The sequence below is a fragment of the Stappia sp. genome (genome assembly GCF_048261845.1).
Taxonomy (GTDB): domain Bacteria; phylum Pseudomonadota; class Alphaproteobacteria; order Rhizobiales; family Stappiaceae; genus Stappia.
On sequence record NZ_JBLXFR010000014.1, the window covers coordinates 1 to 55,671 of the forward strand.

The following is a 55,671-nucleotide window of genomic DNA, read 5'->3' on the forward strand; positions in this document are numbered from 1 at the left end:
TCGCCTGACGGTTCTCTGGCTTCAGCTTGCCGACAAGCCGCTTGCCCCTGCCGCCCCGCGGGGCATTCTTCCCGACCATGAACGACCCGGCGCCTCCCCCGGCCCCCGCCCCCCCCCCCCCCGCGGACCGGGGGGGCCGGTTGCGCCGCCGGGGGCCCGGGCCGGTGATCTGCTCGGACGGCGACCCCGCCGGTGTGCCGGCCGCCCACCGCGCCGTCGACCGCATCCTGCCGGGACTGAAGAGCGGGTATTCCTTCGGCTTCGTCTTCCTGCCCGACGGCAAGGACCCGGATGATCTGATCACGGAGGGCGGCGTTTCCGCCTTCGCGCGCGAGCTTGCCGGCGCCATGCCGCTGATCGAGGTGGTGTGGTCGCGCGAGGTCGATGCGGCGCGGATCGACACGCCCGAGCGGCGGGCGGCGCTGGAAAAGGGCCTCGACGACCTTGTCCGCACGATCTCCGACGAGCGGGTGCGGCGCGGCTACCAGCTGGACATTCGCCTCAGGCTTTCGAACCTCTTCTACCGTCAGGCGCGCGACCGGCGCATGGCCGGTGGCGGCGGCGGTCGCCCGGGCCAGGGAGCGGACCGGGGCGCGGGCCAGATCCCTTCCGGGCAGGCACGCGGCGGCGATCTTCCCGACAGCTCGCTGTTTGGCAACGAACGGACCCTGTGCGGGCTCTGCCTGCGCTACCCCGATCTTTTGGAGCGGCATGTGGAGCGGGTCAGCCAGGCGCGCTTCGGCGACACGTTGCACGCGCGCTTTCGCGACGAACTCTGCCGTATCGCGACCGAGTTGCAGGATGTGCCGGTGAGCGGCTTTTTCGAAACGCTGGACAACCGGTTCTACCAGATCCTGTCCGAGGCGCTGGACGGGGGGGAGGGGGCCGGCGCTGTCGGCGCGCGCCCCGCTCCGCGCTTCAGCGACCTGCTGCAGCGGCTGCCGATCCTGCGGCACGAGCCGCCGGCGGATTTCGTCGAGGACCTCTTCTGCCATTATCTCGACACGCTCGAGATCCGGACCCTGGAACAGGAGCTGGAAGAGGAGATGAATGCGCTGGGCGATGGCCTCGACGAGGCGGAATGGGAGCGCGTGCGGGCCCAGTCGCAGGATCTTGCCCGGCGGCGGGAGGAATGCGCGCGCGACGAGCAGGACCTGGCGGAACGGGCGCGGAGCCTGCGCGGCAGCCGTGCCGCGGTGAGCGGACCAACGGTGCAGGCCGGATCTTCCGGCGCGGCAGGTGCCGGGATCAGGCTGCCCGGCGGGGCGCTGGCATCGCCGCAGCGCTGAGCGGACCGGCAAAACGGCAGGGGACAGTCAACCTATTCGATTGACGGGTCACGAATCACTCTTGCGAATCCGGACCTTTGCGCTAAATAAGCAGATCAGGCAGCATCCGGCGCCGCGCCAGGCCATTCATGCGAAGCCCAGGGCTCTCGAAGAGCCGCTATCGGGACGTAATGCATGATCAGGGACCGACATGGCGGCACGAAATCAACCCGCTGACCTATACCCCATGCGGAACCGGACGGCCGGAGCGCTATGCGCCGGCCGGTCAAGTCCGGTAACACTCGCGGCTTGTCGAACCGATTTGCAGGGTTAAGTGGCACTTAACGGACATCGACTAACACTGAGGATCGAACCGGGCCAAGCGCACTCCACGGGGTGGCGTGCGGCCACGGGTTTGCGCGCCTCGGTGGCGTCTGCGAGCCGGTCGGGTGCCCGGCGGCGGGCCGCGAGAAGCGGGCCGTGAACTGAATTTTCCGGCTCCTGCCGGCCTGGGCGCGTTGGCGACAGGGAGCGGGGCCGGGCCTGGAGACGCGACGGCCGCCACGTCCGCCCTCATGCGGCGGTGTGACGGAGACGCGGTTTCGGGCGTACCTGAGATGAAACGCGACAGCGCCAGGCCCGTTGGGGCCGGGGGGCCGGAGAAGACAATGGCAGCGAAATCGACGCAGGCTGAAGAGAGCCAGGAACCCGCGACCGAGACCTCTGACGGTCCGCTTCTGGATCTGTCCGATGCCGCGGTCAAGCGGATGATCAAGCTCGCCAAGAAGCGCGGCTATGTGACCTACGAGGAGCTCAACGAAGTCCTTCCCTCCGAGGAAGTGACGTCGGAGCAGATCGAGGACACGATGGCGATGCTTTCCGACATGGGCATCAATGTCATCGAGGAAGAAGAGGCCGAGGAAGCCCAGGCCGACGACAACCGCGAGGGCGGCGAGGTCGTCGAGGCGGGGCCGACGGCGGTCGCCAAGACGCCGGCCAAGGAGCCGACCGACCGTACCGATGACCCGGTGCGCATGTATCTGCGCGAGATGGGCTCGGTCGAGCTGCTGTCTCGCGAGGGCGAGATCGCCATCGCCAAGCGCATCGAGGCCGGCCGCGAGGCGATGATCGCCGGGCTTTGCGAAAGCCCGCTGACCTTCCAGGCAATCATCATCTGGCGGGACGAACTGAACGAGGGCAAGGTCCTCCTGCGCGACATCATCGATCTCGAGGCGACCTATTCGGGTCCCGACTTCAAGCCGGAAGGCGCCGAGGACGAGAGCGAGGACGGCGACGAGGACGGGACCGCCACCGCGCCGGACGGCGACGGCGAGCGCCCGGCCGCCAAGGATGGCGACGGCGCCAGTGCCAAGGGCGAGAACGGTGCCGACGGCGAGAGCCAGGGCGAAGGCGAGGGTGAGAGCGACGACGACGACGAGTTCGAGGCGAACATCTCGCTCTCGGCGATGGAGTCCGAGCTGAAGCCGAAGGTTCTGGAGACCTTCGACCGCATCGCCGACGACTACAAGAAGCTGCGCCGCCTGCAGGACCAGCTGGTCGAGAACAAGCTCGCCAACAAGACCCTGTCGCCCTCCCAGGAGCGCCGCTACAAGAAGCTCAAGGAAGACATCGTCCTCGACGTCAAGAGCCTGTCGCTCAACCAGCAGCGCATCGACGCGCTGGTGGCGCAGCTCTACGACATCAACAAGCGGCTGATGGGCTACGAGGGGCGCCTGCTGCGCCTTGCCGACAGCCACGGCGTCGATCGCGGCGACTTCCTGAAGCAGTATCAGGGCAACGAGCTCGATCCGAACTGGATCCGCAAGGTCGCCAATCTCGCGTCCAAGGGCTGGAAGAACTTCGTCGCTTCCGAGAAGGAGACGATCCGCGAGCTGCGCCACGAGATCCAGAGCCTTGCCTCGGAGACCGGCCTTGAGACGGCCGAGTTCCGCCGCATCGTCTCGATGGTGCAGAAGGGTGAGCGCGAGGCGCGCATCGCCAAGAAGGAGATGGTGGAGGCCAACCTGCGCCTCGTCATTTCCATCGCCAAGAAATACACGAACCGCGGGTTGCAGTTCCTCGATCTCATCCAGGAAGGCAATATCGGCCTGATGAAGGCGGTCGACAAGTTCGAGTACCGGCGCGGCTACAAGTTCTCCACCTATGCCACATGGTGGATCCGGCAGGCGATCACCCGCTCGATCGCCGACCAGGCCCGCACCATCCGCATCCCGGTGCACATGATCGAGACGATCAACAAGATCGTGCGCACCTCGCGCCAGATGCTGCACGAGATCGGCCGCGAGCCGACCCCGGAGGAGCTGGCCGAAAAGCTGCAGATGCCGCTGGAGAAGGTCCGCAAGGTCTTGAAGATCGCCAAGGAGCCGATCTCCCTCGAGACGCCGATCGGCGACGAGGAGGACAGCCACCTGGGCGATTTCATCGAGGACAAGAACGCGGTGCTGCCGATCGACGCGGCGATCCAGTCGAACCTGCGCGAGACGACGACGCGCGTTCTGGCATCGCTCACCCCGCGCGAGGAACGCGTGCTGCGCATGCGCTTCGGCATCGGCATGAACACCGATCACACGCTGGAGGAAGTCGGCCAGCAGTTCTCGGTGACGCGCGAGCGTATCCGCCAGATCGAGGCGAAGGCGCTGAGGAAGCTCAAGCACCCGTCGCGGTCGCGCAAGCTGCGCTCGTTCCTCGACAGCTGAGGCCGGGACGGAGCGACAGGACGCGGCTTCATGTGTTTCGGGGTCCGGCGGCAACGCCGGGCCCTGTTTTTTTGAGGCGAGACCTTCACAGGCTGCCCTTGCGGGGGAGGCGGGCGCGAGTGCGGTCATGCCCACCTGAAGAGGCGACGTGCGAAGGTGCCGCCTCCCTTTTTTCCCGAAGCCGGGTTACCCATGGCCATGCGCCGACAACGGGACTTCGGCGGATGGCAGGAACCAGACGGAGCAACGACCCCTGACCCTCGACACGCCGAGCGACAAGCGCGAACCGGGCTTTGCCGTCCATTCCCCTGACGGGGGAACGGGCGAGGCCGCGCCGTCGCATGCGCCGCTCACGGGTCTTGTGCCGGGACTGGTCGCCCGGCGCGACGAGCCGGGCGGAGCCATGGACGGGGAGGTCGAGGCCCTGCCGCAGGCGGAGGAGCGCGGCACTGGTGACCGGCTTCCGGCTTCCGGGCCGGCCGGTGCCCCGCGGGCAGCCATCGCCCTGTCGCTGCTGCTGCATGTCGCGGTGGCCTGGGCGGTCTTTTTCGGCGGCGACAGCATCAGGGACCTGCCTGCCTTCCTCGACGAGCCGGTGGAAGTGGTGCTCGTCGACTTTCCGGCGGAAGACGAGACAGTGCAGGAAGAGGAGACGGAGGAAGAGCCACCGGTGGAGGAGACGCCGGAGGAGGAAGAGGCGGAAGAGGAAGCCGCCGCCGTGCCGCCACCGCCTTTGTCACCACCGCCTTTGCCCGAGAGCGAACAGGCCGAGGCCGAACCGCCGGCAGCGGAGGAGCCGGAGGACGAGAAACCGGAAACCTCGGAGCCCGAGATTGCGGCCTTGCCCGAACCGGCGGTTCCCCCGCAGGCGACGCCGCGCGTGCTGATCCCGGTGACAGAGTTCGCCGAGGAAGACAGCGGCAGCGAGGAGCAGGCCGGCGAGATCGGGCTGCGTGAAGGGGCGGAAGAGACCTCCGGGGCGACGAGCGAGGAACCGCCTGCGCAAACCCCGGCGGAGGCCGATGAAGAGGCCCCGGGCGCCCCGGGTGCGGGGCCGGGCGACGGGGATGGCGAGGGCCCGAATGACGGGCCGGGCGAGGGCCCGGCTGAAGGCGAAGATTCGGGCGCAGTCGATGGCGAGGACATCGCCGAGGCCGCGCGGGACGGGGCGGCGGAAGAGGTTGCCCCCGGGAGCGAAATCGACAGCGAGAGCGAGAGTGAAGCTGAAGCGGACAGCGAAGCCGGGACCGAGGTTGCGACGCTGGGCGATCTGGTGACGGAAAGCGAGGCGGATACCGCCGGCGAGCTCGACGTGCTGGGCGGGCCGGGGGAGGCGGCCAGCGAGGCGGCGGCCGAAACGCCCGCTTCCGACCTGCCCGCTGCCGATACACGGGTGCTGCCCCGGGAAAAGCCGGCCGGGCTGACCGCGCGTACCGATCTTTCCGCGCTTGCGGATCTGGGCGCACGGGCCGAGGCGGTGTCGCGCGCCCTTGCCACGCGCCGGCTGGGGGGCGGAGGCGGCGGCGGTGGCAGTGATGAAATCGCCGGCGGCACCCCGGCGACGCGGCTGTTCTCGCGCGACATTTCCGACGATCCGCGCATGCGCATGGCGATGAACGGCATGCCGCAGGCAGCACGGGCCGATCTCCTGTGCATGACCGAACTGCGGGCGCAGCTGCGCACGGGGACGCCGCCCTATCATGCCGACCTGCTGCCCTCTTTCCGGCTCGAGGCCGGCAATGTGCTGCAGCCGCGCCGCGCCGCCTTTCGCGCCGGCGGGCAATGGTACGACCTTGCCTTCCGCTGCGAGCTCAATGCAGGCGTGACCCGTGTCGAGAGCTTCTCCCACCGGGTGGGCGAACCGGTTCCGCGCTCAGAGTGGTCGGCGCGCCGGTTCCCGGGGAACTGAGGGAGCCGGGGGCTTCCTCCGGGTGCCGGGATAGTGCCCAAAAGCCTCACGAAAACTGGTTGTTGTTTCTCTCGGCTCCCGCCAGACTGGCAGCGGGGAAGCGCTGCGCCTGCCGGCCGTTGATTCTTCGGCCTTCAAGACGGCACCCTAGGAGAAGCAGAAGGGACAGACCTCCCTCGACCTGTGAGGCCATCACGACATGCGCAGATTTTCCTCGCTGTCCATCGAGGCGATAGAGGCGCTTGCCGGGGAGAATCGCGACAGGCCCGATATTCTCGAGGATCTCGCGCGTGAATGCTCCCTGCGCAAGACACGGCGGGCGAGCGAGGCCCACCGGAGGATTCTGCAATGGCTGTCGGTGATGCCGAAGACGGCCCGGCCCGCTCCCGGCACGCCCTCCGCCTGACGGCGCGCCGAACTCCCTTGGCGCACCGACCGTTGCCCATTCGCCCCCTTATCCCCTCACATTCGCATCTAGCCTCTCCCACTTTCGTCGTATTCCGGCATAGGCTGGCGGTAGCCGCGCCGGGCGCTGTGCCCAGACTTCGGGAGCGCGGCACGAAGGAGGGTTGAATGAATTTCCTGAAAGGCTATTCCGCACCGCTGCTCAGCGTCTTTCGCATCGCGGCCGGGCTTTTGTTCCTCCAGCACGGCACGACCAAATATCTCAGCCTGCCGGCAACGCAGATGTCCGGCGCCTCGCCGCTGACCATGGGCGGGGCGGCTGGTGTCATCGAACTGGTCTGCGGTGCGCTGATCGTGCTCGGCCTGTTCACCCGGCCCGCGGCCTTCCTCGCATCGGGCACGATGGCTGTCGCCTATTTCATGGCGCACGCACCGCAGAATTTCTACCCGATCCTCAATGGCGGCGAACTTGCCGCCCTCTACTGCTTCTCCTTCCTCTATCTCGCGGCGGCCGGCCCCGGCCCCTTGAGCATCGACCGGATGCGCGGCGCGGCCTGAACTGGCGACGCCAACAGGCGGATGGCGCAGAAGCGGGCGCGGCAGGATCGCCGCGCCCGTTGACTTTGGCTTATTAAAACTATAAAACCAGTTTTATGGTTATAAAGACATCGAACGACAATCTTCCCGAAACGCGCACCCTCGATATCGAGGAGGCGGCGCAGGGCTTTGCGGCGATCGGCTCCGAGGCGCGGCTGGTGGTGGTGCTGGCGCTGGTCCGGGCGGGCAATCGCGGCTTGAGCGTCGGCGACATTCAGGACCGGACGGGCATGGCCGCCTCGACGCTTGCCCATCACCTGCGCTTTCTCGCGGCTGCCGGGCTGATCACCCAGGAAAAGGCGGGCCGGGCGGTGATCAGCCGCGCCGCTTTCGGTCATCTCGACCGGCTCGCCGGTTTCCTGATGAAGGAATGCTGCGCCGAGGAGCTGAAACCCCCGGCGGAATGACCCTTGCCGCAAGATGCGGGGGGCATGTCCGCCCCGGCTTGCGAGATCCATCGACAGGAACGGAGCACCAGGATGGCAGATACATTGATGACGCCGGCGGCTGGCCGGCGAACCCTTTCGCGCGCCTTTTTTCACGACCTGGAGGGGGGGGTGGCACGGCTTGCCTCCCCCTGGACCGGCGTTGCCCTCGCGCCTGTCGTGGTGGCCTTTGCCGATCCGGCGCGCACCGGCGAGATCGTTGCCTTCGCCGCCCGCGCCTTCGCCTCGACGCTGCCCTATCTTGCCTTCGCCGTGCTGCTGATCGCCTGGCTGAAGGCTACGGGGGCGCAGGCGATTGTCGGGCGCGCCTTCCAGGGGCGCGAGACGCAGGCGATCGTGCTGGCCGCGCTGCTCGGCGGGCTGGCGCCTTTCTGCTCCTGCCAGGTCCTTCCCTTCATTGCCGGCTTGCTGGCCGTCGGCGCGCCGCTTTCGGCGATCATGGCCTTCTGGCTGTCGTCTCCGCTGATCGATCCGCCGACACTGCTGATCACCGCCGCCGCACTCGGCTGGCCCTTTGCACTGGCCAAGGCGGTGTTCGCCGTGGCGCTCGGCCTTTTCGGCGGCTTCGCGGTGAAGACGATGCTTGCCGCCGGGTTCTTCGCCGAACCGGCCCGCGCCGTGACCGGCGGCTCCTGCTGCCGCAAGAAAGTGTTCGGCGGCGCACCGGTCTGGCGCTTCTGGCAGGAGGAGGAGCGCGGCGAGGCGCTCCGCTCCGAGCTTGCCGTCAACGCGCTCTTTCTGGCGAAATGGCTGGCGTTCGCCTATGTCATCGAGGCGCTGCTGGTCACCTATGTTCCGGCCGACCTGGTTGCCGGCGTGGTGGGGGGCGAGGGCGTGTTTCCGGTGATCGTTGCCGCCCTTGTCGGCATGCCGGCCTATCTCAACTCCTATGTGGCGCCGCCGCTTCTCGCCGGGCTGATGGAGCAGGGCATGACGGCGGGCGCCGCCATGGCCTTCATGATCGCCGGCGCCGTCAGCTCCGTTCCGGCAATGGCGGCGGTATGGTCGCTGGTCCGGTTGCCGGTGTTCGCCGCCTATATCGGCCTCGGGCTGACGGGCGCGGTGCTGTCCGGCCTGCTCTTCCAGTTCGTCGTCTGAGGGGATGTTCACACCTCCAGCAGCGCCTCGACGACGGCGCGGACGGAGGGCAGCACGCCGCGGCGGTGCGGGGTGAGCACCGTCGTGGTGATCGTGCCGGCCCGCCAGCCGGGGAGCAGGCGGACCAGTTCGCCCGAGGCAAGGGCGGCGTCCGCCACCGTCTCCGGCAGGCAGGCGATGCCAAGGCCGGCCCTTGTCGCGGCAAGCAGCATGCCGGCCTCGTCGACGGACAGGCGCGCAGGCGGCGAAACAACCGCCTGCGCGCCGCTCTCGTGCGTGAGGGTCCATGGGGCATCGCTGCCGGTGCCGATCGTCTCGAACCTCTCCAGCTCCGCCGGCGTTCGCGGTGAGCCGGCGCGGGCGAGATAATCCGGCGCGGCGGCAAGGATCACCGCTTCCACGCCCATGCGCCGCTGCACCAGTCCGGAATCGGCCAAGGGGCCGGCGTGGCTTCTGACCGCGATGTCAAAGCCCTCGTGCACGAGATCGACGAACCGGTCGCTCACATTGAGGCGCAGCTCGATTTTCGGATGACGCTGCATGATCCCGGCAAGACGCGGGGCAAGGTGAAACCGGGCGACCGGGACGGAGGCGGTGAGGCGCACAAGCCCGCTCGGCTCGGCGAGACGGCGCTTCACGGCCTGTTCCGCGGCCTCCGCCTCGATCACGGCGGCACGCGCATGTTCGTAGACGTCGCGGCCGAGATCGGTCAGGCGGAAGCTGCGCGAACTGCGCTGAAGCAGGCGGGCACCGAGCTGGCGCTCGAGCTCGGCCACCCGCTTGGCGACGGTCGATTTCGGTGCGCCGGAGAGGCGGCCGGCGGCGGCGAAACCGCCGCAGTCCACCGCCTGGACGAAGAAGCGCAGGTCATTGAGATTGTACATGGATAGATGTCCATATTTGTGGACTTTAAGAGGATGAACTGCCCACTACAGCCTGAAAGTCCATGATCGCATATTTCCGGCATCCGGACGAGGCTCCTCGTCCCAAGCCAAGGGAAGACGACTTCATGACCCCCATCCTGTTTTACGGCGTGCCTGCGGGCTGTTCTTTCGGCTCGATCGTCGCGCTGGAATGGCTGCAGATCCCGTACCGGCTTTGCCGCATCGACATGCTGAGCGAAGAGATCCGCAGCGAGGACTACAGACGCGTCAACCCGGTCGCGGAGACGCCAAGCCTTCTGACCGCCGACGGCCGGCTTCTTTCGGAGAGCATGGCCATCCTCGGACATCTGGCGCCGCACGGGGTCGGAGCGGGCCTTGCCTTCGCGCAAGGGTCCGCCGGGTTCGACCGGCTGAACCAGATGCTCGCCTTCCTCAACACCTCGCTGTTCGGAGGTTTTTCCCCGCTCTGGTACGCCTATGAGCACGAGCTTGGAGATGAGGCGAAGGCGGTTCTGCGCGACTTTGGTTCGATGCAGCTTGAAAAGGCGCATGCGGACCTTGCCGCCATGCTCGGCGAGGGGCCGTATCTGCTTGGCGAAAGGCCGACGCTGGCCGATGCCTATTTCTACGGGATCGCGCGCTGGGCCGAGTATCACGGGATACCCGATCGCTCTGCCTGGCCGGGCCTGCAGGGTCTCGTCGGACGATTGGCGGACGACCCGGCGGTGCGTTTTGCCGAAGCGATCGAAAAGGGCGAGACGGCGGTCTCGACGGGCGGCTTCCAGGGGCATGTGAGCCTTGGGGAGGCGCTCGGCGCGCTCGGCAAGGCGGCCTGATCCGGGGCGGCGTCAGCCCGGTACCAGGCCGTCGACCAGCGCCTCGAAGACGGCCATGAACCCCTCTTCCTCCGCGCCGCCGGCAATATCCAGCGCGGCGCGGTCGAAGGCGGCGGACAGCACCGTCGACAAGGCCTCGATCGGCAGGGCGCGGATCGCGCCCGTGTCGGCGGCATGGAACAGCCCCTCGCGCAGGGTCCGGCCGGCATGCAACCCGTCGATGCGCCGGGCCTCGGCGGGCCCGAGCGCCGCCGGCCCGTCGACCAGCAGGATGCGGCAACGGCCCGGCGTCCGCATCGCGGCGAAATAGGCGCGCGCGCCGGACAGAAGCGCATCGCGAGCGGTGGCGCTGTCCGCCGAACCGGCCTCGATCTCGGTCGCCACGATACGGGTCTCCGCCTCGAAGACAGCAGCGAAGAGCGCGGTCTTGTCGGCGAAGTGATGGTAGAGCGCGCCGCGCGTCACGCCGGCCTCGGCGACGATCTCCGGGGTGGCGGTGGCTGCAAAGCCCTTCTCGGCGAAAAGCCTGCGTCCGGCAGCGATCAGCGCCTCGCGCATTTCGGCCGAGCGTTCCTCGTTGCCGCGTCCCTTGCCGCGTCGCCGGTCAGTGCGCGGCGGCGCCGTGTCGTGCCCGGCCTCGTTCGCGGCGCCATCCGGCCCTGCGGCTCGTTTCCGGCTCCCGTCGCTTCCCGTCATCGTTTTTCGCTCCTCGTTCTGCCGCCTGTCTCCGTGCTGCGCCTGTCGGGACCTGCCGTCGGGCGTCTCCGACCGGGCGCTTCCGCGGCCACGTTCGCACGGGTCGCATTTTGATAATTTACATACAGTCAGAATGTATGTATATAGATGCAGTCAGTATGTATGTGACACGGCTCCCCGAGCCCCGCAAGCAAGGCCTGCCGAAAAGCGATCCGCCCGGTGACACACGGACGACCGTTTTGGAGGGCGGGGGAACGCGGCAGACGGCCCGAAGGATGCGGGCGAGGCAACAGAGGATGAAACGAGATGAAGACGACGAGCTACTATCCGGTTCTGATGACCGATGATGTCGAGGGTACGGCGCGCTTCTACGAGACGCATTTCCGCTTCCACCGGGCCTTTTCGGCCGACTGGTATGTGCATCTCCAGTCGAGCGAGGACCCGTCGGTCAATCTCGCCATTCTCGACGGGCGGCACGAGACGATTCCCGAGGCGGCGCGTGGCCAGTCGGTCGCCGGCCTGCTGCTCAATTTCGAGGTGGAGGATGTCGACGCCGAATATGACCGCGTGACCGCTGCCGGCCTGCCGGTGCTCCTGGCGATCCGGGACGAGGCTTTTGGCCAGCGCCATTTCATCACCCGGGACCCGAACGGCGTGCTGATCGACGTGATCAAGCCGATCCCGCCGAGCGCCGATTTCCTGGCGCAATATGCCGAGGACGCTGTCCCGACCGCCTGAGGGCGGCCGGTGGCCGTGTCCGGATCTTCCGCTCAGGCGTGGAAAAGACGTCCGGCATGGCTTGTCCCGGAGCGCGGGGCTGGACGATGATGGTCGCCCAGCCCATTCGCGCCGGATCTTTCCGCGCCGCAGGTCCTTGCAGGTTCCATCATGCCGAATGCCGCCGCCCGTTCCCTCGTCGAGCGCTACTATGCCGCCTTCAATTCCGGCGACACGGACGCGATGCTGGCGCTTGTCACCGACGACATCGCCCATGACGTCAACCAGGGGGAACGGCGCGAGGGACGCGAACTCTTTGCCACCTTCAACGCGCACATGACCCGCTGCTACCGGGAAGAGCTGTCCGACATCGTGATCTTCGTGAATGCCGAAGGCACGCGCGCGGCGGCCGAGTTCATCGTCTCCGGCACCTATCTCGTCACCGACGAGGGCCTGCCGGAGGCGCAGGGACAGACCTACCGTTTGCCCGCCGGCACCTTCTTCGACCTCCGCGAGGGACGGATCGCGCGCATCACCACTTACTACAACCTGCAGGACTGGATCGCGCAGGTCGGCGCCTGAGGCGGCCGCGCAGGTCAGGGAGATCCGCATGAAGGTCATCGTCGTCGGTGCCGGCATTTCCGGCCTGTCCACCGCCTGGTCGCTGGCGAAGCGCGGCGTCGAGGTCACGCTTGTCGAGCAGGGCCCCATCCCCAACCCGCTTTCGGCGTCCGGAGACCATCACCGCATCATCCGGCGGGCCTACGGGGCGCAGGGCGGTTACCAGCGGCGCATCGGCGAGGCCTACGAGGCATGGGACGAGATGTGGGGCGATCTCGGCGAGAAGCATCTCGTCGACACCGGCTTCCTGCTTGTCTCGCAGACGGGGAGGGATGCCGCCGTCACCTATCGCGACAGTTTGGTGGCAGGCGGCTATCCGGTGGAGGACATGAGTGCCACTGAGGCCGCCCGCCGCCATCCCTTCCTTGACGAGACAACGATCCATTCCGCCGCCTTCAGCCCGGAAGGCGGCGTTTTGCTCTGCCGGCATATCGGTGCCGGACTGCTTTCGTGGCTGGTGCGGGCAGGCGTGAGCGTCAGGGACGAGACACAAGTGGAGGCTGTCGACCCGGCGCGCGGTGCCGTGCGGCTTTCCGGCGGCGAGGAACTTGTCGCCGACCATGTGGTGGTGACCGCCGGCGCGTGGGTGCTGAAACTGTTTCCCGGGCTGTCCGACCCGCTCACCGGTTATCGTACGGCAGTGGCCTATCTCGCACCGCCCGGGGATCTCGTCGGGGCCTGGGAACAGGCACCGGTCATTCTCGATGTCGGCGGGACGGTCGACGGTTACGTGTTGCCCCCGGTGCGCGGTACGGGCCTCAAGGTCGGTGCGGGCGTCCACAAGGTCCGCGCCGCGGCGGACGAGAAACGGGTGGCGGAACCTGGCGAGGGCGAGCGGCTGCGCGACCTCTTCGGCCCGCCGTTTGCGCGCATTTCCGATTACCGCGTCACGGATGTTGTGACCTGCGCCTACACATTCACGCAGGACGAGCATTTCTTCGTCACTGGCGAGGAGAGGGCTACCATCGTCTCGGCCTGCTCGGGCCATGGCTACAAGTTCGGCGCGGCTGTCGGTCGCCGGGTGGCAGACGGGGTGATTTCCGGCAACCGGGCGGGACTTGCCGCATGGCTCGAGGCGCGCGACTGAGGGGCGGACAGCGCCTTAAAAAAAAGCCGCCGCCCGGTGAGGGGCGGCGGCTTCGATTTCGTCCGGCGAAGAGGCTGCCGGGCTTCAGTCTGCCTTGCGGCCTTCCTCGACCGCGTCGCGGATGAAGCGCGGCAGGGCGAAGGCCGCCGCATGAACATCCGGCAGGTAGTAGCGCGTGTCGATCGCGGCCTCCGCGAAGCGCTGTTCGAGAACCTCGAGCGGCACCCGGCGCAGGGTCGGATCGTCGCTGGCCCAGCCGAGCGCCATATGGCCGCCGAAATAGGTCGGGATCGCCGCCACATAGGCGGAGGCGTCCTTGTAGATCTGCGAGAAATGGCGGATCGAGGTGACCAGTTCGCTCTTCTGCAGGAAGGGAACGCCGTTCTGGGTGACCAGAATGCCGCCCGGCTTCAGGCAGTGATGGACGCCGCGATAGAACTCCTGGGTGAAGAGAACCGCGCCCGGACCCATGGGGTCGGTGCTGTCGACCATCACGACGTCGAAACGCCGGTCGGTCTCCGCCACATAGCGGGCGCCGTCGGCGATCACCAGGTCGAAGCGGTCGTCACCGAAGACGGAGGCGTTGAAATCGGCGAAATGCTCCTTCGAGAACTCCACGACGGCGTTGTCGATCTCGACCTGGGTCAGGCGCTCGATGCTTTTGTGCTTGAGCGCCTCCTCGGCCATGCCGCAGTCACCGCCGCCAATGATCAGCACCTCGCGTGCCGCCCCGTGGGCGAGGATCGGCACGTGAGCCATCATCTCGTGATAGATGAACTCGTCGGCAGTCGTCACCTGGGTGATGCCGTCCAGCATCAGGACCTTGCCGAACACCGGATTGGCGAACAGCACGAGGTCCTGATGCTCCGAGCGATCCTGGTAGAGGATGTCGTCGCAGGCGTATTTCACCTCGACGCCCGGATAGAGCGTCTCGTTGAAGAACAACCCGCTCATGCGACTTCCTTTCCGCGCAGCAGTTCGCTGACCTGCGAACGCCCCGGACGGAAGGCACGTTCCAGCACCTCGACGCAGCGTTCCGGCTTTGCATCGCCGCACATGAACACGTCGAACGCCGCGTAGCCGGCCTCGGGCCAGGTGTGGACCGAGATATGGCTCTCGGCGAGCACGGCAACGCCACTGACGCCCGTCGGTTCGAACGGGTGCAGGTGGATATGCAGCAGTGTCGCACCGGCCTCCTCGACGCAGGTTTTCAACGCTTCCTCGATATAAGGCAGGTCGTCGAGATGCGTTGCGTCGTAGAGGTCGATAATCAGATGCGATCCGGCACAGCGAACGCCCGCCCTCTCAATGAAATGATCGAGGCGGTCGTCCTGCAGATGAGCCGCAGGCGCGGTGGATGTGTTGTCTTCCGTATGGGTGGTGCTTCTCGGCTCGACAAAGGCGGTAAAATCCCGTCCTTCACAGTCACGAGCCTCCAAGTCCATCCCCAATTGGAAGAGGCCGTCGTCAGACATGGCGGTCTCCCCAACCAGTAGATGAAACCCGGGTTCAGTCCCGAACGGGCATGCTATAGGGTGCTTCGTGCTGCGATGCAATGCGTGTTTTGCGCATTTCCGACCTGTGATGAATGCAGGAGCCTGTTGTGGAAAAGAAGAACCGCCAAGAAAACGTGGCAGTCGATCTCATTACTTTGACGGGTAAGGAAATAAAACGCGTGATCGAACCGCTCGCGGATCTGCGGGTTCGCGTGTTTCGCGAATGGCCCTATCTGTATGACGGCTCGGCTTCTTATGAGAAAACCTACCTTGCACGCTACGTGAAGGCTCCCGGAGCGGTTGTTGTCGGCGCTTTTGCGGGAGAGCGTCTCGTGGGAGCGGCGACGGGCCAGCCGCTTGCCGGGGAGGTCGAGGACTTTCGCGCGCCGTTCGAGCGGGCGGGGCACGATCCGTCCGGCATCTACTATTTCGCCGAATCCGTGCTCGATGCAGGCTGGCGGGGCCTGGGCATCGGCCATGCCTTCTTCGATCGCCGCGAGGCACATGCCGGCGCGCTGGGCTTCGGCACGGCGGCCTTCTGCGCGGTGATCCGTCCGCGGGATCATCCCTTGCGACCGGCCGGATACGCGCCTCTCGATCCCTTCTGGAGGAAGCGCGGCTACACGCCCATCGAAGGGCTTACTGTCGGTTTCGACTGGCCGGATCTCGGCGAGGCAACCGCCAGCCGCAAGCGGCTTCAGGTCTGGATGCGGGATGGATTGCCGGGCCGGTGACGGGCTCAACCGGCGGCACCCTTCAAAGGTCAGGCAGCGCTGCGTCCGGTGCCGGCCGTGCCGGAAGGACGGCAAGGGCCGGGCACTGTTCGCCGGCCGGCCCTTGCCTTGTTTCGCGATGCGAGCGCAATGGTTACTGGGCGATTTCCCAGCTGATGTTGACACGCACGTCGAGCGCGGTCTCGCCCGCCTCGATCGGTGCGGGGGCTGCGCCGTCCATCTTCATCTCGGCGCGCGCCATCATCATCATCGGGCGGGGCGAGTAGTCCTGCTCGCTGATCGACAGCACCCGGCCGAGCTTGATGCCGGCGGGTTCGGCGTAGATCTTCGCCTTGCGAATGGCGTCGGCCGTTGCTTCCTTGCGGGCCTCGTCCTTGAGCTTGTCCGCATCGCTGACGATGAAGTTGACGCCGCCGACCTGGTTGGCGCCATCGCGCACCATGGTGTCGAGCAGGCCACCGAGCTTGGCGAGGTCGCGCACCCGCACCGAAACGTTGTTGGTGACCCGGTAGCCGACGATCTCGGACCGATACTCGCCGTTGTCCAGGCTGCCGCTCTTGACCTGGCGATAACGGGGCTGCACCGAAAAGCCGGAGGTCTGGATGTCGCGTTCCTCAATGCCGCTGTCCTTGATGCGGCCGATCACCGCACTCATCGCGGCGGTGTTGGCGCTCATCGCGTCGCCGGCGGTGTCCGCATCGCTGACGACGCCGCTGGTGAGGATCGCCATGTCGGGAGCTGCGGTCACCGTGCCGGTGCCGACCATGTCGATTGTGGCGACGCGCGGCGTTTCGGCGCGGGCCGGAAGCGTTGTGGCGGCAAGCGCGACAGCGGCGCTGAAAAGTGCAATGCGACCGGCGGTCTGGAGCGAACGCATGAAATATCTCCTGTTCAGTTTTCCAGGATCAGCGGATATCCGACCGGAATGCGGCCCGACGTCCGGAAGCTGACCGTTCTCAAAGTGCCAGAGCAACTTGCCTGCATCCGGTGGAGGCAGGCGGTTATCGGGCCCGCCAAGTGGCGCGGAGCCCGAATGCTGCATCCTTTGCGAGCAATTGCGGCGGACGGAAGGCGCTTGTCCGGTGTTTCTCGGGTCGTTTCGGGTCAATCCACACAAGGGTGCGCAACCCCGGAGCGGATGCGAAAACGGCCGCCGGAACAGTGTCGCGGCGGCCGTCGTCAGCTCTTCGATTATGTCTTCGCTCAGAACACGAAGGGCACGAAGGCGATCAGCAGATAGACCAGCAGCAGCACCGCGAGATAGGGCAGTACCGCACGGGTGATGCGCTCGATCGGCAGTCCTGCAGTGGTCGAGGCCACGAAGAGGTTGATCGCAACCGGCGGGGTGATCATGCCGATGGCAAGGCCCACCACGATGATGATACCGAAATGCACGGTGTCGAGGCCGAGCTGGGCCGCGAGCGGCAGGAGCATCGGGGTCAGGATGATCAGCGCCGAAGCCGTCTCCAGGAAGACGCCCGCCACCAGGATCACAGTCATGACCAGCAGGAGCAGGACATAGGGGTTCGAGGACAGCGAAAGGGCGGCGCTGGCGATCTGGCCCGGCACCTGCCAGCTCGACAGGGTCCAGCTGAGCACCGACGAGGCGGCGATCACGAACATGATCACGGCGGTGGTGACGCCCGCGCGGATCATGATGTCGTAAAGCTGCTTCACCGTCATGTCGCGATGGACGAAGAAGGAGATCAGGATCGCGTAGTTCACCGCGATAACGGCCGCTTCCGAGGGAGTGAACACGCCGGAGAAGATGCCGCCGAGGATGATCAGCGGCGCCATCAGGCCCCAACTGGCGGCGTAGAAGGTGCGCGCTATGGTCCGCAGGTTGAACGCCGTGCCGCGCGGATAGGCGCGGCGATGGCCCTGGATGAGCGCGATGACGATCAGCCCGACGCCCATGGCAACGCCCGGGATGAAGCCGTTGAGGAAGAGCTTTGCGACCGATTCCTGCGCGATCACCGCGTAGATGATCATCGGCACGGAAGGCGGGATCACCACGCCGATGGTGCCGGAGGCGGCGATCAGCGAGGCGGCGGATGCCGGGTCGTAGCCCTTCCGCCTGAGTTCGGGAACGAGGCTCGCCCCGACCGCGGCCGTGGTGGCGGCGCCCGAGCCGGAGATCGCGGCGAAGAACATGCCGGCGAAAACCGAGACGATGGACAGGCCGCCCTTGATGAAGCCGAACAGGCTGTCGGCAAAGGCGACGAGGCGCTTGGAAATCTCGCCCTGGGCCATGATGTCGCCAGCGAGAATGAACATCGGCACGGCGACGAGAGCAAAGGAGTTGATGCCTGAAAACATCTGTTGCGGCACGGCCATCAGCGGCGTGCCGGACAACTCGAGGGCCGTCATGGTGGCGGCCCCGATCACGACGGCGACCGGCAGTCCCATCATGAGAAACAGGACGAACAGTGCGAAGAGAACGAGACTCATACCGGGCGATCTTTCCCTTGCGCCTGCGTTTCGAACTCCGCGTCGATTTCTGAATGCATCTCCCGCGCCGGCTGGCCGGCCAGAATCCGGATCAGGTCGATGGACGACAGGAGCGCGATCAGCGCGGCGGAGATCGGCATCACGACATAGACGTAGTTCATCGGCATGCGCAGAGAGGGAGACTTCTGGAAGCTCTGCATCAGCGTGTATTGCCAGCCGATCCAGGTCAGCGCGACGAGAAAGGCAATCATGACGAGGAGCCCAGCCCCCGTCACGATCCGCTTCAGTCCGGGGGGCAGGCTGTCACGCACCATCGTGACCGCGATGTGCCGCCCCTGCTGGCAGGCCAGCGTGGCACCCAGAAAGGTGGTCCAGATCAGGAGGAAGCGGGCGACTTCCTCCGTCCAGCTCACGGATGTAAAAAACACCCGCGAGACGATCTGAAGAGTGATGACCGCAATCAGTGCTCCCATCCCGACGAAGATGACGGGTTTGAGCAGGTTGCCCAGAAGGCGGTCGAGCCACGCCAACCTTGCCAGCATCCTAGTTCAGCGCCTCCTGGATGCGCGGCAGGTAGTCGCCGAACTTCTCTCCGTACTTCTCGTAGACCGGCTGCACGGCGGCGGAGAAGGCGGACAGGTCAGCGTTTTCGATCACGGTCATGCCGGCATCCTTGAGCGCCTGCAACTGCTCGCCCTCGAGCCTGGCATTCAGCGCACGCTCATATTCGGCCGCTTCCTGGGCCGCCTGGCGAACGATCTGCTGGGTCTCTTCGGAAAGCTGGCTCCACTTCGGCATGCCCATGACGAAGATGGCCGGAGCATAGGTGTGCCGGGTCATGGTCATGTTGGTCTGGGTCTCGTTCAGCTTGAACGAGTAGACCACGCCGACCGGGTTCTCCTGGCCGTCGATCGTGCCCTGCTGCATGGCGGTGAGGGCCTCGGTCCATGCCATGGGGATGGCGTCGGCGCCCAGCTCGCGGAAGCTGTCGATATAAACCGGGTTCTCCATCACGCGAACACGCAGGCCGCTGAGATCGGCCGGCGTGTTCACCGGACGCTTGGAGTTGGTCAGGTTGCGGAAGCCGCGCTCGGCATAGGCCAGGCCCTTGAGGTTCACCTCGGACAGACGGTCGAGAAGCTCCTGGCCGATCTCGCCGTCAAGCACCTTGTAGGCGGCTTCGGGCGAGGGGAAGAGGAAGGGCAGCTCGAACACGGCCATCTCTTCCAGGAAGTTGGACACCGGACCGTTGGTGATCACGCCCATGTCCACTGTGCCGATCTGCATCCCCTCCAGAAGGGTGCGCTCGTCGCCCAGCGTGGCATTGGGGAAAATCTCGACGGTGATCTTGCCATCGGAACGCTCCGCGACCAGCTCCTTGAACTTCGTCGCGGCGGCGTGAAAGCCGTCCTGCTCGTTGACCACATGCGCCAGACGCAGGTTCACGGTATCGATCTCGGCAAGACCCGGCATTGCGCTCATGCCAAGCGTTATGGCAGCAGCAGCTGTTACTCTGAAGAGTTTCATCATGGTTTCCTCCTAAATTTTTTAATTAGAACGCGGAACATCATATGCTTGCCAGCACGAGGTGCATGATTGTTCTGTGACTGATGAAGTCGACATTTACGAATTAGTCTGCACCTAAATGATGAGGCGACGATATTTCATAAACTGCCCATGCATTTCGCGTCAAGGATGGTGTTTTAGGTATTTATAACGATTGGTTGTTCTGGACGCGGCCGGGGCAGGAGGCCTTGCAGCAGACGTCCGGCATGCGCGGGCGAGGCCGGCAAGCGGTCGCTTCGCGCACCACGTTCCGTTGCCCGCCTTCTGCCCTCTTCCGGGCGGTCGTGCAAGGTCCGGGATGCGGGGGGCGGAGCGTCGGGCTTCTTGACGCAGGGTCATTGGCGGGATGCGGGATCCGGCCCCTTGCCAGGGCCCGGCGAATCAGGATGGCCCACCACCATCGGCTCGCCCACCTCGCCATCGGTGGACAGGAGCACAGCGACGGGCCGGGTGGCGGGGAACTGGGCGCAGATGATCAGCACCATGACGGTCAGCGGCACGCAAAGAAGCATGCCCGTCACGCCCCAGATCGCCCCCCAGAACGACAGCGACAGCATGATGACGAGGCCCGAGAGATTGAGGCTGTTGCCCATCAGGCGCGGCTCCAGCAGGTTGCCGATCAGGAACTGGATGGTGCCGAGGCCGAACACGATGACGAGGAACGGCGTCAGGCTGTCGAAATAGACGAGTGCCAGGAGGCCGGGAAACAGCACGGCCGTCAGCGAGCCGATCGTGGGGATGAAATTGAGGGCGAAGGCGATGAAGCCGAAAAGCGCGGCATAGGGCAAGGCAAGCAGCGACAACAGACCCGCCGTCAGGAGGCCGGTCAGCACGCTCACGGCGGTCTTTATGCCGAGATAGTTGCGCAGCGCCTCGGTGATGCGCGCCCGCATCATGAAGGCGAGTTCAACGCGTTCGGACGAGGAGAAAAGGCGGGCCATCTTGCGGTCGAAGGTCGACTGCTCGAGCAGCAGGAAAAGCACGTAGATGAAAACCAGCGAGGCGGAGCCGGCGATCTGGGTGATGGCGTTGGCACCCGCGGTGATGGCGCGGTTGAGCGCGTTGTCGGGGACAAGGTCGCGCAACTCGATCGGGTCGGCGAGGCCGAGCTTGTGCGAGTAGGTGTTGAACAGGGTCTCGAGCCGAGCCTGGTAGACGGGAGCGTCGCGGGCAAGGTCGGTGAGGTTCGCCGTGACGACGTCGACGACGACGACCGAGACACCGAAGATCGCTCCAAGCGCGGCAACGAGCGCGACAGGGTAGGGCAGGCGGAAGGGGCCGAGCGGGATCAGGCGGATCGCCTCGGCGAGCGCCACGATCAGGTACCAGACCAATAGCGCGATGACGAAGGGCAGGAGCAGCGTGCGCCCCACTGAGAGCAGCCAGCCGAACAGGGACAGCGAGACGAGGGTCAGCGTCACGGCGAGTGGAAATTGTGGCATGACACCCCCGATGCGTGGCTGCGAGGGACCGCCTTGCCGGCCGCTCGCTGTTTTCCGGTTGTCGCGTCCTTTGGCCGTCGTTGCAAGAGCGGCGGGCTTGTCGGGTGAGGGGCCGCGCGAAGCTGCATTCCGCCGGCCGCGACGGAGGGATGGCCAGGGTGCAGGCGCCGGCAGGGAACCGTTTCGGCGGGCGGGGTGCACCTGGCGGGACGCAGGGCGTTCCGCGCCCACCCCCTGACGGGGGTCATGGATCGTCCCGCGCAGCTGCCGGCGCGTACCGTGTTGCAAGCTTTCGGTGAGGTGCTATAGGAAAGATCGTGCAGGGCTGGCGCGCCGGATTCGCTGGACACCCGCCCCGCCATGGGCCTGTAGCTCAATGGTTAGAGCCGTCCGCTCATAACGGATTGGTTGCAGGTTCGAGTCCTGCCGGGCCCACCACATTTCTTCACGCCTCGATACGCCACACGCCGCCGCCCTCGCCGTGAATCTTGACCATGTCGATGCGGGTTCCGTCCCAGTGGCAGGTCAGGTGCCTGGCCTGGAGCGGGATCGACATCACGTCGGGATGGAAGGCCGCGAAGCATTCGCCGCCCTCGTGCCGGACGCTCGGATAGACGATGCCGTCGCTGCCTCCGTCACGCAGGTCGCGGGCGAAGGCCTGGGAGGCGGTGTAGTCGCCCGGATCGAGCAGGGCCGCGTTCCGGGTCTCGCGCCGTCGCCCGCGGAGATCCGCGAGCCTTGCGTCGATCGAGCCGACCAGCTCGCGCATGTCGGCGATCCAGCCGGGTGCCTCGTCCGTTGCCGCATAGAACAGCCCCTGGTGATGCGTGACCTCGAACAGGGCCGTCTCGAAGGTCCTTGCCGCGTAGAAGGCGCCGAAGCTGCCGTCGTGGAACCGCCCCTTGCGCTCCGGTGAGACATGGGTGAAGGGGGCCATCGCATAGGAGGCGCCCGGTCCGCCGACACGCCGGGCGGGCGGCACAAGGTCGAGATTGCCGATCGTCTCGGCAAGGCGCGGATTGCTCTTGCCTTCGGCCGCACCGAGCAGTTCCCAGTCGGCCGGATCGGCGATGTCCTCGAACAGGTCGATGGGCGGATGGGCGGTGCCGATCAGCCGGTGATAATCCGGCCAGACCACCCTGGCGGTCGGCACGCTCACCACTGGCCGCGGCGCGCGTCGAGATAGCGGCGCACCCGCATCAGGTCGGTGATGCGTCCCTGCAACATGACGTCCAGCGCCGAGCGGCCGTCGAAATCCGCATTGGGCCGCGAGATCCAGCCATATCCTCGCTCGGCCTCGCGAAACAGCAACCGCAGGGCCTTGTGAATGCCCATCAGGTTCGACATGCGCTCCGCAAGATCGACGCCGGCACGGCCGAACGAGCCCGACTTCCAGCGCTGGTAGGTGCGCACCGAAATGTCTCCCAGCAGGCGGCTTGCCTGTTCGTCGGACAATCCCCAGCGTGCAAACAGGGCGACTGTCGCGCGCTGCATCGCCCGGATCTCGTCAGCGGTGAAATCGGGTACGGCGGCGGGGGCGACGGGCGATACGAGGTGCAGTTCGGGCATGATGCTATCCTGTGACTTTTGTCATTATATAGGAAAATAACGACAATCGGCAAGGGTTTTGCCGAAGCATCGGCTGTTTCCCGCCAGCTTCGAACAAGCGCCATTGGATGATGTGCGTCACAGTCTGACCGACCACAGGGCGGTATCCTTTCCCCATCATGATCGCTGATTGCGATGGTGTGCGGCGCTTCAGGTGCCGGCTCATGTCGCGCGGCCTGTTCGGGCCGGGCGGAACCGCCTCCGGGCGATCATCACCGGATGACCACAATGTTCTGCCGTGATGACGCAACCGGAGATCGCAAGGCTGAGAGGAGACAGTACCATGCGTATCAAACACACCTGTGCGGCGATGGGGTTAGCCATCGCGGCCATCATCGGTTTCGGCGGTGTCACGCCGGCGAATGCCGCGACTGCGGCGACAGCTGCGGCGGCCCTTGCCCCGCTCGTCGCCCATACTTCGGAGGTCCGTTCGGACGGCGCCGTGACGAAGGCCTGGCATCGCGGCCGGCCGCATCGCTATCGTCCGCGTCGCCGCTACCGTCCGCGCTACTATCGCCCGCGCTACTACGCGCCGCGGCCGGTTGTTCGCGGGCTTGGCCGGGCACACTATAACTGGTGCCGCAACCGCTATCGTTCGTACCGGCCCGGGGACAACACGTTCCAGCCCTATCACGGGCCGCGCCGTCCCTGCATCTCGCCCTATATCCGCTGATCAGCGGCGCTCGCAGGTCGGTTGAATGAAAGGGGCCGCTTTTCCGGATCGGGAAAGCGGCCCTTGCCTGCATGCGGGCGGCCTGTCGCTTCTTGACCCGCCGCCACAATGCGGTATCGCTTGCCCTTCCGCTTGCCGCGAAACGCGCGGCGCATCCGGGGCAGGGGCCGCGCATCACTCATGACGATCGTTCAGCTTTCCACCGCGCATGCGTTCGACGTGCTGTTGAGGCAGTCGCCGCAGGGTGACGGGCGCTGGCAGGATGTCGATGTGCGGCTTGGCGCGGATGCGGGCGAGGAGGCCGACTGGCTGATCGTCTTCGATCATCCGGAGCGTGGCCTGACGACGCGTCTGCCACGGGAGCGGCGCATCGTCTTCCTTCCCGAACCGGCCTCGATCAAGCATTACGATCCGCAGTTCATCGCGCAGTTCGGCGTTGCCTTTACCGCATCGCCCTTGCCCGGCTTCGACGGGACCGCGATCCACACCCAGCCGCTGACGCCGTGGTTCTACGGCGCCGGAATCGGGTCTTCGGCCAAAACGACGAAGCGCAAGTCCTTTGAGGAACTGGCCGAAGGGCCGGTGGGGGAGGGCGGTGACCGCGGTCTCCTGTCCGCTGTCTGTTCGACCAAGACGCTCAACCGAAACCAGGTCCGGCGCCTGCGCTTCCTGCGGAGGGCCAAGGCAACGCTGGGAGCGCGCCTCGACATCTATGGCCGGGGGTTTCGGGAGATAGCCGACAAGGCCGACGGGCTTGACGGCTACCGCTATCATCTCGTGCTGGAAAACAACCTCGACCCGCATTGCTGGACGGAGAAACTCGCCGACCCGCTGCTGGCCGGCGTCTATCCGATCTTTGCGGGCGGCCCTGACCTCGAAGCCTATTTCGACCCGCTGGGGTTCACGGCGATCGATATCACGCGTCCCGACAGCGCGCTTGCCGGGATCGTTCGCGTCCTGGCGGAGGATCCGGTCTCGCGTCCCGAGGTGCGAGCCGCAATGCAAGAGAACCGCCGGCGGTTGATGGAGGAGCACCAGTTCTTTCCCGTTCTGGCGGCGGAGCTCTCCCGCCTCGACCGGAATCCGCTCGTGCGGCTGGAGGCACCGGTGCCGGTTCGCCCCCCGGTCAAGCCGCCGCTGCACCGGCTGACGCGAGCCCTTCGCCCCTTGCGCATACTCGCCGACAAGGCGCATGTGGCGCTGACCGAGCGGGGTTAGGGCACCGGGCCCGGCCCCATTGTACTGGCGCGGGCAACCACCTCGAAACCGAGATCGACCCGCTTTTCCTGCGGATCCTCGCCGGAGAGCGCGGCGATCATCATCTCCATCGCGCGCCGGCCCATGTCCAGCCGGCAGGTCTTGACGCTGGTCACGGCCGGGTTGGCGACGGCCATCATCTCCAGATCGTTGAATCCGCAAATGCCGATCTGGCGGGGAACGTCGATCCCGCGCCTTTGGCATTCGAACAGGGCGCCCATTGCCAGATCGTCATTGTTGCAGAGGATCGCGTCCGTATCGGGCGCGCGGGCGAGCAGGTCGGCGGTCAGTTCGCAGCCGAGCGTGACAGTCGAGGCGCGCGGCGTGGTGATGATCCGCCGTGGATCCAGCAGACCGGCGTCGCGGGCGACGTCGCGAAATCCTTCGAGGCGCCGCTGGGTGCGCGGATCGAGCCGGGCGGCAATGAAGCCGGGCCTGCGATAGCCGGCGCAAACCAGGTGGCGGGCCGCGGCGCGCGAGGCCTCCAGATGCGAGAAGCCGATCATCATGTCGAAGGGCTCGGGCCCGGTCTCCATCACCTGGACGATGCGGCAATTGGCAGAGCGCAGCGCCGTGGCAGTGGCGGCCGACTGGTCTATGCCGGATATGATCAGCCCGGCCGGGCGCTGGCTCAAAAAGGTGCGCACGAGCCGCTCCTCTTCCAGCGGCGAATAGCGGGAATTGCCGAGCTGTACCTGCCAGTCGGTTCCTTCCGCCATCGAGTAGATGCCGGCCATGACATCGGCAAAGACATTGTTCGTCACCGACGGGACAATCATGCCGATGACGTTGGTGCGCCCGGCGGCCAGCGCCCGCGCGGCAGGGTCGGGCACGTAGCCGAGACGGTCGATGATGGCGCGGATCTTCTCCAGCGACTTTGCCGATACCTTGCCGGGTTCGCGGAGCGCCCGCGAAACCGTCATGGCGCTAACACCCGCCTCCCGCGCCACATCCGCGATCGTGACCGCCAAAACATCATTCCTTTTCATGGCTTTGGGGGAATTCTACCGAATAGCCCCGAGATTACCAGAGGTGTCGGTATTGACATATGTTAGCGCTATCATCTAGCGTGAACGTGCAAGGGAGGAGCTTGGGCGTGTATCAGTCATCGAGGGCGAACCGTGCCGTGCCGGCGCGTTGCGTGATCGTCATGGGCGTTTGCGGCGCCGGCAAGAGCCGGCTTGCCGGTGCGCTTGCCCGGCAGCTTGACGGATGCTGCATTGAGGGCGACGATTTCCACACCGCTGGCGCCAGGAGCCGCATGGCGGCAGGGCAGGCGCTGACCGACGCCGAGCGCGAACCCTGGCTGGATGCCATCGCCGCCGCCGCGCGTGCCGCCGCGCGACCGGGTCGCGATGTCGTGGTCGCCTGCTCGGCGCTGCGCAGATCCTATCGCGACCGGCTGAGGGCCGGACTGGGCTCGCCGGACTTCGCGGGCCTGGCCTTTGTCCATCTGACCGGCCCGCGCACGCTGATCGCGGCGCGACTTGCCGCGCGCGACGACCATTTCGTCGGCGAGAGCCTGCTGGACAGCCAGCTTGCCATTCTGGAGCCGCTCTCGCCCGACGAGGCCGGCTTCACACTCGAGATTTCCCCGCCACTCGACACGGTCGTCGACCGGGCGATGGAAATGCTTGCGGAGTTGGGTCCGCAGCGAACTGGCGCGGCGGAGGCCGAAAGTGCCCCGGGTCGCCATCACGGATCAACCTAGGGAGGAAAACGGATGTTCAAGTCACTTGGAACCATCGCGCTCGCCGCGCTTGCCGGGGCGGCCCTCGCCACCACGGCACTCGCGCAGGATTTCAGCTTCAAGTTCCAGTCGTCGGATCCGGCCGGCAACCCGAACTTCGTGTTGCAGCAGGGGTGGGCTGCGGGCGTGTCGGAGAAGACCGGCGGACGCGTCTCCATCGAGCTGTTGCCGGTGGAATCCATCGTCGCCCACAACGAGACCCAGGACGCCATTGCCGCCGGCATTCTCGACGGCCATGTCACCGATACCTCGTATTTCGCCGGCAAGGACCCGGCGTTCGGCCTGATCGCCAACCCGGTCGGCGCCTGGTCGGCACCGCAGGAAATGTTCGACTTCATGTCGAAGGGCGGCGGCAAGGAGCTGATGAACGAACTGCTCGAGCCCTACGGCCTGCATTTCATCGGCGCCACCACGCCGGGGCTGGAAGCCTTCGTGTCGAAGAAGAAGCTGGACGGTGTCGCCGACCTGCAGGGGCTGAAGCTGCGCGCGCCGGAAGGCCTTGTGCAGCAGGTCTTCGCGGCTGCCGGAGCCGCGCCGGTCAACCTGCCGGGATCGGAGGTCTTCACTTCGCTCGACAAGGGTGTCATCGACGCGGCCGACTACTCGGTCTTTTCCACGAACCATGCGCAGGGCATGCATGACGTGGCGCCGAACCCGGTCTATCCGGGCTTCCACTCCATGCCGCTGGTCGAGATCTCGATCAACAAGGGCAAGTGGGACGCGCTGCCCGACGACCTGAAGGCGGCACTCGAGGAGAGTGTCGCGGAGTTCGCCCAGACCCAGGTGGCCGCGCTGGCCGCCAACGACCTGAAGGCGGTCGAGGAGGCGAAGGCGAGCGGCAAGGTGACCGTGACCGACTGGCCGGCGGAAGAACGGGCCAAGTTCCGCACCATCGCCACCGGCGAATGGGCCAAGGTCGCAGAGCGCTCGGACAATGCCCGAAAGGTCTATGACACGCTGACCGGCTATCTCAAGGAAAACGGCCTGATGCAGTAAGCTTCTGCGTCCACAGGTCCGGGGCGCGGGACTTTCCGCGCCCTTTTTTTCCGGAGAGGCATTCATGACGAAACCGCAGGACGTGCCGGGCGAAGGTCCGGAAGAGGCCGGGGCGATCCCGGAAGCCGGAGCGATCGGGCGCATCATTGACCGGGTCGGCGTGGTCTTTGCCGCGGGCATCGTCGCCTCGATGGCGATACTCATCAACGAGGTTGTCCTGCGCTATCTCTTCAATGCGCCGACCATCTGGGCGCACGAAACGACGATCTTCCTGTGCGGGGTCGCCTTCATCTATGGCGGTCTCTACTGCACCGCCCGCGACCGTCATATCCGCGTCGTGCTGATCTATGACGCGCTGCCATTCAGTGCCCGCCGGGCGCTTGACGTGGTCATCTCCCTGATATGCATGGCGTCGAGCGCAATGTTTGCCTATGCGGCCTGGCTCATGGTGCAGCGCGCCGCCTTCCGGCCCGACGGGTCGTTTCGCCTGGAGCGTTCGGGGAGTGCCTGGGACCCGGTCTATCCCGGCCTTCTCAAGGTGTTCCTGCTTGCGGTGCTTGCGGTCATGGCCGTGCAGTTTCTCGTGCTAGCCGTCAACTATGCCAGGGGCGGTGTTGCAGGACGGGGGCGCCGCTGATGGAGATCTTCGGTTCGCTTCAGCCGCTCGGCATCGAGGGCGGCACCTTCCTGATGTTCGCCCTTCTGCTCGGTCTTCTGGTCACCGGGATTCCGCTTGCCTTCGTCACCCTGCTTGTCGCGCTGATCTTCGCGCTCGGCTGGTTCGGGCCGACTGTCGTGCCGCTGATCACCAGCCGCGTCTATTCGTTCGTGTCGTCCTTCGTCTTTGTCTCGGTGCCGATGTTCGTGCTGATGGCGGCGATCCTCGACCGCTCCGGCATCGCCCGCGACCTCTTCGACGCGATGCGCCTTGTCGGCGGGCGTCTGCGCGGCGGCGTCGCCATCCAGACCATCGTCGTCGCGGTGATCCTTGCCGCCATGAGCGGCATCATCGGCGGCGAGGTGGTGCTGCTCGGCCTTGTGGCGCTGCCGCAGATGTTGCGCCTTGGCTATGACAAGCATCTGGCCATCGGCGTCGTTTGCGCGGGCGGGGCGCTGGGCACCATGGTGCCGCCCTCGATCGTGCTGATCATCTACGGCCTGACGGCGAATGTCTCCGTCGGCGACCTGTTCACTGCCGCCTTCGTTCCGGGGCTGATGCTTGCCGGTTTCTACGTCGCCTATGTGCTGATCCGGGCAAAGCTCAACCCGGCGCTTGCGCCCGTGCCGGACGGGCCGGACGAGCCGCTTGCCGAGAAACTCCGGCTGCTCAAGGGGCTGATCCTTCCGCTTCTGGTGGTCGTTGGCGTGCTCGGTTCGATCTATGGCGGCATCGCCAGCGTGACGGAGGCCTCGGCCGTCGGCGTCTTTGGCGTGATCGTCTCGACGATCCTGCGCGGCGAGTTCACGCTCTCCCTGATGAAGGGCGCGGCGCTGCAGACGCTTCAGACGGTCGGCATGATCGTGTGGATCGGCATCGGCGCGAGCGCGCTGGTGGGTGTCTTCAACCTGATGGGCGGCATCCGCTTCGTCTCCACCCTGATCACCGGTATTTCCGACTATCCGATCGTCATCCTGCTGTTCATGATGCTGATCCTGTTTGTCCTCGGCATGTTTCTGGACTGGGTCGGCATTGCGCTTCTGACCATGCCGATCTTCGTGCCGATCATCGTCAAGCTTGGCTACGATCCGGTGTGGTTCGGCGTGCTGTTCTGCATGAACATGCAGGTGTCGTTCCTGTCGCCGCCGTTCGGTCCGGCGGCCTTCTACCTGAAGAGCGTGGCGCCGCCCGGAATCTCGCTGGCAACGATCTTCCGGTCGCTTCTGCCGTTCATCGCCATGCAGGTATTGGCCGTGGCGATCCTGATTGCCTTTCCGGGGATCACCGGGCGCTGATCACCGGGCGCTGGTCAATCGGCGCTGGTCTGGGGTCTTTCGACGCCGGTCAGCTCCGCAGATCCCAGCGTTCCCAGACGAAGGGATAGCGCCAGACAAGATCGTGGGTCGCCGAGAGCTTCGCGGCGATCCGCTCGTAGCGCTCCCGGCTGTTCTCGTCGATGAGGTGGAACTGGACGACAAGATGGCGGATCGCGGCGATCTGGCCCTCGGCGATCAGGTCCTCCAGCGCCGGATATTCGTCACCCTCGATGTTGAGTTTCATCAGGTCGACAGGGCCGCCGGCGGCGCGCACGACGTCGGAAGCGCGGCGCAAGGTCACCTCGACCGCCTCTCCGTCCTGCTTGCGCTGGGTGCTGCTGCCGTCATTGTCATAGACAAGACGGGCGGTGCCGTTGAAATCCGACAGACCGGCGCACTCCAGGGTGACGTTGGGAAGACGTTCCAGAAGCGGGGCCGCTTTTTCGCAGAATTCCGGAGCCGGTTCGAAAGCAAGCACCTTCGGGTCGCCCTTCCGCGAGATCCTGGCCGAGAAGTCGCCCTTGTAGAAGCCTGCATCCACCACCAGCGACGCCGGACCGAGTTCGAAATCGGTCAGGAGCCGGTCATCTCCCTTCGCCCGCTTCCAGCGCTTGATCGCGCGATAGTGAGGGTCGAGTGCGAAGCGGAGCAGATTGAAACCCATGGAAGCGGCTCTCTTGGCGGAACGGCAGCCGTCCCCTGGCCATGTTGCGGCCCGGATCCGTTCGCCCGCAGCCGCCCTGCCGCGCGCGAGGGCAAAGGGATTGCAGCTTGGCCGCCGGAAAGCAAGTCCCGAGGCGCCCGGTCTGCCGCAAGGAAGCGCCAGGCCGCGGGGGCGCCATGATGCCGGTCAGAACGTGTAACCGAAGCGGGCAATGTCGTCACGATGCCGGCTTGCCACCAGCTCGATGCCGGCATCGTCGTAATAGCTGCGATAGTCGGCATGGGTGGAGGAGTTGGCGCGCCGCTCGGGCACGGCGGGGGCAAGATCGAGGTTTTCCAGCAGGGTGCGGAGGTCCTCCTCCAGCCGCTCCTGCCGCAGCACCGTGTCGACGGCCATCCTGCCCTGATCGTCGGTGATGTAGTCGACAAGCTGTTTTCGGATATAGCGCGTCGGCGAGGTCGGCGCCTCGTCGTCCGCCAGCCAGGAAAGATAGTCCCTGAAATCGAAACTCTGAAACAGCTGCACCTCGGTCGACATGCCCGACTGGCCGCGACCCTTGTCCTCCTTGAGGTAGTGGAACCAGGACACGTGCCAGTCCCAGGGATTGCGGACGACGGTGAAGACAAGCATCGCGTCGAAGTCGATGTGGTGACGGTCGAACACCTGCTTGTATTGCCGCCAGGTCAGGTGACCGCGCGCATCACGCAGACGCCGGGACGGGCATTGCGTGATCCACGGCAGGAACGCCTGCTCGATGAAGGAGCCCCCGCATTTGGGAACGTGGAGGAACATCAGGTTCCGTTTGGCGGGGCGCCTCAATAGTCCCGGTTTACAGTTTGTCGGCACAAGCAAGGCGACATCCAATTTCTATCATCGTCATAAATACCATGGCGCTTCTTGGGGCGGGCATGATGTATTTGAAATGAATATGGCGCCAATATGATAGTTTCTTCCAGTAATATTGAAAATCAACGCATTACATTGAATTTTTTGAACTTTTACATGCACGCCCGTGCGTCTTCCGACTGCATGGACGTGATGTGCCGATTGCCATTCCGGCATGGGCAGGCGAATGACGGAATCTCCGGCTGTTCCAGTGGGGAACACTCGGGGGCTCAGAGCTGTTTGATCGCTGCCGGCACTTCCGGGGACCTGTTGAGAGTCCGCAGGCACGATATCGCGCAATGCCGGACACTAGATCGACAAGCTGCCGAACGTGCAGCAGATGCAGCCACTCGTGGCGATGGAACTGGTCGAGGATGTCGTGCCGTCGGGCTTCGGGGCAGCGGGCCTTCCGCCGGCGCCTCGTGCCCGTCTTGCCGCTGCCTGGAAACCTACGGCGCGGGCTCTGCCATGATCGCGGCGGGATGGTCTTCCTGTGCGATCCGTACCAGCGCGGCATGGGCGGCGGCAATCACCGGAGCGCTCGGGATGTCGATGTCGTCCTGCAAGGAGGCTGTCCAGTCATGGCGGGGAGAGGCTTTCGCGCTGTCCTGTGCCCGTCCCGACCAATGATTTTCCCAGCGAAGCGACCAGCTCATTTCACCCTCCCGAGGCGCGATAGGGCGCGCCTGCTCCGTCCTTGTAGCGGGCAATAGTGAGAGGGGTGTGACAGTCGGGCAAGGAGCAATAATCTATCGATAGAGCGCCTCGCGCATATATGTCGCGGCGCGGCGCGACGTGTCGAGACGCCGCGCCGCGTTGACCGCGTTCATCGCCGTCAGCAGTTGTTGGGACGCTGCGGGCCGAGATCGATCTGGCATTCGTTGGTGAGAGCGCCGATTGCGGCGCCGCCGGCAACACCTACCGCGGCGCCGAGAAGGACGGGTCCTCCGGCCAGCGCCAGCGCGCCTGCACCGGCCGCGCCGCCGATGGCGCCGCCCGTCACGCCGCGTTCGAAGCGGTTCGAACCGCAAGCGGCAACCAAGAGTGAAAGTGCGAGAATGCCGGCAAGGCCGGCCGGTCTCGGGATACGCATGTTACATTCCTTCCTGAGCACCCAGCCAGGATCAACATGCGCTGCCATCGTGAACGGCGGGTAAACGCCGGGCCGGCTTGCGTGTCCCGATGCGGCACGCGGGAAAGTGCCGTGCGCAGCGGGGCCGGGCCGGGAGTTTTCCTTGCCCCGGAGGCTCCCATCGACTAAGAAGCGGCCAGTTCCCCCTCATTCTTATCATGGAGCGGCAGGCACCTATGGCGCGCCAGTTCATCTATCACATGCACGGTCTGTCGAAGGCATACAACGGCAAGAAGGTCCTCGACGACATTCATCTGTCCTTCTATCCGGACGCCAAGATCGGCATTCTCGGTCCCAACGGCGCCGGCAAGTCGACCCTCCTGAAGATCATGGCCGGCCTCGACAAGGAATATTCCGGCGAGGCCTGGGCCGCCGAGGGCGCCAAGGTGGGGTACCTGCCGCAGGAGCCGCATCTCGATCCGACCAAGACCGTCCTGGAAAATGTCACCATCGGCGTTGCCCACAAGCAGGCGATCCTCGATCGCTACAACGAACTGATGATGAACTATTCCGACGAGACCGCGGACGAGGGCGCCAAGCTCCAGGACATCATCGACGCCGAGGACCTGTGGAACCTCGAGAGCAAGGTCGAGATGGCGATGGAAGCGCTGCGCTGCCCGCCGTCGGACAGCCCCGTCGACAACCTGTCGGGCGGCGAGCGTCGCCGCGTGGCGCTGTGCCAGTTGCTGCTTTCGGAGCCGGACCTCTTGCTCCTCGACGAGCCGACCAACCATCTCGATGCCGAGACCGTGCATTGGCTTGAACGCCACCTGCGCGAGTTCAAGGGCTCGGTCCTGATCATCACCCACGACCGCTACTTCCTTGACAACGTCACGGGCTGGATTCTCGAGCTCGACCGGGGCCGCGGCATTCCCTACGAGGGCAACTACTCCGCCTATCTGGAGAAGAAGACCAAGCGCATGGAGCAGGAGGGCCGCGAGGACATGGCCCGTTCGCGCGCCATCGCCCGCGAGCGCGAGTGGATGGGCATGTCCCCGAAGGGACGCCAGACCAAGTCCAAGGCGCGTATCCGGGCCTATGACGACCTGCTTGCCAAGCAGGAAGAGCGCATGCCGACGATCGAGCAGATCCTCATTCCGGTCGGCGAGCGTCTTGGCAACAACGTCATCGACCTGCAGAACGTGTCGAAGGGCTTTGGCGACCGGCTGCTCATCGACGACCTGACGTTCAAGCTGCCGCGCGGCGGCATCGTCGGCGTCATCGGGCCGAACGGCGCCGGCAAGACGACCCTGTTCAAGCTCCTGACGGGGCAGGAAACGCCCGACTCGGGCACGGTCGTCGTCGGCGACAGCGTGCATCTGGGCTATGTCGACCAGTCGCGCGACGCGCTCGATCCGAAAAAGACCGTGTGGGAGGAGATTTCCGACGGCCACGAGATCATCTATCTCGACGGCAAGGAGATCAACAGCCGGGCCTATTGCTCGTCCTTCAACTTCAAGGGCCCGGCCCAGCAGGCCAAGGTCGGCGATCTCTCCGGTGGCCAGCGCAACCGGGTGCATCTGGCCAAGGTCCTGAAGCAGGGCGCCAACGTGCTGCTGCTTGACGAGCCGACCAACGATCTCGACACCGAGACGCTGGCGGCTCTCGAGGACGCGCTCGAGAACTACGCCGGTTGCGCCGTCGTGATCAGCCACGATCGCATGTTCCTCGACCGTCTTGCCACGCACATGCTCGCCTTCGAGGGCGACAGCCATGTCGAGTGGTTCGAGGGCAACTTCGAGGACTACGAGAAGGACAAGGTGCGCCGTCTCGGCGCCCATGCGGCCGATCCGCGCCGTATCAAGTACAAGCCGCTGACGCGCTGATATCGTCCGGTTCTTGCGAAACAAGCGGCGGTGCCTTCGGGTGCCGCCGTTTTTGTTTGACGCTCAGGCACAGGCGAAGGTCGCGCGAGGGGGGCGAGCCGGTCGCTCTTTCCCCGGACAGGGACTCGTTGTAAGCCTCGGTTGCATGGCCGGCCGGGCCGCGAACCGGCCGCCAAAGAAACAGGAAGGCCAGGCGATGGCGACGGATCTGTTCGGACGCGAGCATATGGACGAACTTCAGATCGTGCCGGCGCGCAAGATCGCAGCCACCACGGTCAAGGTGCTCGCCACCCAGGATCCGGAGGATTTCCGGACCACCTGGACGGCGGCGCTGAAGCTCGGCTTCGAAGGCATCCCGGGCGGGCGTCATGCGGGCTATACGCGCCGTTCCGGCTCGCGCGAACCGTGGTATCCGCGCGGCACGGAGATGTGCAACGAGCGCCAGGTGTCCATCCTGTCGGTGGAGGAACTCGCCGAGGTCGCCGCCGACATGGGCCTGCCGCGCATCGAGGCCGAATGGATCGGCGGCAATGTCCTGACCGAGGGCTTGCCGCGCCTGTCACTGGTGCCGCCGCGCACACGGCTGGTCTTTGCCGGCGGCGCGGTGCTGCGGGTCGACGGCGACAATGTGCCTTGCCGCATCGCGGGTGCCTCGATCGGCGAGCATTTTCCCGACCGCGAGGGCATCGACCTCTTGTTCCCGAAGACGGCGCGCCGTCGCCGGGGCCTCGTCGCCTATGTCGAGCGGCCGGGCGTCATCCGTCCGGGCGAAGCGGTCACGGCCCATATCCCCGAGCACTGGCTTTATCGCTGAGGACGGAGGAGACAGGGTGCCTGTCTCCGCCCGCTTCTTCAGATCGTTGCCGCGCTTCTATTCCCGTCCCGACAAAAGGCTGTTGGCCGCCGACCACACGTTCGGGGAGATGTCGCAGCCGAGCCCGGAGAATTGCGAGAGGTCCTGGCCGACCTGATAGGGACCTTCCGCGATCGGGCATTTGCAAGTGGTCAGCCCTTCGTCATTGGTGGTGCAGGGAGCTGTCATGCAGCCTGCATAGCGTCCGGTCGATTGCGGGCAGTCGGTCGAGGCGAACGGGTGATTGAAGGAATAGACGAAGCTGAAGGTCGAGATCAGCTTCGTCTCCGGCTGGTCCGGATAAAGCGTCTGGGTGGTTCCTTTCTCGATGCTGCCCAGGTAATCGCAGACCGGGGCCGGCTTGCACGAGGGATCGTTGCCCAGCACTGCGCATTTTTGCTGGTTGACCATGTTCAGGCAGTTGCGCCCGAGTTCGCCGCATTGCTCGACCGTTTCCCGCCGCACCTGCGGGTTGAGGATGGAGTGGATCAGCACGTAATTGTATTCGGCCGGACCGATCGCCTTTTCGGTGATCGCATAACAGGCGCAATCGGCCGCTTTCGCATCGTTGCCGGACACCGTGCAGGGCAGGGCAGGCGAGGCGACGTTGCCATAGCGCGGCGTCGGCTGGTCGGGGCCGGAATAGTAGCAGAGCGCATAAGGATTGCCCTTGCAGGCGAGGAAGGCTGTCGGACTGGCGAAGTCATCGGCCCAGGGCGGGGGCAGATCCTGAGCTGCGGCCCCCGGCGCGGCGAGCGCAAGAACGAACAGCGCCGGCAGGATGGCCGGCATGCGGGCAAGGTATCGCAGCAACATGAGAAAACACCCCTGATTTTCGATGTGGCCGGAAGGCCGGAGATCGCTTCAGGGTACACTTTTTCGAACGCTATTCTAACAATATACTCGCATTGGTTGTTTTCGCGAGGGGTTCCCGTTCACTCCCCTCCGATTTCCTCTTCCTCCGCGCTCACCTGCCGCGTGGCGCCCCAGGAAAGCAGCGTCTCGTTGATCGCGTCGAGCGCGAAGAACCGCGCTGCATCCCGGTCGTAACCGTCGTTCAGAAGCGCGTCATAGTCGCTGTGGGCGTGGCGGACATGGGCGACGAGCGCCAGCCAAAGGGCGAGGGAGGGTGGCAGGTGGCGCAGATGCGGGGCCTTTGCATCTGCCAGCACCGGCTCGGCATCGGCGAAGGGGATGCGCGGCGCGAAAAGCCGCAGCGCCTTGCGGATGTCCTTCTGGCGCCGTGTGCCGCTCACGGCAGGCGGCCGGCAAGGGTGGCGAGCCCGGCGCGGCTTGTGACGCCGAGCTTGGCATAGACAACCTTGCGATGGGTGCGCAGGGTGTTGATGCTGATACCGAGGCGGGCGGCGACCTCCTCCTCGGCGCGGGCCGGCATGGCAAGTTCGGCGGCGACGGACGCCTCGCGGGCGGTCAGCCGGAAGGCGAGCCTCAGCTTTTCGCGAAGCGCGGTGATGCGGGTATCCGGCAACCCGGGGTCGAGCAAGGTCAGCACCAGCAGCAGGGCGGCCTGCGTTGCGGCTTGTTCGCCGTCCCCGCTGCGGCCCGGCACGCGCTGCAGTTCGGCATAGACGGGACAGGCGGGACCGCACCCGGCGGGAATGACAAAGGCGACAGGTTCCGGCGCGCTGCCGTGCAACTGGCGCCAGGCGACGGCGAAGGCCTGTTGGGCCTGCGGGTGGACGAATTCCAGTCGCTGGCCATCCGGTCCGGACGTCGTCGGCAACCCGCCCGAAACGCGCGTCAGCTTCCTGGCGATCGCGTTGGCGGCAAGGATTCGCGCCTGCTGTCCGATGATGAAGGCGGCGCGGCCCTGTCGCTCCAGCAAGGCAAGGAGGAGCGCCAGACCGGCGTCGGCGGCATCTTCCATGCGTACGGGCTCAAGCATCGATGCGGATCACGGCAGTGTCGTCCGGCTGCCGGCCGGTGCCGGCACCGGCCGCGATCGTCGGCGCTTCGGTCGCGGCGGTGATGCAGGCGCCGAGCGCCGCGAAGTCGTGCCCGCGCGGTGATGACTTGCGCCAGGCCAGGCCCACCGTGCGTTGCGGCTGGGGATCGGCAAAGCGCAGCAGCGCGACGCGGTCGTCGCGCACTTCGACGGAGGCGCAGAGTTCCGGCAGCAGCGTCACGCCATAGCCGGCGGCGACCATCTGCATCACCGTGGAGAGGCTGGTCGCTCCGAAACCGGCCCGGCCCGACGGGCGCAGGCCCTCGCAATAGTTGAGCGCCTGGTCGCGCAGGCAGTGACCTTCCTCGAGCAGCAGCAGTGCGGATCCTTCGACCGTGGCCGGGTCCACCCGAAGGCGCTCGTCAAGATCGTCCGTGGACTGAACGGCGAGCAGGAAACGGTCCTGGAAGAGCGGCAGCGTTTCCAGGTCCGCGCCGGCGATCGGCAGGGCGGCGAGGATCACGTCGAGGTCGCCCTGCACGAGTTCCTGTACCAGCGAATGTGTCAGCGTTTCGCGCACCTGCAATTCGACGCGCGGATGGGCCCGGTTCAGCGCCGGCAGGATGCGGGGCAGCAGATAGGGGGCGATGGAGGGTATGATGCCGAGGCTGAGAGGTCCGCTCAACACCTCGCCGGTGCTGCGGCCATAGTCGACAAGGTCCCGCGCCTCCGACAGGATGCTGCGTGCGCGGCGGGCGATCTCGCGTCCTTCCGCGGTCAGCCGCAACGCGTTCGGCCGCCTTTCGAGCAGGGCAACGCCGAGCGTCGCCTCGAGTTCCCGGATCTGCATGGAGAGCGCGGGCTGCGACACGGCGACCGCATTTGCGGCGCGGCCGAAATGCAGGTGGCGGGAGAGGGCCTCGAAATAGCGCAGCTGACGAAGGGTGATCATCGTCATTAGATAAACTTATCGGGCACAACTTTCAATGCGATTGGCCCTGATCGTCATCCTTGTGGCATGGTTCGCGCGTTGATTCCAACTGACCGTCGGCGAGATCGGCGCCGTGCGGAGTTTAGAGGGAGACTGATCATGAGTGGCAAGAAGCCCGTTTTGACGACGACGGCCGGCGCGCCGATTACGGACAACCAGAATTCGCTGTCGGCAGGCCCGCGCGGCCCGCTGCTGCTGGAAGACTACCAGTTGCTGGAAAAGCTGGCCCACCAGAACCGCGAACGCATTCCCGAGCGCGTGGTGCATGCCAAGGGCTGGGGCGCTTTCGGCACGCTGACGATCACCAACGACATCAGCAAGTATTCCCGGGCAAAGATCTTCTCGGAAGTGGGCAAGAAGACCGAGATGATCGCGCGCTTCTCGACGGTGGCCGGCGAGCAGGGCGCCGCCGATGCCGAGCGTGACGTGCGCGGCTTCGCGCTGAAGTTCTACACCGAGGAAGGCAACTGGGATCTCGTCGGCAACAACACCCCGGTGTTCTTCGTCCGCGACCCCTACAAGTTCCCGGACTTCATCCACACGCAGAAGCGCCATCCGAAGTCGAACCTGCGTTCGCCGACGGCCATGTGGGATTTCTGGTCGCTGTCGCCGGAGAGCCTGCATCAGGTCACCATCCTGATGTCGGATCGCGGCCTGCCGCCGAGCCCGCGCTTCATGAACGGCTATGGTTCGCACACCTACAGCTTCATCAACGCGGACAATGAGCGCTTCTGGGTGAAGTTCCACTTCAAGACCATGCAGGGCCACAAGTTCCTCACCAACGAGGAAGCCTCCCAGGTGGTCGGCGAGACCCGCGAGAGCTACCAGGAAGACCTGTTCGGCTCGATCGAGAACGGTGACTTCCCGAAGTGGCGCATGTGCGTCCAGATCATGCCCGAGGCTGACGCCGACAAGCATGACTACAACCCGTTCGACCTGACCAAGGTGTGGCCGCATGGCGACTACCCGCTGATCGAGGTCGGCATCATGGAGCTGAACCGCAACCCGGAGAACTATTTCGCCGAGATCGAGCAGGCGGCCTTCTCGCCCTCGAACAAGGTTCCGGGCATCGGCTTCTCGCCCGACAAGATGCTGCAGGCGCGCGTGTTCTCCTATGCGGATGCACATCGCTACCGCCTCGGCACTCATTATGAGGCGCTGCCGGTCAACCAGCCCCGTTGCCCCGTCCATCACTACCACAAGGACGGCAGCATGAATTTCATGGGTCAGCAGACCGGCAATGTGGACGCCTATTACGAGCCGAACACGATGAACGGCGCGGCCGAGGCGCCGGAATATCGCGAGCCGCCGCTCAAGATTTCCGGAGATGCCGACCGCTTCAACCATCGCGAAGGCAATGACGACTACGTCCAGGTGCGGGCGCTGTTCAACCTGTTCGACGAGGGACAGAAGGCGCGCCTGTTCTCCAACATCGCGGCTGCGATGGGCGGGGTGCCGCAGGCGATCATCGACCGTCAGCTGGCTCACTTCGACAAGGTCCATCAGGACTATGGTGACGGCGTGCGCGCCGCGCTGGCGGCCGCTGCCGGTGCCCGCGACGCGGCCGAGTAAGCCGCATCCCGCCGTTCTGGCGGAACGAGAAGACGACAGGGCGCAGCGGTTCCGGCCGCTGCGCCCTTTTTCCTGGACTGTGAGGGCAGGAAACGCGGCCGCCTCCCGGGAGACGCGGTCCGGTCAAAGGTCGTGACACCTCTGTGCCGGTTGCCGTTTCAACTCCCCTTAACGGCTCGGCATCATACTCGCACCCGACTTCGCGGCTGAAGCAGGGGAGGCGAGAGAGATGAGCGATGCGGCACGCAGGCCGGGCCTCGACCTGATGCGGGTGCTGGCCGTTGCCGCTGTCGCGTGGTTTCATTTCGGCTTTCGCATGCAGGTGACAGGCGAGGCGGGGCCCCTGGTCGCGGGCGATCCCGGCATCTTCGCCCGCTACGGCTATCTCGGCGTCTCCGTCTTCTTTGCCATCTCCGGGTACGTGATCTCGATCTCGAGCGAAGGGCGCGATCCGTTCGGCTTCGCGGTTGCCCGTGTCGCCCGGCTGTGGCCGACCTTCGTCCTTTGCATGAGCGTGACGGCGCTGGTGACGCTCGCTGTCCCGGGCTTTGCCTTCTCTGTCAGTCTTCCGCAGTATCTCGCCAACCTGACGATGGTGTCGCCGTTTCTCGGCCAACCCTTCATGGATGGCGCCTACTGGTCGATTGTTGCCGAGATCGTGTTCTATGTCTGGGTCGGTGTGCTGATGACGGCGCGGCTATGGTCCCGTTTCCAGGTTCCGATCGCGTTTGTCTGGCTGGCGGTCGCGGCCCTTGACCAGGCATTGATCGGCAGCGATGTGTTGCGCCGGCTGTTCCTGACGGACTTCGCCGGCTTCTTCGCCTTTGGCATGATGCTCCGTGCCCGCGAGCGCGGCGAGGCAGGCGCCACCGCCATGCTTGCCGCGGCCTATGTGCAGGCGATCGCCGGGGCGGCCGTCTTCGCCGACGGGCTGGTGCGCCTCTATGACGGGGAGCCGTTTTCGCAGCCATTGATCGCGGCTGTCGTCGCGGTTGCCCTGGTGGCGCTGGCGCTGGCGACACGGTCGGTGCGGACCGGCCGGCCGACGGGGCTGGTTGCGATTGCCGGACGGGCGACCTATCCCTTCTACCTGTTGCACCAGCATATCGGCTATGCGGCGTTCCTGCTGCTGGTGCCGCTTGTGGGCCTTGCGGGCACCGCGCTGGCCCTCATTGCGGGTGTCGCGCTGGTCGCGCTGGCGATCACGCTCTGTGTGGAAACGCCGGCGGCGCGAATGGTTCGCCGGCTCGGGGATGTCGCGAGGGCGCGCGCGTTGGCGCTGGTGCGTCGCCCCGCCTGAGATCGGGGCGGAACATGAAAAAGGGGCGCATCCGGAGATGCGCCCCTTTTCAAGTCGCCAGGATGTGGCGGGTTATTCGGCCGCTTCCATGCGGTGCGGATCGTAATTGAGGATAGGCGCGAGCCAGCGTTCGGCCATTGCCAGATCCCAGCCCTTGCGCCGCGCGTAGTCCTCGACCTGGTCGCGCTCGATCCGGCCGACGCCGAAGTAATGGCTGTCGGGATGGGCGAAGTAGAGCCCGGAGACCGAGGAGCCTGGCCACATGGCATAGCTTTCCGTCAGCTCGATGCCGGCGTTGGCGGTCGCGTCGAGCAGCTCGAACAGCGTGCCTTTTTCCGTATGGTCGGGCTGGGCCGGATAGCCGGGCGCCGGGCGGATGCCCTGATACTTCTCCCCGATCAGGTCCGTCACCGAGAGGGCCTCGCCGGGCGCGTAGCCCCAGAAGGATGTGCGAACCATCTGGTGCAGCTTCTCGGCGAAGGCTTCCGCCAGGCGGTCGGAGAGCGCCTGTGCCAGGATCTTGTTGTAGTCGTCGCCGGCCGCGACATAGTGGGCAATGATGTTGTCCTCGCCATGGCCGGAGGTGACGGCAAACCCGCCGACATAGTCGGCGATGCCGCTGTCCTCGGGCGCGACGAAGTCGGCCATCGCCACATTGGCCCGGGTTCCCTCGGCGCGGGCCATCTGCTGGCGCAGCGTGTGCAGAAGGGCACGCTCATCCGAGCGGCTTTCGTCGCCGAACAGCACGATGTCGTCACCGCGACTTGCCGCCGGCCAGAAGCCGATCACGCCCCTGGGCTGCAGCAGCTTGTCGCGCACGATCTCGTCCAGCATCTGGCGGGCATCGTCGAACAGCGCCTTGGCGGCCGGGCCGTAGCGGTTGTCGGTCAGAACGGCCGGGTAGCTGCCCTTGATCTCCCAGGTCGAGAAGAACGGGGTCCAGTCGATGACCTCCGCAAGGTCCTCCAGCGCGATATTGTCGATCACCTTCGTTCCCAGGAACGAGGGCGCCTTCGGCCGGTAGGTCTCGAAGGAGGGCCGGAAGCGGTTCTTGCGAGCCTCGGCGATGCTGGTGCGGCGCGCATTGCCGCGCGAACGGGCGTGACCTTCGGCGGCGCGGGCGTAGTCGGCCCGGATCTCGTCGATATAGGTATCGCGCTGGTTCTCTCCGAGCAGCTTGGAGACCACACCGACCGCGCGGCTCGCGTCGGTCACATAGACCGCCTGCGAGCGCTTGTAGTTCGGGTGGATCTTCACCGCCGTGTGGATCAGGCTTGTCGTCGCACCGCCGATCAGCAGCGGCAGGTCGAAGCCCTCACGCTCCATCTCGGCCGCCACGTGGCACATTTCGTCGAGCGACGGCGTGATCAGCCCGGACAGGCCGATGATGTCGACCTTTTCCTTCTTCGCGGTTTCAAGGATCTTGGCGGCCGGCACCATGACGCCGAGGTCGATGACGTCGAAATTGTTGCACTGGAGCACGACGCCGACAATGTTCTTGCCGATGTCATGGACGTCGCCCTTGACGGTGGCGAGGAGGATCTTGCCGGCACTCGGCATGTCCTCGATGCCCTGCTCGCGCTTCTCCGCTTCCATGTAGGGCATCAGATAGGCGACCGCCTGCTTCATCACGCGGGCGGACTTCACCACCTGCGGCAGGAACATCTTGCCGGCACCGAACAGGTCGCCGACGATGTTCATGCCGGCCATCAGCGGACCCTCGATGACATGCAGCGGACGCTCGGCCTTGGCGCGGGCCTCTTCCACATCCGTCTCGATATAGTCGGTGATGCCGCTGACCAGGGCGTGGGAGAGGCGCTCCTCGACCGGAAGGTCGCGCCATGCCAGATCCTTGACGGTCTGCTTGCCGCCCTGACCCTTGTAGCGTTCGGCCGCGTCCAGCAGCCGGTCGGTTGCATCCGAGCGGCGATTGAGGACGATGTCCTCCGAAAGGTCGCGAAGCTCCGTATCGACATCGTCATAGACGGCGAGCTGGCCGGCATTGACGATGCCCATGTCCATGCCAGCCTGGATGGCGTGGTAGAGGAACACCGAGTGCATAGCCTCGCGCACGGATTCGTTGCCGCGGAACGAGAAGGAGAGGTTCGACACGCCGCCGGAAACATGCGCGTGCGGCAGGTTCTCGCGGATCCAGCGGGTCGCCTCGATGAAGTCGACGCCGTAATTGTCGTGCTCGGAAATACCGGTCGCGATGGCGAAGATGTTGGGGTCGAAGATGATGTCCTCGGGCGGGAAGCCGACCTCGTTGACGAGGATGTCGTAGGAGCGCTGGCAGATCTCGGTCTTGCGCGCCTGGGTGTCGGCCTGGCCCTTCTCGTCGAAGGCCATGACGACGACGGCGGCGCCGTAGCGGCGCACCAGCCTTGCCTGCGCGACAAAGGCCTCGACGCCCTCCTTCATGGAGATGGAGTTGACCACGGCCTTGCCCTGGACGCATTTCAGGCCGGCCTCGATCACCTCCCACTTGGAGCTGTCGATCATCACCGGCACGCGAGCGATATCCGGCTCGGCGGCGATCAGGTTGAGGAAGGTGACCATCGCCTCCTTGGAGTCGAGCAGGCCCTCGTCCATGTTGACGTCGATGATCTGGGCGCCGCTTTCCACCTGCTGGCGGGCAACTTCCAGCGCGGTGGGGTAGTCGCCGGTCTTGATCAGCTTGCGGAAGCGGGCCGAGCCGGTGACGTTGGTACGCTCGCCGACATTGACGAAATTGATCTCCGGCGTCAGCACGAAGGGCTCGAGGCCGGACAGGCGCATGCGGCGCGGCGGCGCGGCGACTTCGCGCGGAGCGTGCGGCGCGACGGCCTCGGCAATCGCACGGATATGGTCGGGCGTGGTGCCGCAGCAGCCGCCGACAATGTTGACGAGCCCGCTTTGGGCAAATTCACCCACCAGCGCGGACATTGCCTCGGGGCTCTCGTCATACTCGCCGAACTCGTTCGGCAGGCCGGCATTGGGATAGGCGCAGACCAGCGTATCGGCGACGCGGGCGAGCTCCGCCACATGGGCGCGCATTTCCCTGGCGCCGAGCGCGCAGTTGAGGCCGATGGAGAACGGGCTTGAGTGCCGCACCGAGTACCAGAACGCCTCAGGCGTCTGGCCCGACAGCGTGCGACCGGACAGGTCCGTGATCGTGCCTGAGATCATGACCGGCAGCGAGACGCCCTTTTCCTCCAGCACCTCGTCGATGGCGAAGAGCGCGGCCTTGGCGTTCAGCGTGTCGAAGATGGTCTCGACGAGCAACAGGTCGGATCCGCCGTCGATCAGGCCGCGAACGGCCTCCGCGTAGGCCGTCTTCAACTCGTCGAAGCTGACGGCCCGGAAGCCCGGATTGTTGACGTCGGGCGAGATCGACAACGTTCGGTTGGTGGGGCCGAGCGCGCCGGCGACGAAGCGCGGACGGTCCGGCTCGCGCGCCGTGACGATGTCACAGGCCGCACGCGCAAGGCGCGCGCCTTCGAGGTTGAGCTCATACGCGATTTCTTCCATCGCATAGTCGGCCTGGGCGATGGTGGTCGAGGAGAACGTGTTGGTCTCGACGATATCGGCGCCGGCCTCGAGATAGGCCACGTGGATGTCGCGGATCGCGGGACCTTGCGTCAGGTTGAGAAGGTCGTTGTTGCCCTTCACGTCCTGGTGCCAGTCCTTGAACCGGTCGCCGCGATAGCCGGCCTCGTCAAGGCGCAGGTCCTGGATCATCGTGCCCATGGCCCCGTCGAGGACGAGAATGCGCTTTGCTGCCGCGGCCTTGAGTGTCGCCGCAGCGTTGGTCTTGCTGGTCATGATGCCTCTCAGGCCGCCTGCTGTTCCAGGGGAGCCGGGCGCAGGCCCAGCATGTGGCAAATCGCGAAAGTCAGGTCGGCGCGATTCATTGTGTAGAAATGGAAGTCGGTGATGCCGCGGTCGACCAGGTCGAGCACCTGCTCGCAGGCCACCGCCGAGGCGACGAGCTTGCGGGTCTCCGCGTCCTGGTCGAGGCCGGCGAAGCGTCTGGCCAGCCAGTGGGGGATCGAGGTGCCGCACTTGGCGGAGAAGACCATCGTCGTCTCGAAATTGACGATCGGCAGGATGCCGGGAACAACCGGAATGGTGATGCCCGCGGCACGCACCTTTTCCAGGAAGGTTTCGAACAGGTTGTTGTCGAAGAAATACTGGGTGATCGCCCGGGTCGCGCCGGCGTCGACCTTGCGCTTCAGGTTGTCGATCTCGGAGGCCCAGTCCGGGCTCTCCGGGTGGCGCTCCGGATAGGCGGAGACGGAGACCTCGAAATCCTCGGAGACGCGGCGGATGCCGGCCACCAGGTCCGACCCGTAGGCATATCCCTGGGGATGCGGGTTGTAGATCGCGCCAAGGCCCTCCAGCGGGTCGCCACGCAGCGCCACGATATGACGAACGCCAAGCTCGTGATAGTCGCGCACGACGGCGTCGACCTCGTCGCGCGATGCGCCGACGCAGGTCAGGTGGGCGGCCGGGGCAAGGCCGGTTTCCTTGATCAGCCGCTCGACGGTGCGATGGGTGCGCTCGCGGGTGGAGCCGCCGGCGCCATAGGTGACGGAGACGAAGGACGGTGACAGCGGCTCAAGCCGCTGGACGGCTGCCCACAGCGAGGCTTCCATCTTTTCGCTCTTCGGCGGGAAAAACTCGAAGGAGACGGAAACCCCCGCACCTTCGTCCAGCTCGAAGCGGCGGAATTTGTCGATGGAAGACATGTCAGGCGACCTCCTGGGTCAGGTTCAAATCGGGTAGATCGGAAACGATGCGTGGATCGCGTGCGAGCCAGATCGTCACGGTGAGCCGGTCGGCCTCGCCGGCATCGGCGTTGAGATCGCGGACCTCGACCACCTCGAGCCCGGCCTCGTGCAACCAGCGATCCATCTGCTCGTGCGAAAAGCCGAGGCGACGATGGGCGTGGGCGTCACGCAGGAACTCAAGCTCGTGAGGAGCGAAGTCCACGATCAGCAGGCGTCCTCCGGGACGCAGCACCCGGGCCGCTTCCTCAATGGCACGGCCGGGGTCGTCAAGAAAATGCAGCACCTGGTGCAAGGTGATGAGGTCGTGGCTTTCGGCAGGCACGTTGAGCGCATAGATGTCGCCCTGGCGGACCTGAACGTTCCTCAGTCCCTGGCGTGCAAGGTTGGCGCGGGCCACAGTCAGCATGTCGTGGCTGGCATCGAGCCCGACCGCCTGCTCGTACTGTCCGGCAAAGAGAGAGATCAGGCTGCCGGTACCGGTGCCCAGATCGAGAAGCGAGCGGAACGGACGCTCACCGACCAGTTCGCGAATGGTGGCCTCGACGGCTGCCTCGGGCACGTGCAGCGAGCGCTCCTGGTCCCAGGTCTGGGCGCGGGACGCGAAAAAGGCCGCGGCGGCCTCCGCCTTGGCGCGGCGCGTGGCCGCCAGGCGGACCCGGTCGCCGGCCAGCACCGCGTCGCCCGGATCGAGACGCGACAGGAGCAGACGGGCAAGGTCGCCCATGGCGCCGTCGCCAAGCCGATAGAACACCCAGGCACCTTCGGGAAAACGCTGGACGAGGCCGGCTTCGGTGAGAAGCTTCAGGTGACGGGAGATGCGCGGCTGGCTCTGTCCGAGAATGACGGTCGCGTCCTTGACCGTCAGTTCCCCGTCGGCCAGCAATGCCAGCAGACGCAGGCGCGTGTCCTCGCCGACGGTGCGCAGGCCGGCAAGAAGCTGTTCGGCGCTCAGGAGCGGCTCCCTTGTCATTGCTGTCCTCGCTGCCCGGGTTCCGGGATCGGTTTCTCAGGAAGATATAAAGATATCTTTATGCCTCTATTCCAAAAAAATCAAGGGTTGATCGGCCGGTGAACGGGGGCATCAAGGACACGCCCGTCGCGGACCGAGGGAAGGGGGGGCGAAATGACGGAATGTGCCGTCCCTGAAAGGAGCGGCCCTGCAACCACCGTGTTGGCAAGGACCGAGTTGGCAAGGACCGGGTTGGCAAGAACGGACCCGGTCGCGGTCAAGGGCTCGTGTGGTCCGTTCGGGTGTGCCGGCTTGGCCCGATGACCGGCTTGGTGCAAAGACCGGCTTGACGCGATGGCGGGCGCCGCCCGGACATTCCGTTCGACGTGACGCGCGGCGGGCCGCCACGTTTGAGCGGCTTCGCCGTCGACGAGCAAGGCACGGGGCTTGGGCCGAACCGGCTACCGCCCGTCGGTGGCATCCGTTGCGGCGGGTGTCGGGCCTTTCTGCGGATCCAGTGCCGGCAAAACGGCACCGGCGATTGCCTTTTTCTCTTCTTCCGAGAACTGGCGTGTATCGCCGGGTTCCTGGGCGACGCGCACGGTGACTTCGCGGTGGGCGAAATGAATGCCGGCGGCTTCGCACAGGTCCCGGATGCCGGAATAGACCACCTTGCGAAGTTCGAACTGGTCACCCGGCCGGGTCATGAACTTGACCCGGACGATCATGGCGGAGTCCTCAAGCGCGGTGACGCCCTGCGACTTTACCGGCTGCAGGAACTTCGGGCCGTAGTCGGGATGCTCAAGCAGTTCCTGACCGAACTTCTTGATCAGCTTGCGCATTTTCTCCACATCCGTGTCGTAGGTGACGCGGAAGGCGAGCTTCATGACGGCCCAGTCGCGCGAGAAATTCTTGACGTACTTGATGTCGCCAAAGGGCACGGTGTTGAGCGGGCCGTTGTGATGGCGTAACTGCATCGAGCGGATGGAAATTTTCTCGACCGTGCCTTTCACACTGCCGATGTCTATGTATTCGCCCTTGCGGAATGCGTCGTCGATCAGGAAAAAGGCGCCGGAAAAAATATCCCGGATCAGCGTCTGTGCGCCGAAGCCGACCGCCAGGCCGACCACGCCGGCACCGGCGAAGATCGGCGCGATGTTCACGCCAAGTTGCGACAGCGCCACCATGGCGGCGATGACGACAATCGAGATCAGCAGGAAGTTGCGGAAGATCGGCAGCAGGGTGGCGAGCCTGCTTTCGCCGACACCTCCCACTTCCGCGTCCTCGCTCGGACCCGCGTGTCCGCCTTCGAGCCGGATCTGGTGATCGATGGCAATCTCGACCGCCCGATAGGCCAGGTAGCCGAGGAAGACGACAATGCCGATCTCGAAGAGGTTTCCGACGACCGAGCTGTCGTCGGAAACGTGCACGCCCCAGCGCAGGATCAGATAGCCCAGGGCGACCACGAGCGCCAGGATCGCCGCACCATGATCGAGAAGGTCGCGATAGGGCGAGCGCCGGCTTTCCGCTTCCATCGCCTCGGCCGCCGCCTGGGCCCGGTTGGCGGCCGTATCGGGCATTTCTCCAGCCGTCTGGTCGGCGCGGTCGATGTCCTGCAACCACTGCTCGCGGTTGGTGTCGCTGTCGAGACGAGGTAGCAGCAGCCTGTCGATGATCAGCATCAGCAGGCCGTAGGACGTGGCCCAGATCAAGGCAGAGACGAGGGGGGCGCCGACAAGGCCCAGTGCCGCCGGCCTGTCGAGCATGACGCGGCCGCCAGAGACCACGAAGGCGGAGAAAAAATAGAGTGTAAGCAGCGGCAGCCATGTGAGGGCCGCAAACCGGCGCAGGACGCCGGCCGGCACGTTGCCGTCGCCGTCGCCAAGAATCAGCCGGGTGAGCGCGGCACGGTAGAGAACGGCGACGGTGGTGAGTGCAAGACAGGACAGGCCGACCGTGACGACCACCATCAGCTTGTGGGCGTTGTCGTCGAGGCCCATCGCGTTCATCCACTCGCACAGCGCGATCATCGTTGCGGTGAGAATGCCGACGGCCATGATCCAGCGGTAGAGGCCGATTGCTTCCAGGTTCGAGAACGCAAGCATGCGGTGGGAGGGAGCACGGGGAGCGAGCACCGCCCGCAGGACAATGCGCAGCCCGAGAACAAGCGCGGCGGCTTCCAGTCCGATGAAGACGGAGACCCGGGCGGCCGCATGACCGGAGACGAGAACCAGCGTCACCGCCCCGGCAGCGGCAGCAAAGGCCAGTGTCGCCAGCGACATGAACAGGGCGGTGGAGAGCAGGTAGGCGACTTTCGACGATCGGTCGCGTGGTGTTCCGTCATAGAGATGGCGAAAGCGGGCGAGCGCCCAGTTCTCGCAAAGCCGCAGCGCGGCAAGCCCGGCGAGGATCGCGACGGCAAGCACCGGCACGACGGTCCACAACCAGTCGAGCGTGCCGTCCTTCGAGCGGGCGATCAGCGTGTCCCGGGCAAGGACGGGAAACTCGGGAAGGGCGGCAAGCGCACGGCCGATGGCATCGCGCAATTCAAGCGCCACGCGGACATGCATGCGGTCGCCGGCCATCTCCTCCATGGTGCCGGGGCCCGTTTGCGCGGCCGCGGCGAAGGCGCTGGCCGCGAGCAAGAGAACTGGCGCGCAGACACGTTGGAAGGCGCGGGCAATCACCGCCCGCAGGCCGCGGCGGTGCTCGCTCGTACACCTATTTCCAGATTCGCTCGACATCAGCCCGCTCCCCGTTTCGCCTTCCGGTCGTCCGGGGAATACGAGCCCAGCCGCAACGCCAACGCAAGCCGGAAGGCGTGACCTTCATGACCTTTACGCCGGATTTCGTCCTCAGCAGGCGACCCGGCTGTGCCACTGGTTCACCAGCAGCTGTGCCGATTGCGGGTTGATGCCCTTGAAGCGGGCGATGATCCGGGCACGGTCCGGCTCGCGCAGGCGATAGCGCCAGGGGCCGACCTTGAGCAGTTTTTCAACTGTCGAGACATCCAGGTCCGCTGCCTTGGCAACAATCAGGAACGGATCGGTGTCGGTGCGCACCATCCAGTGCTTGGCTTCCTCGATACCGATGTCGCCGATCATCGCGAAGGTTGCGACAGCTTCCGCGAAGCGGTCTTCCTCCGCGAAATGAACCAGCGTCTCCTCGTCGATGCCGGGTCCCCTGGCGAGGGCCATCACGCGGCCCATTGCCGTTTCGAAGTCGTAGCGCCTCAGCCAGAAATCGTTGGAGAGCTTCTGGGCTGCCACGCGCGCCGCCTGGGGCACTTCGCCACCAGCGCCGGTGCTTGTCTCCAGAAGACGCATGCGGACCCGCTCGCTGGCAAGGGACGCGAGTGTCGAGACTGCCTGCTCGTCGAGATCGGAACGGTTTGCAAGGGCCATCTGCAAGTCCTCGTCGAGGCCGGATGCCTGGACGAGGGCAAGCACCCCCTTGCTTGACAGGCTCGCGCCACCGTTGCGCGCGACCGTTTGGTGGACGATGGAGCCGCCGGTCTCGACAAGGACGTCGGTGACCATGTCGGAGAGAATCTCGCGCGCGGCGATCGCCACGCGATGATCCTCGCTCCGCTTCATCGAGATATCGACAAGGTCCGCGTCGCGCAGGACAGTCGAGCTTTCCAGAACGGGTTTGGCGACCTCGATCTCGTCATTCGCGAGGCGGCGAATCGTTGCCTCCGGAGCGCGACGCAAGGACGCCAGGCGGCCGGCGATGAACGCGCGGGCCTGCATCTCGACCATGTCAGAGAGTCGCACGAGGACGGAATCATAGACCTCGATCTGTTCTTCGGAGCATTTTTCCGAGGTCAGCGAGAACAGGGTCGCCACGTTGCGCGCCAGCTCGTTGCGGCGCGACATGTCGTTCTCGTTGGCCAGCGCCTCGAAGTTGACGAGCTCCGTAGTAGACATGTTTGACATTGCTATTTCCCTGCTCGATTGGCGTCCTCGGTCTGAGGTATCACGAGTCGAATAAACAAAATTTCAGGGCGAAATCTAATTAATTAGTTTTATTTTCAAATACTTGAGGCAAAATTTGAGATGATTTTGATTAAAATGCCGGAAGCCGGGAAATTGCCCGGGCCGCACGCGCGGTTGGCGCCCGGACGGCCGCCGCCGCTGGCTGTTGACGCCTGATCCGGGACGCGGGGACTACGTGCTGTAACGGACCTGAAATATGCAACGGGACCATGCGACGGAACCATGCGACGGTGCCGGCAGGGGCGGGAAAGAGGTTTCATGAGCGACAGGACCGCAATGCCGGCGCGTGCCGGAGAAATACAGCTGGCAAGGGATCTGGCGGCTCTTGCCGCGGATGCCGGGATCGTTTTCATCGGCCATGTCGAGACACCCTGGAAGGTGCGGCGAGAGTGTCCGCGCAACGGCCGCCAAAGCCGCGAGATCTGCCGGGTGGTGCTGAAGCCGGACTATCTTGAGGGGTTGAAGTCGGTCGAGACCTGCAGCCATCTCATTCTGCTCTACTGGATGCACGAAGCGCGCCGGGACCTTGTCGTTCAGGCACCCTCCTTCGCCAGCAGGACGCATGGCTGCTTCGCGCTGCGCTCGCCTGTTCGGCCGAACCCGGTTTCGCTGTCCGTCGTCGAACGGCTGGACATGACCGGCGACGGTTTCCTGGCGCGCGGTCTCGATTGCCTCGATGGCACGCCGCTGGTCGATATCAAGCCGTATTTCGCTACCACCGACAGCATTCCAGGTGCCGAGGTGGGCTGGGACAAGGCGTGACTCCGGCACTGGCCATGGTTCGGGCCTTTCTACCTCATCACCCATTGGCGTGGGGGGCGGCAGGAGGCGCGAGACGCTGAAAGGTTTGTTCACGAAAAGAGACCTAATCGCGCTTCCAGTCTCGACATATCTTCGGTTTCACAGAACGGCGCCCCTGCGCCCCCCTATCCGGAGAATGTCATGAGCAAGTCCCTGACCGTCCTGAATGTGGAATCTTCCGCCCGCCGCGACGGCTCCGTCACCCGCCGGCTTGCCGATCGGGTCATCGCCAGCCTTGGCGAGGCAAACGCATCCGTTGTCACCATCACCCGCGATGTCGCGGCCGGCCTTCCGGTTGTCGACGAAGCCTGGGTCGGCGCCAATTTCACCGATCCTTCCGCGCGCTCGCCCGAGCAGAAGGCGCGTCTTGCCTTGTCCGACACGCTGGTCGCCGAACTGAAGGCGGCGGATGTGCTGGTGCTCGGCGTTCCGGTCTACAATTTCGGCATTCCGGCGGCCCTCAAGGCCTGGATCGACCTCGTCGCCCGTGCCCGCGAGACTTTCCGCTATAGCGAAGCGGGGCCGGTGGGCCTGCTGACCGGCAAGAGGGCGATCATCGTGCTTGCCTCGGGCGGCACCCGGATCGGCTCCGAGATCGATTTCGCGTCGGGCTATCTGAAGCACGTGCTTGGCTTCATCGGCATCACCGACGTCTCGGTGGTTGCCGCAGACCAGCTGATGGCGGCCGGCGAGACCCGCGTCCACGAGGCCGAGCAACTGGCGGATGCGACCGCCAACCGGCTGATCGCCGCCTGAGGCGCCCGAGCCACGGGTCGGATTCAAAAAGCCCGGGCGGATTGCGCCCGGGCTTTCGTGTTGATGTTTCCCGGCCCGGCATCAGCGGGGCCGGGAGATTGGCCTGCCGTCGTGTTCGCGCGATCAGGACTGATTGTCACCATGCCGATATCGCAGCGAACGATATTTCGAAAACCGTGTCCGAGATTGTTCTTGTTGTTTGGAAGGCGGCTCGAATCTACGCAGGAGCCGCCTTGTGGCGCCGGGCTGCCGGCACCTGTTGTTCGGTCCTAGATCGCGCCAACCACAATGGCTGCGACGAAGACGAATGCCGCGCATACGGCGAAGAGATTCATATTGCGGACAAGTGTCATTTCATGGCCTCCCGCAGTCTCTCGATACGTGAACAATAAGTTACCGGGCCAAGCCGGCAAAGCGAAAAAGATGCTGCGTTGCGTTGTGGCCGCGAAACGGTTTTGCGGTCCTGTCAGGATTTGCAGTGGAGCGGGGGGAATTGCAGGCAGCCAATCTCGCTGTGATTGCCGATATGGCGCGGGTCTGGCCGCAGGGGAAGACGATGCGCGAACAAGTTGTTGTGCGATGCAATATCCAGCCTTCGCGGATTTTCAGGATGAGGTTTCGAAAAGGAACGAAAACTCATGTACTTACGACGTTGATGGCGGAAAACAGCGGTTTGCACGGGCGGATTAACGTGAGGGAAACCGGTTCTATCTATGTTTTTTGCAGATGAACGAGAAGGGTCCAGGATGAACGCTGTGCAACTTGCGAAGTTGGCGCGCCAAGGCTCGGCGGAAAGCTCGGGCGAACTGGTGACGGCGCTGACCGACCTTTTCCTGCGTGCCGGCGACGACGAGCGCGACCGCGTCAGCCTGATTTTCGGCGACGTCGTCCTGCGGGTGCTCGACAAGCTTCAGGTCGATGCCCGGGCCGGGATGTCGGAAAAGATCTGCGTCGAGGCGGGTGCGCCGAAGGATCTGTTGAAGGCGCTTGCCGCCGACGAGGATGTGGGCGTCGCGAAACCGGTTCTCGAGCGCAACAGGACGCTCGGCGACGACGACCTCGCGGAGGTCGCGGGCACCGTGTCGAATGCGCATCTGTCGCTGATCTGCAAGCGCCGAGGCCTCAAGCCCGTTCTCACCCGCGTCATTGCCCAGCGTGGCGATCCCGCCATCCTGTGCGAGATGCTGGGCAATCGCGGCGCGGCGATCGGTGCAGACAGTTTCGATCTCCTGGTCGCCCGGGCGCGCAAGGACAGTGACCTGCAGAATGCGCTTTGCGAACGCGAGGACCTGCCCGAGGCCGCCGCCCAGCGTCTCGTGCCGTTCCTGTCCAAGGAGCAGGCACAACGGATTCGCGACCTCAACGCCAACCCGACGCTGGTCAAGGCCATCGCCGAGCGGACGAAGCACGAGGTCGAGATCCAGCTGCGCGAGTTCCAGGGCGCCAAGTCGAAGACGGCAACACTCATCGAAGGGGCGATTGACGGATCGGTGCCGATAGACGGCGCTGTCGGAGCTTTCGCCGACAAGGAGCGCGCCTTCGATCTCGGTCAGCTTCTTGCCCGAAAGGTCGGCTGGCCGGAAAACGTCGTCGTGCCGCTGGTTTATCGCGAAGACGAGCAGCCGTTGTTCTTCCTGTGCCGGTTGAGCGGCGTCTCGGACGAGGCCTACATGAAGATCGCGCGCATGCGCGGCAAGCGGATGCGGCTGTCATCGGCCGCGGCAAGCGAATCCGCGCGGAAATACGCAGCCCTTCCGCTCGAGGAGGCGGTCGCCTCGTTCAAGGCGATGGCGAAGAAGCTGAAGCTTCCGGTCGCGCCGCCGAGCAGCTGACCGCAAGGACCAGCGATCACTCGCGCTCCCTTGAAACGCCGGGACAGTCCGCCTTCCGCTCACGCGCCACTCAGGCGTCTGTCCGCGCGGTGAGCAGCTGTTCCAGCCACAGCGCGGCCTGCAGCGTCGCCCGGTCGCGGCCGCAGGCCCCGACAAGCTGGATGCCGAGCGGCAGGCCGGCCGCGTTGCGCAGGCCGGGCACGTTGACCGCCGGCGCGCCCATCAGCGTCCAGACCCGGTTGAAGACGGACGAGCCGGTCGAGGCCAGTCCGGCAGGGGCAGCGCCCGGTGCCGATGGCATCATCAGCACATCGACCTGTGACAGAAGGTCCGCATGGGCCCGGCGCGCCTGCGCGGCGATCTCTTGCGCCGCGTCGTAGGCGTCGGCGCTGATCGCAGCCCCGTCCACGAGTGTCTCGCGCAGCACCGGGCTCAGCATCCCGCCTGCCTTGTCGACCTCGGCGGCGAGCGCGCGCGTTGCCTCGTAGTCCTGGATCACCTGGTGGGCGGCGAAGGCCTCCCGGAATACCGGCGGCAGCGATATGCTCTGCACGGAAGCACCGGCACGCTCCGCGAGCGCGCGGGCGCTGTCCAGCGCGGCGAGCATGTCGTCATCGGCCTGGGCCCAGGGCTGGGGTTCGATAAGCCCGATCCTGGGCGGCGACGGCACCATCGTGTCGACCCGCCAGTCGCGGCCGGCAAGGATGCCGGCGCCGAAGGCGACATCCGCGACTCCCTTTCCGAACAGGCCGAGCGTGTCGAGTGACCAGGAGAAGATCTTCACACCAATCGTGGGCAGGTACCCGAAGGTGGGCTTGAAGCCGGCGATGCCGCAAAACGAGGCCGGCCTGACGACCGAGCCACCGGTCTGGGTGCCGAGAGCCAGGGGAAAGAAACCCGCGGCAATGCCTGCGGCGGAGCCGGACGAGGATCCTCCCGGAGTATGATCGGGGTTGACCGGGTTTCTCGTCGGACCGGGCTTAAAGAAGGCAAATTCCGTCGTCACGGTCTTGCCGATAATGGCCGCGCCGGCGCGGCGCGCCAGAGCGACGATAGCCGCATCGACGGCCGGTTGGTGGCCCTCATGGATCGGTGATCCGTAGGCGGACGGCCTGTCTCCGGTGTCGATGTTGTCCTTGACGGCAAGGGGCAGTCCCATCAGCGGGCCTTTGGCCCTGTGAGCGGCCTGATGCGCCGTCTCGACATCATGCGAGACGAACGCGCGAATTTCGGGCTCCCGGGCTTCGATCCGCTCCGCGATCTCGCGGTAGATGTCGTCGAGACGAATGGTTCCGGCATCCAGCGCTTTGACAAGTTCGAGGGCAGACAGCATGGGTTTCTCCAGGTCGCGGGACCGTGAGTTTGCCAGTAAATGCCGGTGATTCAAGTGGTTTCGCCCTCTTTGCGGCCGCATGAGGACGATCTGGCGATGAATGCAATCCTGTCGCGAGGAAGCGGGTTGCTGCAACGAAAGAGACCGGCACGCAGGCGTGCCGGTCTCCTGGAGTGTGGTTCGGGACAAGGGATCAGCGGCAGACGCGCTGTTCCCCGGAATAGGTGGTGTAGGTGCCGGTCCGCGGATTGAAGCTGCGGTACTTCTCGGCACAGTAGCGATACCACTCGCCCGAATAGGGCGCGGGATAGGCATCATACTCGACCACCGGTGCGGCCGGACGGTAACCGGCGTTGCGGTCGGCAGGGTCGAAATACTCGACGCCGTTGCCATAGTGACGGGGGTAGCGCGGATCGTAGATGATCTCGGGCTCCGCTCGCGGGGCGCTCAGCGCGCCTCCGATCATGGCACCGGCGGCAAGGCCGATGACGCCAAGAGCGACCGCCGCGCCGACATCATTGCCGCCGCGATGATTGCCGCGATGACCGCCGTGGTGGCCACCACGATTGCCACGATGGCGGAACGTCTTGTGCTGCCCACCGTTGTTGCCCCATTTGCGGTGACCGTCACGGGCCTCGGCGACGGAAACTGCCGCCGGCAGGGCCATCGCGCTGGCCAGGGCAACTGCGAGAACGCGAGAGGTGAAACGCTTGAAAGCCATGGGTAGGTTCCCTTCAGGGCTGCGAGAATGCTTCAGTGTCACGACCATGCCACGACCAGCTTGAACCATGTCTGAGATGCCCGTTCATCTGGCGTTCAGGTTGAAGTCCTCGCGCGGCCGCGGGGAAATCCCTAGCGGCAGAACCGGTAGCG

At 65.5% G+C, this 55,671-nt stretch carries 53 protein-coding genes and 1 tRNA gene (1 of these 54 only partly in view); 26 read left to right on the forward strand and 28 right to left on the reverse strand.

The window, feature by feature from the left end; translation table 11 throughout:
• Positions 1–164: 164 nt before the first annotated feature.
• The 7 genes from ACN0T5_RS08040 (at position 165) to ACN0T5_RS08070 (ending at position 8,440) form a co-directional block, all read left to right on the forward strand.
• A complete protein-coding gene (locus tag ACN0T5_RS08040) occupies positions 165–1,289 on the forward strand; it encodes a hypothetical protein (protein WP_417768103.1) in 1,125 nt (374 codons plus the stop codon).
• A 647-nt stretch (positions 1,290–1,936) separates the two neighbouring features.
• Positions 1,937–3,985: an RNA polymerase sigma factor RpoD gene (gene rpoD / locus ACN0T5_RS08045; RefSeq protein ID WP_417768104.1), complete on the forward strand. Its 2,049-nt coding sequence runs from the start codon at positions 1,937–1,939 to the stop codon at positions 3,983–3,985.
• A gap of 148 nt (positions 3,986–4,133) precedes the next feature.
• Complete coding sequence (locus ACN0T5_RS08050; RefSeq protein ID WP_417768105.1) at positions 4,134–5,894, forward strand: DUF930 domain-containing protein; 1,761 nt, start codon at positions 4,134–4,136, stop codon at positions 5,892–5,894.
• Positions 5,895–6,093: 199 nt separating this feature from the next.
• The gene (locus ACN0T5_RS08055; protein WP_417768106.1) at positions 6,094–6,300 is read left to right on the forward strand and encodes a hypothetical protein; all 207 of its coding nucleotides are present in this window, start codon (positions 6,094–6,096) and stop codon (positions 6,298–6,300) included.
• 167 nt (positions 6,301–6,467) lie between these two features.
• A complete protein-coding gene (locus ACN0T5_RS08060) occupies positions 6,468–6,857 on the forward strand; it encodes a DoxX family protein (RefSeq protein ID WP_417768107.1) in 390 nt (129 codons plus the stop codon).
• Positions 6,858–6,952: 95 nt separating this feature from the next.
• Positions 6,953–7,303 (forward strand): ArsR/SmtB family transcription factor, encoded by a 351-nt coding sequence (locus ACN0T5_RS08065; protein WP_417768108.1) that lies wholly within the window; start codon positions 6,953–6,955, stop codon positions 7,301–7,303.
• Positions 7,304–7,504: 201 nt separating this feature from the next.
• Entirely contained in the window at positions 7,505–8,440 is a 936-nt protein-coding gene (locus ACN0T5_RS08070; RefSeq protein WP_417768109.1) for a permease, read from the forward strand.
• An 8-nt stretch (positions 8,441–8,448) separates the two neighbouring features.
• Here ACN0T5_RS08070 and ACN0T5_RS08075 read toward each other — a convergent pair whose 3' ends face one another.
• Positions 8,449–9,324 (reverse strand): LysR family transcriptional regulator, encoded by an 876-nt coding sequence (locus tag ACN0T5_RS08075; RefSeq protein WP_417768110.1) that lies wholly within the window; start codon positions 9,322–9,324, stop codon positions 8,449–8,451.
• A gap of 125 nt (positions 9,325–9,449) precedes the next feature.
• Between ACN0T5_RS08075 and ACN0T5_RS08080 the strand changes: the two genes are divergently transcribed.
• On the forward strand, positions 9,450–10,160 hold the full coding sequence (locus tag ACN0T5_RS08080) for a glutathione S-transferase family protein (protein WP_417768111.1): 711 nt from the start codon (positions 9,450–9,452) through the stop codon (positions 10,158–10,160).
• Between the two features lie 12 nt (positions 10,161–10,172).
• Here the strand turns inward: ACN0T5_RS08080 and ACN0T5_RS08085 are convergent, their stop codons facing one another.
• A complete protein-coding gene (locus ACN0T5_RS08085; protein ID WP_417768180.1) occupies positions 10,173–10,718 on the reverse strand; it encodes a TetR/AcrR family transcriptional regulator in 546 nt (181 codons plus the stop codon).
• Between the two features lie 444 nt (positions 10,719–11,162).
• Between ACN0T5_RS08085 and ACN0T5_RS08090 the strand changes: the two genes are divergently transcribed.
• From ACN0T5_RS08090 to ACN0T5_RS08100, 3 genes are all read left to right on the forward strand, one after another.
• Positions 11,163–11,594, forward strand: a complete 432-nt coding sequence (locus ACN0T5_RS08090; protein ID WP_417768112.1) for a VOC family protein — start codon at positions 11,163–11,165, stop codon at positions 11,592–11,594.
• Between the two features lie 150 nt (positions 11,595–11,744).
• Complete coding sequence (locus tag ACN0T5_RS08095) at positions 11,745–12,155, forward strand: ketosteroid isomerase-related protein (RefSeq protein ID WP_417768113.1); 411 nt, start codon at positions 11,745–11,747, stop codon at positions 12,153–12,155.
• Between the two features lie 28 nt (positions 12,156–12,183).
• Positions 12,184–13,281 carry an NAD(P)/FAD-dependent oxidoreductase gene (locus ACN0T5_RS08100; RefSeq protein WP_417768114.1) on the forward strand — a complete coding sequence of 366 codons (1,098 nt, stop codon included), beginning with the start codon at positions 12,184–12,186 and terminating at the stop codon, positions 13,279–13,281.
• Positions 13,282–13,365: 84 nt separating this feature from the next.
• Here the strand turns inward: ACN0T5_RS08100 and speE are convergent, their stop codons facing one another.
• Both speE and speD read right to left on the reverse strand, forming a co-directional pair.
• A complete protein-coding gene (gene speE, locus ACN0T5_RS08105) occupies positions 13,366–14,235 on the reverse strand; it encodes a polyamine aminopropyltransferase (RefSeq protein ID WP_417768115.1) in 870 nt (289 codons plus the stop codon).
• Entirely contained in the window at positions 14,232–14,756 is a 525-nt protein-coding gene (gene speD, locus ACN0T5_RS08110) for an adenosylmethionine decarboxylase (RefSeq protein WP_417768116.1), read from the reverse strand. Before speD ends, speE begins: the two co-directional genes overlap by 4 nt.
• A 200-nt stretch (positions 14,757–14,956) precedes the next feature.
• On the opposite strand from speD, the gene ACN0T5_RS08115 reads away from it, so the two are divergent.
• Positions 14,957–15,511, forward strand: a complete 555-nt coding sequence (locus ACN0T5_RS08115; protein ID WP_417768117.1) for a GNAT family N-acetyltransferase — start codon at positions 14,957–14,959, stop codon at positions 15,509–15,511.
• Between the two features lie 133 nt (positions 15,512–15,644).
• On the opposite strand, the gene ACN0T5_RS08120 is transcribed toward ACN0T5_RS08115, so the two are convergent.
• The 5 genes from ACN0T5_RS08120 to ACN0T5_RS08140 form a co-directional block, all read right to left on the reverse strand.
• Positions 15,645–16,388 (reverse strand): SIMPL domain-containing protein, encoded by a 744-nt coding sequence (locus ACN0T5_RS08120; RefSeq protein ID WP_417768118.1) that lies wholly within the window; start codon positions 16,386–16,388, stop codon positions 15,645–15,647.
• Positions 16,389–16,714: 326 nt separating this feature from the next.
• Positions 16,715–17,962 carry a TRAP transporter large permease gene (locus ACN0T5_RS08125; protein WP_417768119.1) on the reverse strand — a complete coding sequence of 416 codons (1,248 nt, stop codon included), beginning with the start codon at positions 17,960–17,962 and terminating at the stop codon, positions 16,715–16,717.
• Positions 17,959–18,504 (reverse strand): TRAP transporter small permease, encoded by a 546-nt coding sequence (locus tag ACN0T5_RS08130; RefSeq protein ID WP_417768120.1) that lies wholly within the window; start codon positions 18,502–18,504, stop codon positions 17,959–17,961. The genes ACN0T5_RS08125 and ACN0T5_RS08130 overlap by 4 nt, the downstream gene beginning before the upstream one ends.
• A gap of 1 nt (position 18,505) precedes the next feature.
• Positions 18,506–19,492 (reverse strand): TRAP transporter substrate-binding protein, encoded by a 987-nt coding sequence (locus ACN0T5_RS08135; RefSeq protein WP_417768121.1) that lies wholly within the window; start codon positions 19,490–19,492, stop codon positions 18,506–18,508.
• A 371-nt stretch (positions 19,493–19,863) separates the two neighbouring features.
• Positions 19,864–20,970 (reverse strand): AI-2E family transporter, encoded by a 1,107-nt coding sequence (locus ACN0T5_RS08140; protein WP_417768122.1) that lies wholly within the window; start codon positions 20,968–20,970, stop codon positions 19,864–19,866.
• Between the two features lie 362 nt (positions 20,971–21,332).
• On the opposite strand from ACN0T5_RS08140, the gene ACN0T5_RS08145 reads away from it, so the two are divergent.
• Positions 21,333–21,408 (forward strand) — tRNA-Ile (locus tag ACN0T5_RS08145).
• 7 nt (positions 21,409–21,415) lie between these two features.
• Here the strand turns inward: ACN0T5_RS08145 and ACN0T5_RS08150 are convergent.
• Positions 21,416–22,129 carry an RES family NAD+ phosphorylase gene (locus tag ACN0T5_RS08150; RefSeq protein ID WP_417768123.1) on the reverse strand — a complete coding sequence of 238 codons (714 nt, stop codon included), beginning with the start codon at positions 22,127–22,129 and terminating at the stop codon, positions 21,416–21,418.
• Positions 22,126–22,539 (reverse strand): MbcA/ParS/Xre antitoxin family protein, encoded by a 414-nt coding sequence (locus ACN0T5_RS08155; RefSeq protein ID WP_417768124.1) that lies wholly within the window; start codon positions 22,537–22,539, stop codon positions 22,126–22,128. The genes ACN0T5_RS08150 and ACN0T5_RS08155 overlap by 4 nt, the downstream gene beginning before the upstream one ends.
• Before the next feature lie 322 nt (positions 22,540–22,861).
• Here ACN0T5_RS08155 and ACN0T5_RS08160 point away from each other — a divergent pair, with 322 nt between their 5' ends.
• Positions 22,862–23,251, forward strand: a complete 390-nt coding sequence (locus ACN0T5_RS08160) for a BA14K family protein (protein ID WP_417768125.1) — start codon at positions 22,862–22,864, stop codon at positions 23,249–23,251.
• Between the two features lie 180 nt (positions 23,252–23,431).
• Positions 23,432–24,469: a hypothetical protein gene (locus tag ACN0T5_RS08165; protein WP_417768126.1), complete on the forward strand. Its 1,038-nt coding sequence runs from the start codon at positions 23,432–23,434 to the stop codon at positions 24,467–24,469.
• Here ACN0T5_RS08165 and ACN0T5_RS08170 read toward each other — a convergent pair.
• A complete protein-coding gene (locus tag ACN0T5_RS08170; RefSeq protein WP_417768127.1) occupies positions 24,466–25,497 on the reverse strand; it encodes a LacI family DNA-binding transcriptional regulator in 1,032 nt (343 codons plus the stop codon). The two genes, ACN0T5_RS08165 and ACN0T5_RS08170, sit on opposite strands and share 4 nt — an antisense overlap.
• 107 nt (positions 25,498–25,604) lie before the next feature.
• Here ACN0T5_RS08170 and ACN0T5_RS08175 point away from each other — a divergent pair, with 107 nt between their 5' ends.
• The 4 genes from ACN0T5_RS08175 (at position 25,605) to ACN0T5_RS08190 (ending at position 29,207) form a co-directional block, all read left to right on the forward strand.
• A complete protein-coding gene (locus ACN0T5_RS08175) occupies positions 25,605–26,219 on the forward strand; it encodes a gluconokinase (RefSeq protein ID WP_417768128.1) in 615 nt (204 codons plus the stop codon).
• Between the two features lie 12 nt (positions 26,220–26,231).
• A complete protein-coding gene (locus ACN0T5_RS08180; protein WP_417768129.1) occupies positions 26,232–27,254 on the forward strand; it encodes a TRAP transporter substrate-binding protein in 1,023 nt (340 codons plus the stop codon).
• 64 nt (positions 27,255–27,318) lie between these two features.
• Positions 27,319–27,891 (forward strand): TRAP transporter small permease subunit, encoded by a 573-nt coding sequence (locus ACN0T5_RS08185; protein ID WP_417768130.1) that lies wholly within the window; start codon positions 27,319–27,321, stop codon positions 27,889–27,891.
• Positions 27,891–29,207 carry a TRAP transporter large permease gene (locus ACN0T5_RS08190; RefSeq protein ID WP_417768131.1) on the forward strand — a complete coding sequence of 439 codons (1,317 nt, stop codon included), beginning with the start codon at positions 27,891–27,893 and terminating at the stop codon, positions 29,205–29,207. The genes ACN0T5_RS08185 and ACN0T5_RS08190 overlap by 1 nt, the downstream gene beginning before the upstream one ends.
• Positions 29,208–29,256: 49 nt before the next feature.
• Here ACN0T5_RS08190 and ACN0T5_RS08195 read toward each other — a convergent pair whose 3' ends face one another.
• The 4 genes from ACN0T5_RS08195 to ACN0T5_RS08210 all read right to left on the reverse strand — a co-directional run bounded on the left by ACN0T5_RS08195 (position 29,257) and on the right by ACN0T5_RS08210 (position 31,870).
• The gene (locus ACN0T5_RS08195; RefSeq protein ID WP_417768132.1) at positions 29,257–29,892 is read right to left on the reverse strand and encodes an FkbM family methyltransferase; all 636 of its coding nucleotides are present in this window, start codon (positions 29,890–29,892) and stop codon (positions 29,257–29,259) included.
• Positions 29,893–30,078: 186 nt separating this feature from the next.
• Positions 30,079–30,684: a sulfotransferase family 2 domain-containing protein gene (locus ACN0T5_RS08200; protein WP_417768133.1), complete on the reverse strand. Its 606-nt coding sequence runs from the start codon at positions 30,682–30,684 to the stop codon at positions 30,079–30,081.
• 542 nt (positions 30,685–31,226) lie between these two features.
• A complete protein-coding gene (locus ACN0T5_RS08205; protein ID WP_417768134.1) occupies positions 31,227–31,433 on the reverse strand; it encodes a hypothetical protein in 207 nt (68 codons plus the stop codon).
• Positions 31,434–31,612: 179 nt separating this feature from the next.
• Positions 31,613–31,870, reverse strand: a complete 258-nt coding sequence (locus ACN0T5_RS08210; RefSeq protein WP_306030423.1) for a hypothetical protein — start codon at positions 31,868–31,870, stop codon at positions 31,613–31,615.
• Between the two features lie 215 nt (positions 31,871–32,085).
• On the opposite strand from ACN0T5_RS08210, the gene ettA reads away from it, so the two are divergent.
• Positions 32,086–33,735, forward strand: a complete 1,650-nt coding sequence (gene ettA, locus ACN0T5_RS08215; protein WP_417768135.1) for an energy-dependent translational throttle protein EttA — start codon at positions 32,086–32,088, stop codon at positions 33,733–33,735.
• Between the two features lie 196 nt (positions 33,736–33,931).
• Positions 33,932–34,549: an MOSC domain-containing protein gene (locus ACN0T5_RS08220; RefSeq protein ID WP_417768136.1), complete on the forward strand. Its 618-nt coding sequence runs from the start codon at positions 33,932–33,934 to the stop codon at positions 34,547–34,549.
• Between the two features lie 57 nt (positions 34,550–34,606).
• Here ACN0T5_RS08220 and ACN0T5_RS08225 read toward each other — a convergent pair whose 3' ends face one another.
• From ACN0T5_RS08225 to ACN0T5_RS08240, 4 genes are all read right to left on the reverse strand, one after another.
• On the reverse strand, positions 34,607–35,404 hold the full coding sequence (locus ACN0T5_RS08225; RefSeq protein WP_417768137.1) for a hypothetical protein: 798 nt from the start codon (positions 35,402–35,404) through the stop codon (positions 34,607–34,609).
• Between the two features lie 119 nt (positions 35,405–35,523).
• Entirely contained in the window at positions 35,524–35,844 is a 321-nt protein-coding gene (locus ACN0T5_RS08230; RefSeq protein WP_417768138.1) for a DUF2293 domain-containing protein, read from the reverse strand.
• The gene (locus tag ACN0T5_RS08235) at positions 35,841–36,494 is read right to left on the reverse strand and encodes a helix-turn-helix transcriptional regulator (protein WP_417768139.1); all 654 of its coding nucleotides are present in this window, start codon (positions 36,492–36,494) and stop codon (positions 35,841–35,843) included. The genes ACN0T5_RS08230 and ACN0T5_RS08235 overlap by 4 nt, the downstream gene beginning before the upstream one ends.
• The gene (locus ACN0T5_RS08240; RefSeq protein ID WP_417768140.1) at positions 36,487–37,452 is read right to left on the reverse strand and encodes a hydrogen peroxide-inducible genes activator; all 966 of its coding nucleotides are present in this window, start codon (positions 37,450–37,452) and stop codon (positions 36,487–36,489) included. The genes ACN0T5_RS08235 and ACN0T5_RS08240 overlap by 8 nt, the downstream gene beginning before the upstream one ends.
• Before the next feature lie 132 nt (positions 37,453–37,584).
• Here ACN0T5_RS08240 and ACN0T5_RS08245 point away from each other — a divergent pair, with 132 nt between their 5' ends.
• Positions 37,585–39,057 carry a catalase gene (locus ACN0T5_RS08245; protein WP_417768141.1) on the forward strand — a complete coding sequence of 491 codons (1,473 nt, stop codon included), beginning with the start codon at positions 37,585–37,587 and terminating at the stop codon, positions 39,055–39,057.
• A gap of 229 nt (positions 39,058–39,286) precedes the next feature.
• Positions 39,287–40,357, forward strand: coding sequence for an acyltransferase family protein (locus ACN0T5_RS08250; RefSeq protein WP_417768142.1), 1,071 nt, complete (start codon positions 39,287–39,289; stop codon positions 40,355–40,357).
• 72 nt (positions 40,358–40,429) lie between these two features.
• Here the strand turns inward: ACN0T5_RS08250 and metH are convergent, their stop codons facing one another.
• The 5 genes from metH to ACN0T5_RS08275 all read right to left on the reverse strand — a co-directional run bounded on the left by metH (position 40,430) and on the right by ACN0T5_RS08275 (position 50,016).
• Positions 40,430–44,161 (reverse strand): methionine synthase, encoded by a 3,732-nt coding sequence (gene metH, locus ACN0T5_RS08255; protein WP_417768143.1) that lies wholly within the window; start codon positions 44,159–44,161, stop codon positions 40,430–40,432.
• Between the two features lie 8 nt (positions 44,162–44,169).
• Positions 44,170–45,087: a methylenetetrahydrofolate reductase [NAD(P)H] gene (metF, locus tag ACN0T5_RS08260; protein WP_417768144.1), complete on the reverse strand. Its 918-nt coding sequence runs from the start codon at positions 45,085–45,087 to the stop codon at positions 44,170–44,172.
• Between the two features lies 1 nt (position 45,088).
• Positions 45,089–46,099, reverse strand: a complete 1,011-nt coding sequence (locus ACN0T5_RS08265) for an ArsR/SmtB family transcription factor (RefSeq protein WP_417768145.1) — start codon at positions 46,097–46,099, stop codon at positions 45,089–45,091.
• A gap of 440 nt (positions 46,100–46,539) precedes the next feature.
• A complete protein-coding gene (locus ACN0T5_RS08270; RefSeq protein ID WP_417768146.1) occupies positions 46,540–48,822 on the reverse strand; it encodes a mechanosensitive ion channel domain-containing protein in 2,283 nt (760 codons plus the stop codon).
• A gap of 111 nt (positions 48,823–48,933) precedes the next feature.
• The gene (locus tag ACN0T5_RS08275; RefSeq protein WP_417768147.1) at positions 48,934–50,016 is read right to left on the reverse strand and encodes a DUF2336 domain-containing protein; all 1,083 of its coding nucleotides are present in this window, start codon (positions 50,014–50,016) and stop codon (positions 48,934–48,936) included.
• A 318-nt stretch (positions 50,017–50,334) separates the two neighbouring features.
• Between ACN0T5_RS08275 and tsaA the strand changes: the two genes are divergently transcribed.
• From tsaA to ACN0T5_RS08290, 3 genes are all read left to right on the forward strand, one after another.
• Positions 50,335–50,838 (forward strand): tRNA (N6-threonylcarbamoyladenosine(37)-N6)-methyltransferase TrmO, encoded by a 504-nt coding sequence (gene tsaA, locus ACN0T5_RS08280; RefSeq protein ID WP_417768148.1) that lies wholly within the window; start codon positions 50,335–50,337, stop codon positions 50,836–50,838.
• Positions 50,839–51,018: 180 nt separating this feature from the next.
• Positions 51,019–51,633: an FMN-dependent NADH-azoreductase gene (locus ACN0T5_RS08285; RefSeq protein WP_417768149.1), complete on the forward strand. Its 615-nt coding sequence runs from the start codon at positions 51,019–51,021 to the stop codon at positions 51,631–51,633.
• A gap of 746 nt (positions 51,634–52,379) precedes the next feature.
• Positions 52,380–53,465 carry a DUF2336 domain-containing protein gene (locus ACN0T5_RS08290; RefSeq protein ID WP_417768150.1) on the forward strand — a complete coding sequence of 362 codons (1,086 nt, stop codon included), beginning with the start codon at positions 52,380–52,382 and terminating at the stop codon, positions 53,463–53,465.
• A 70-nt stretch (positions 53,466–53,535) separates the two neighbouring features.
• Here ACN0T5_RS08290 and ACN0T5_RS08295 read toward each other — a convergent pair whose 3' ends face one another.
• The 3 genes from ACN0T5_RS08295 to ACN0T5_RS08305 form a co-directional block, all read right to left on the reverse strand.
• Positions 53,536–54,798: an amidase gene (locus tag ACN0T5_RS08295; RefSeq protein ID WP_417768151.1), complete on the reverse strand. Its 1,263-nt coding sequence runs from the start codon at positions 54,796–54,798 to the stop codon at positions 53,536–53,538.
• A 193-nt stretch (positions 54,799–54,991) separates the two neighbouring features.
• Positions 54,992–55,519: a BA14K family protein gene (locus ACN0T5_RS08300; protein ID WP_417768152.1), complete on the reverse strand. Its 528-nt coding sequence runs from the start codon at positions 55,517–55,519 to the stop codon at positions 54,992–54,994.
• Positions 55,520–55,650: 131 nt separating this feature from the next.
• Positions 55,651–55,671, reverse strand: the final stretch of a protein-coding gene (locus ACN0T5_RS08305; protein WP_417768153.1) for a BA14K family protein. It continues 495 nt past the right edge of the window; 21 of the gene's 516 nt are visible here — the last part of the coding sequence; its start codon lies off the right edge, out of view; the stop codon is at positions 55,651–55,653.

Bases quoted from the DNA above. Each gene is read 5' to 3' on its own strand.
- rpoD (WP_417768104.1), top strand. From the start codon at position 1,937: ATGGCAGCGAAATCGACGCAGGCTGAAGAGAGCCAGGAACCCGCGACC.
- ACN0T5_RS08055 (WP_417768106.1), top strand. From the start codon at position 6,094: ATGCGCAGATTTTCCTCGCTGTCCATCGAGGCGATAGAGGCGCTTGCC.
- ACN0T5_RS08060 (WP_417768107.1), top strand. From the start codon at position 6,468: ATGAATTTCCTGAAAGGCTATTCCGCACCGCTGCTCAGCGTCTTTCGC.
- ACN0T5_RS08065 (WP_417768108.1), top strand. From the start codon at position 6,953: ATGGTTATAAAGACATCGAACGACAATCTTCCCGAAACGCGCACCCTC.
- ACN0T5_RS08075 (WP_417768110.1), bottom strand. From the start codon at position 9,324: ATGTACAATCTCAATGACCTGCGCTTCTTCGTCCAGGCGGTGGACTGC.
- ACN0T5_RS08080 (WP_417768111.1), top strand. From the start codon at position 9,450: ATGACCCCCATCCTGTTTTACGGCGTGCCTGCGGGCTGTTCTTTCGGC.
- ACN0T5_RS08085 (WP_417768180.1), bottom strand. From the start codon at position 10,718: ATGCGCGAGGCGCTGATCGCTGCCGGACGCAGGCTTTTCGCCGAGAAG.
- ACN0T5_RS08090 (WP_417768112.1), top strand. From the start codon at position 11,163: ATGAAGACGACGAGCTACTATCCGGTTCTGATGACCGATGATGTCGAG.
- ACN0T5_RS08095 (WP_417768113.1), top strand. From the start codon at position 11,745: ATGCCGAATGCCGCCGCCCGTTCCCTCGTCGAGCGCTACTATGCCGCC.
- ACN0T5_RS08100 (WP_417768114.1), top strand. From the start codon at position 12,184: ATGAAGGTCATCGTCGTCGGTGCCGGCATTTCCGGCCTGTCCACCGCC.
- speE (WP_417768115.1), bottom strand. From the start codon at position 14,235: ATGAGCGGGTTGTTCTTCAACGAGACGCTCTATCCGGGCGTCGAGGTG.
- speD (WP_417768116.1), bottom strand. From the start codon at position 14,756: ATGTCTGACGACGGCCTCTTCCAATTGGGGATGGACTTGGAGGCTCGT.
- ACN0T5_RS08120 (WP_417768118.1), bottom strand. From the start codon at position 16,388: ATGCGTTCGCTCCAGACCGCCGGTCGCATTGCACTTTTCAGCGCCGCT.
- ACN0T5_RS08125 (WP_417768119.1), bottom strand. From the start codon at position 17,962: ATGAGTCTCGTTCTCTTCGCACTGTTCGTCCTGTTTCTCATGATGGGA.
- ACN0T5_RS08130 (WP_417768120.1), bottom strand. From the start codon at position 18,504: ATGCTGGCAAGGTTGGCGTGGCTCGACCGCCTTCTGGGCAACCTGCTC.
- ACN0T5_RS08135 (WP_417768121.1), bottom strand. From the start codon at position 19,492: ATGATGAAACTCTTCAGAGTAACAGCTGCTGCTGCCATAACGCTTGGC.
- ACN0T5_RS08140 (WP_417768122.1), bottom strand. From the start codon at position 20,970: ATGCCACAATTTCCACTCGCCGTGACGCTGACCCTCGTCTCGCTGTCC.
- ACN0T5_RS08155 (WP_417768124.1), bottom strand. From the start codon at position 22,539: ATGCCCGAACTGCACCTCGTATCGCCCGTCGCCCCCGCCGCCGTACCC.
- ACN0T5_RS08160 (WP_417768125.1), top strand. From the start codon at position 22,862: ATGCGTATCAAACACACCTGTGCGGCGATGGGGTTAGCCATCGCGGCC.
- ACN0T5_RS08165 (WP_417768126.1), top strand. From the start codon at position 23,432: ATGACGATCGTTCAGCTTTCCACCGCGCATGCGTTCGACGTGCTGTTG.
- ACN0T5_RS08170 (WP_417768127.1), bottom strand. From the start codon at position 25,497: ATGAAAAGGAATGATGTTTTGGCGGTCACGATCGCGGATGTGGCGCGG.
- ACN0T5_RS08180 (WP_417768129.1), top strand. From the start codon at position 26,232: ATGTTCAAGTCACTTGGAACCATCGCGCTCGCCGCGCTTGCCGGGGCG.
- ACN0T5_RS08185 (WP_417768130.1), top strand. From the start codon at position 27,319: ATGACGAAACCGCAGGACGTGCCGGGCGAAGGTCCGGAAGAGGCCGGG.
- ACN0T5_RS08190 (WP_417768131.1), top strand. From the start codon at position 27,891: ATGGAGATCTTCGGTTCGCTTCAGCCGCTCGGCATCGAGGGCGGCACC.
- ACN0T5_RS08195 (WP_417768132.1), bottom strand. From the start codon at position 29,892: ATGGGTTTCAATCTGCTCCGCTTCGCACTCGACCCTCACTATCGCGCG.
- ACN0T5_RS08200 (WP_417768133.1), bottom strand. From the start codon at position 30,684: ATGTTCCTCCACGTTCCCAAATGCGGGGGCTCCTTCATCGAGCAGGCG.
- ACN0T5_RS08205 (WP_417768134.1), bottom strand. From the start codon at position 31,433: ATGAGCTGGTCGCTTCGCTGGGAAAATCATTGGTCGGGACGGGCACAG.
- ACN0T5_RS08210 (WP_306030423.1), bottom strand. From the start codon at position 31,870: ATGCGTATCCCGAGACCGGCCGGCCTTGCCGGCATTCTCGCACTTTCA.
- ettA (WP_417768135.1), top strand. From the start codon at position 32,086: ATGGCGCGCCAGTTCATCTATCACATGCACGGTCTGTCGAAGGCATAC.
- ACN0T5_RS08220 (WP_417768136.1), top strand. From the start codon at position 33,932: ATGGCGACGGATCTGTTCGGACGCGAGCATATGGACGAACTTCAGATC.
- ACN0T5_RS08225 (WP_417768137.1), bottom strand. From the start codon at position 35,404: ATGTTGCTGCGATACCTTGCCCGCATGCCGGCCATCCTGCCGGCGCTG.
- ACN0T5_RS08235 (WP_417768139.1), bottom strand. From the start codon at position 36,494: ATGCTTGAGCCCGTACGCATGGAAGATGCCGCCGACGCCGGTCTGGCG.
- ACN0T5_RS08240 (WP_417768140.1), bottom strand. From the start codon at position 37,452: ATGACGATGATCACCCTTCGTCAGCTGCGCTATTTCGAGGCCCTCTCC.
- ACN0T5_RS08245 (WP_417768141.1), top strand. From the start codon at position 37,585: ATGAGTGGCAAGAAGCCCGTTTTGACGACGACGGCCGGCGCGCCGATT.
- ACN0T5_RS08250 (WP_417768142.1), top strand. From the start codon at position 39,287: ATGAGCGATGCGGCACGCAGGCCGGGCCTCGACCTGATGCGGGTGCTG.
- metH (WP_417768143.1), bottom strand. From the start codon at position 44,161: ATGACCAGCAAGACCAACGCTGCGGCGACACTCAAGGCCGCGGCAGCA.
- metF (WP_417768144.1), bottom strand. From the start codon at position 45,087: ATGTCTTCCATCGACAAATTCCGCCGCTTCGAGCTGGACGAAGGTGCG.
- ACN0T5_RS08265 (WP_417768145.1), bottom strand. From the start codon at position 46,099: ATGACAAGGGAGCCGCTCCTGAGCGCCGAACAGCTTCTTGCCGGCCTG.
- ACN0T5_RS08270 (WP_417768146.1), bottom strand. From the start codon at position 48,822: ATGTCGAGCGAATCTGGAAATAGGTGTACGAGCGAGCACCGCCGCGGC.
- ACN0T5_RS08275 (WP_417768147.1), bottom strand. From the start codon at position 50,016: ATGTCAAACATGTCTACTACGGAGCTCGTCAACTTCGAGGCGCTGGCC.
- tsaA (WP_417768148.1), top strand. From the start codon at position 50,335: ATGAGCGACAGGACCGCAATGCCGGCGCGTGCCGGAGAAATACAGCTG.
- ACN0T5_RS08285 (WP_417768149.1), top strand. From the start codon at position 51,019: ATGAGCAAGTCCCTGACCGTCCTGAATGTGGAATCTTCCGCCCGCCGC.
- ACN0T5_RS08290 (WP_417768150.1), top strand. From the start codon at position 52,380: ATGAACGCTGTGCAACTTGCGAAGTTGGCGCGCCAAGGCTCGGCGGAA.
- ACN0T5_RS08295 (WP_417768151.1), bottom strand. From the start codon at position 54,798: ATGCTGTCTGCCCTCGAACTTGTCAAAGCGCTGGATGCCGGAACCATT.
- ACN0T5_RS08300 (WP_417768152.1), bottom strand. From the start codon at position 55,519: ATGGCTTTCAAGCGTTTCACCTCTCGCGTTCTCGCAGTTGCCCTGGCC.